Genomic DNA, 55972 nt, shown 5'->3' with positions numbered 1-55972 from the left:
GGGTGAGGCGAACATCGCTCATCGCCGAAATACCAACCTGCGGCAGGTGTGGAACATGACGAACCTGATATCCAAAATCAGAAACCACGCGACGCAAAACGCTCTGCTGATTGCAAAGACCGGCATCGCCAATCGCCACTGGTGCAGATCTCAGATAATCGGCAGCGCTTGCAGGCATAGAAGCGAGCGTCAGAGGAAGAACCGATGCAGCGAGAAGTGCTGCCCGAGAAAACTGTCCGATGCGATCCAACTTGCGTTGCATGTGTTTATCCTGTCTCACAATTCGAGCACGAAGCTCGTTTCATTAAATTTGCTTAGATGCAGTTTCATTCAGCAAGGGGCGACGGTCAAGTGCGATCCGCTTCACCACGTATCCATTGCATGCTGAAATTGCCTCCCTTTTCTTCGCTAAGCAATTTGGTAAGGCAGGGAAGCAGGATTTGCATCTCACTTTCGAGTGTGTAGGGCGGATTGACGACAATCATTCCTGTCCCATCAAGGCGTGGTTCAAGGGAAGGTGCGCGAATCGAAAGTTCAATCCGCATAATCTTCGGAATTTCTGTCTCGCGCAGTTGCCTTGCAAAACGCTCAACCTCCCGCCGATCTTTGATCGGATACCAAAAAGCGTAGGTTCCGCCGGGAAACCGCTTATAGGCTTTCACCAAACCATCGACGAGACGATCAAATTCTCCCGCAATCTCAAATGGTGGATCAACCAGAACAACGCCGCGTTTTTCTTTTGGCGGCATATGCGCACCAAGCGACAGCCAGCCATCAAGCTCAATCACACGCGCCTGGTAGTCACCATCAAACAGCTTGGACAGCTTTTTCGCATCTTGGGGATGCAGTTCGATTGCCGAAAGACGATCCTGCTTGCGCAAAAGATGGCGCGTGAGAAGTGGCGATCCAGGATAATGCCGCAGTCCACCTTTGGGATTAACCGCACGCACAGCTTCAAGATAGGGCTGAAGCAGTTCGATTGCCTGTGGCGGGATTTCACTTTTTTCGACAGCGTCGATCACGCGGCGGATACCACCGCTCCATTCGTCTGTCTTTTCAGCTTCAATACCACGCAGATCATAAAGGCCGATCCCCGCATGGGTATCGACCACGCGAAAAGCTTGGTCCTTGCGCTTTAGATATTCAATAATGCGGGAAAGTATGACGTGCTTGACGACATCGGCAAAGTTTCCGGCGTGATAGGCGTGACGATAATTCATGTCTGCGCTTGTTTCACGCCTCATCGTTTTCGGCAATATCTCTCTTCAATCAAATGTGACATATAACTGTCATCATCTGCTCTTGTCCGAGTCGTGTCTTCTATGTCCGGTACTGTCCTGCTGATTGTCCTTTGTGGCGCATTTTTTCATGCGAGCTGGAACGCTATCGTTAAGGGGGGCAGTGACAAGTTTTTTGCCGCCGCTTGCGTGGTCGGAGCCGCTGGGCTCATAGCGTTGTTTTTCCTGCCGTTTTTACCGCTGCCACATCCATCGAGTTGGAAGTTTATCGGGCTGTCGACAATCACGCAGATATTCTACATGTCGCTGGTCGCAGCTGCTTATAAATCGGGCGACATGAGCGAAGCCTATCCGATCATGCGCGGAACGCCGCCTTTGCTGGTGGCAATTGTCAGCTTTCCGCTCATCGGCGAGGCGATGGGTTGGGGGAGTTGGCTCGGCATCGTTCTGATTTGCGCGGGCGTGCTTGCTATGGCGCTTGAGGCCCGTCGACGCAATGGCGGCACTTCGAGCAAGACGGCGTTGCTGGCGCTCGCCAATGCCGGTTTTATCGCAGCCTACACCATTATCGACGGTGTCGGCGTGCGTGCATCTGGCCACACCTTATCCTATACGCTCTGGCTGTTTTTGATAAATGCCTTTCCGCTTGGATGCTGGGCGCTTTATCGCGAGCCGGATCGCTTTATCCAATATATTCGCAACCATTGGCGACCATCGCTGATCGGCGGTTTAGGCACTTTGCTGTCCTATGGTCTTGCTCTTTGGGCGATGACCATGGCGCCAATTGCGGTTGTCGCGGCGCTCAGAGAGACAGCAATTCTGTTTGGCATTCTGATTTCCGCTTTCATTCTCAAAGAGAAAGTCGGCTTGCCGCGTTTTATGGCTGCGGGGCTCATTGTCTTGGGCGCGATCACTTTGCGACTTTCATAAAAATCTATTTCGTCGCAGGCGGGTCAAATCGTCAGAAATTCGTTTCTGCCGAACTTCGCTTGCGCTAAAAAAACATTATGAGCCAGACGTCCCCCAAAACAAATATCACCATTGGACATTCCGCCTGTCCGCATGATTGCCCATCCACTTGCGCGCTCGATATTGAGCTGCTGGATGAGCGCACCATCGGTCGTGTGCGCGGTGCGAAAGACAACAGCTACACCGCTGGTGTTATCTGCGCCAAGGTCGCGCGCTATGCCGAGCGTGTTCATCATCCCGATCGTTTGAAGCATCCGCTTATTCGAACTGGTCGCAAGGGTGACGGCGAGTGGAAACAGGCATCATGGGAAGCGGCGCTTGACCTCATCGCTGAACGCTTTCTCAGAGCTGAAGAGAAACATGGCAGCGAAAGCGTTTGGCCGTATTATTACGCTGGGACGATGGGGCTCGTGCAGCGCGATTCGATCAACCGTCTGCGTTATGCCAAGCGCTATTCTAATCAATTCGACAGTTTCTGTACCAATATGGCTTGGACCGGCTATTTTGCGGGGACTGGCAGTCTGACCGGCCCGGATCCGCGCGAGATGGCAAAGGCTGACGTCGTTGTCATCTGGGGAACCAATGCCGCCGCGACACAGGTCAATGTGATGACCCATGCCGTGCGGGCGCGCAAAGATCATGGTGCGAAGATCGTCGTTATTGACATATACGCCAATGCGACTGTGCGACAGGCAGATATGGGCATTGTGCTGAAACCCGGCACAGATGGCGCTTTTGCCTGTGCCGTCATGCATGTGCTGTTTCGTGATGGCCTTGCGGATTGGGATTATCTCAACCGCTATACGGACGATCCAAAAGGGCTAGAAGCGCATCTTGCAACCCGCACGCCGGAATGGGCTGCAGAAATTACCGGCTTGAGTGTCGAGGAAATCGAAGCTTTTGCGCATCTGGTTGGCAAGACCAAGCGCACTTATTTCCGCCTCGGCTACGGTTTCACACGCCAGCGTAATGGTGCGGTGAGTATGCATGCCGCAGCGTCTATCGCCTGCGTGACAGGCGCGTTTCTGCATGAAGGCGGCGGAGCGTTTCATTCGAACTCCGGCATCTTCAAGATGGATAAGCGCGAGATCGAAGGAACTGCGATGCAGGATAAGACCCTGCGTTTCCTTGATCAGTCGAAGATTGGGCGCATTCTGACTGGCGACAGCGAAGCACTTTATGGTGGCGCGCCTGTCATGGCGATGCTTATCCAGAACACCAATCCGATGAATGTGACGCCGGAGCAGCGCCTTGTGCGCAAAGGCTTTGCCCGTGAAGACTTGTTTGTCGCCGTGCATGAGCAGTTTATGACTGATACGGCCAAAATGGCTGATGTGGTGCTGCCAGCGACCACGTTTCTCGAACATGATGATATTTATCGCGGCGGCGGACAGCAGCATGTAGTCCTTGGTCCAAAGCTGATTGAACCACTAGCCGAAGCGCGTCCGAACATCTTTGTCATCAACGAACTTGCTGAGCGCTTGGGCGTTGCACATCTGCCTGGCTTTAACGTCGATGAGCGTACGCTGATCGACAATATGAACGCCAATAGCGATCTTCCGCATTTCGATGAACTCAAAGAAAAGCGGTTTGTTGATTTGCAGCCGCCTTTTGAAGAAGCGCATTATATCAATGGTTTCAAATGGCCCGATGGCAAGTTCCGTTTCAAACCGGATTGGACGGGCAGTCCATCACCCAATAAGCCGCCGGAAGTGATGGGCTTGCAAGGTCCACATCACAACATGCCCGAGTTTCCGGACCACTGGAATGTAATCGAGGCAGTGGATGCTGAGCATCCTTTCCGCCTTGCAACGTCACCAGCGCATAATTTCCTGAACTCTACATTTGCCGAAACCGCAACGTCGCTCGCCAAAGAAATTAGGCCAGAGCTTCTCATTCATCCCGATGATGCGGCTCAACTTGATATTACGGATGGTGAGCGGATTGAAATCGGCAACCATCGCGGCGAAGTAGTTCTTCACGCCGTGCTGCGCGCTGGTCAAAAGCGCGGTGTTGTTGTGTCTGAGGGTATTTTCCCAAATTCGACATTTGAGCGCGGTGAGGGGATTAATACTCTGATCGGTGCTGAGCCTGCCGCCCCTTATGGTGGCTTGGCGGTTCACGACACGAAAATCTGGGTGAGAAAAGTCGCTTGAAGCGCATCCTGAAAAGTGAGAATCGGTTTTCAGGAAAGATGCGCGTTAAATATCTAAAACGAAGCCCGCGCCGAATTTACGTTCGGCGCGGGCTTTGAATTTATAGAGCTGAATTAGCCTGCGTAGTTAAGCTTGAGCTTTGAAAGACCAACAGCTGCATTAAGACCTTTCTGGCCCTGCAACGAGATCGGCTGAAGCGAAATTGTCTTCCACGAACCGCCGGTCAGAATGTTGGTGCCAGCACCAATGCCGATAGCAGCATTTGCTGATGCGCCGACATAGCGGCCCTTCAACGCGCCTTCTGGACGAACGGTTGGAGCCCAAACGGCCCATGCAAGCTGTCCACCATTTACAAAGCCGACATCAACGCCGAGCTTGGTGATGTTGCCGGTGTAGCGTTCTACTGGTCCTTGACCGCGAACTGGCTTGAACACGCAATCAACATCTTGCTGACTACCGATGATCACACCGATCGCAGGTGAAAGCTCGCAGGAAAGCGTACCGACTTCGGAGCGCGGCTGTGTGCGCGCCGATGAAGGCGAAGCGACATAATCCGCAGCAATGGCAGGAGCAGTCATCGCGATAGCTGAACCAACAGCCATGACCGACAGGAAGGAAGTCGAAAAACGGAGAGACATGATTTTGTCCTCTAAAAATAAACACATACTGGAAGAAACGCTTATGCGAATCTCAAGGGCTGCCGAAGCAGCTTCCCTTACGAACCTCAATTAGGGCATTTTCGCGAGAATTAAAGTTTTGTTAACAAAAAAATTAGGGTGTGATGAAATTGCCGCTTATGTATCGCGAAAAGCTATGCGCTGATAACCATAGCATCCTGCGACAAGCCAGTTTCTGCGTCGCCACTGGCAAACTTGCTAAGCGCAAGCGCGTAAAGCTTATGCTCTGCCTTCAAGACGCGCGCGGCAAGCGTGCTTTCCGTGTCGCCATCAATAACGGGGACGGCAGCTTGTGCGAGAATGGGGCCTTCATCCATGCCTTCCGTCACCAGGTGCACGGTGCAGCCAGCGAGTTTCATGCCAGCATCAAGCGCACGCTGATGCGTGTGCAGGCCAGCAAAAAGCGGCAGCAGAGAAGGGTGGATATTGAGGATGCGACCCTCGTAAGGTGCAATAAACTTAGCCGACAACAGCCGCATATAACCTGCAAGGCAGATAATATCCGGGTTCAGCAGCGCAAGCGCCTCAAGGATTGCATCTTCATGTGCATCCTTGGAGGCATAATCTTTACGGCTAAACACTTGCGTTGCAATGCCAGCGGCTTGGGCTTTGGACAGTCCGCCCGCATCTAACTTATCAGAGAAAACCGAAACGATCTCAGCTGGAAAATCGGGTGTCTGAGCAGCACGGATCAGCGCCTCCATATTGGAGCCGCCGCCCGAGATGAAAATGACGACCCGCTTGCGGTTCATAGTTTCAGCGTACCCTGATAAACGACGCCTTCGCCTTCGCGCTTAACCATGCGACCGAGCGTGACGACGTTTTCGCCTTCGTTGGCCAGAGCCGCGACCACTTCATCAACCTTGTCTGATGAGACAACGGCAATCATGCCAATCCCGCAATTGAACGTGCGCAGCATTTCGAGCGGTTCGACGCCACCGGTCTTAGCAAGCCATGAGAATACGGCCGGAACATCGATTGCATCGAGATTAACTTCGGCTGCAAGACCTTCCGGCAGAACGCGCGGGATATTGTCCGGGAAACCGCCGCCAGTGATATGTGCAAGCGCCTTGATGCCGTTAGACGCTTTAATCGCGGCAAGCAACGGCTTCACATAAATACGGGTCGGTGTCAGCAGCGCTTCGCCGAGTGTCTTGCCTTCTGCGAAAGGTGCATCGGATTTCCAGCCAAGGCCGGAAATTTCAACAATGCGGCGCACAAGCGAGAAGCCGTTAGAGTGAACGCCCGATGACGAAAGACCAAGAATGACGTCGCCTTCAGCAATATCGCCCTGTGGGAGCAAACGATTGCGCTCAGCTGCACCAACAGCAAAACCTGCAAGGTCATAATCGCCATCGCGATACATGCCCGGCATCTCAGCGGTTTCACCGCCGATCAGCGCGCAACCAGCTTGCAAACAGCCTTCTGCAATACCCGAAACGATAGCCACACCCTGATCAGGTGAGAGCTTGCCGGTTGCGAAATAATCGAGGAAGAACAGTGGTTCTGCACCCTGAACGACAAGATCGTTGACGCACATTGCGACGAGGTCGATACCGACAGTGTCGTGTTTATCTGCATCGATAGCAATTTTGAGCTTGGTGCCGACGCCGTCATTGGCTGCGACGAGTACAGGATCGGTAAAGCCTGCGGCTTTCAAATCAAACAGGCCACCAAAGCCGCCTATTTCGCCATCAGCGCCGGGACGACGTGTTGAGCGAACCAGCGGCTTGATCTTGTCGACCATCAGATTGCCCGCATCAATATCGACACCGGCCTCCGCATAGGTCAGTCCATTTTTTTGGGTGGAGTTATTTTCAACGGTCATGACCTGCTCCTGAAACTGGGAGTGGATGTTTAAGGGCGCAATGACATGAGATTGCTTATGCTGCAAGGCCACAGTGCCGGAAAAGCGCAAAACAGCGCAGGAATCTGCGGAAAATTGCTGCCGTGAGGATTTATAGTCACCACACCCGTTTGCACTGGAACTTGTCTGTCGCATGTGCATTGCATTGTTTGTGCGTTGGCCCGACTATCTTTCTCAGCCATCGTTCAAAAATAGTAATATAGCTATATGATCAAATAGTGCTACCGGCCTGTCTTTGCAGAGAATGGATTATCATGGTCAAGAAACCCGCGGCCCTAAGCGCGATAACGAGCGATACAGCGAGCAAGTCGATACAGCAATCCGAAGCTGTAGCGCGTGATGGTGATATTCACGTCAATGTGGAAGTCGGCGGCTTCACAGGATCGGGCGTGCGTCGTCAGGCTATGTTCTGGACTGGAACACTGATCGTATTCCTGTTGTTTCTGGTCGTTTTTAGCCCGGTATTGCTGCCTTTCGTGGCGGGTATGGCGCTGGCCTATTTCCTTGATCCTGTTGCGGACAGGCTAGAGAAACTGGGGCTTTCGCGGTTAGCTGCAACCATTCTTATTTTGCTACTTTTCTTAATGATACTCGTCGTTGGCTTGATGATCATCATTCCGATCCTTGCGACCCAGCTTGTCGATTTCATTTCTAAGCTGCCGGATTATATCTCCCAGCTCCAAGCGCTTATGGCGAATGAAAACTCGCAATGGCTCAAGCGCTACATCGGCATTGATAGCTCTGTCATTCAGGAAAACCTCAGCGCGCTGCTTCAGCAAGGGGCTGGTTTTCTATCCACATTGCTTCAGTCCCTGTGGAATTCGGGGAAATCTCTGATTGATATTGCGGGTCTTTTCATCGTTACGCCGGTGGTTGCGTTCTACATGCTTCTCGACTGGGATCGCATGGTTGACCGTATCGATTCATGGGTTCCACGCAAGCAGCTTTACACCGTTCGCGGTATTGCGCGTGACATGGATGCAGCAGTTGCCGGCTTCGTTCGAGGGCAAGGTACTTTGTGCCTCATTCTTGGCACTTATTATGCCATTGGCCTGACCTTAACGGGACTTAATTTCGGCCTGCTGATAGGCTTTTTTGCCGGTCTTATCAGCTTTATTCCCTATATTGGTTCCTTCGTCGGACTGGCACTCGCAATCGGTGTTGCACTGGTGCAGTTCTGGCCGGATTGGATCATGATTGTCGCTGTCGCAGGCGTGTTTTTCCTGGGTCAATTTGTGGAAGGAAATATCCTGCAGCCGAAGCTCGTTGGCTCGTCCGTAGGGCTGCATCCGGTATGGCTTATGTTTGCTCTGTTCGCCTTCGGTTCCCTGTTTGGCTTCACCGGAATGCTGGTTGCGGTGCCTGCCGCGGCAGCAGTAGGGGTGCTTGTGCGTTTTGCGCTTAATCGCTATCTCCATTCTCCGATGTACGATCCGGTTTATAAGCGCTCTGAACCCGATGAGGGGCTGCTGATCGAAGCTGGCGATAATGCAGGCAAAGAGAAATGAAATTAAAACGTAACCGGGTGAGATTTTCAGGAGCAAGCGATGAGTGACGCACCGCGTCAGATTCCGCTCGCTCTTGAGCATCAGCCCGGTTATCACCGTGAGGACATTATGGTCACGGGGTCAAATCGCGCGGCGGTAGACCTTATTGATCGCTGGCCTCACTGGGTTGCGCCGGTTGTTATTTTGGCTGGTCCGACAGGTGCGGGCAAAACACATCTGGCGGAAGTCTGGCGTGACGCTACAGGCGCGCTATTGGCTGATCCAAAATCAATCAGCGAGAGTGTGATCCATGGTGCTGCGGAATATCCTGTACTGATTGATAATATCGGTGGTGCGCGTTTTGATGAAACGGGCCTGTTTCACCTCATCAATAGTGTTCGTCAGAATGCAGCGCTTGGTCCGGGACCATCGCTGTTAATGACATCGCGTCTTTTGCCAGCCAATTGGAAAGTCAAACTTCCCGATCTTGCATCGCGGCTTAAGGCAGCAACGGTTGTAGAAATTGCAGAGCCGGACGATATGTTGCTTGGCGGCGTCATTCACAAGCTTTTTGCGGATCGTCAGATCAGTGTCGAGCCGCATGTTGTGAGCTATCTGGTCAGCCGTATTGAGCGTTCGCTTTTGTCTGCGATCCAAATTGTTGATCGCCTTGATAGCGTGGCGATGGAGCAAAAGACCCGTATCACCCGCACGCTCGCTGCACAGGTTTTATCAGAAACTGGTCATGATAAGGCATGAAGGTAGCTGTCACCGGAGCCAGTGGATTTATCGGTGGCGCTGTTGTTCAGCAGTTGATGGGCGAGGGACATGAGGTCGTCGCGCTTTCGCGGCATGATCTGGCTGATCCGGATTTTTCTGACATTGATGTTGTTATTCATTGCGCTGCTCTGGCGCATCGAACTGGCGCCGAACGCCCGCAGGCGGATGAATTTGATGCGGTTAACCACCGTCTGACCATTGCGCTTGCAGAGAGAGCGAAGCAATCCGGTGTTCGTCGTTTCATCTTCGTGTCGACAATTTACACAGTTGCAGGCAATCCATCGCCGCTGACACCGGATATGCCTTTATCACCGCGCGATAATTATGGTCGTGCCAAAGCAAGAGCAGAATCTGCGCTGCTAATCATGACGGGCATAGAAGTGGTGATTGCGCGGCCAGTGCTCGTGTACGGACCAGATGCGCGTGCCAATCTACGTGCTTTGATGAAACTCTGTGACACAGCTTTGCCGCTGCCGTTTGGTTTGGCCAATAATCGGCGCAGCTTTGTCTCGCTTGAGAATGTTGCGCGCGCGCTCGTATTTCTCACCACAGCGCAATCGGATCATGTGTCGGGTAAAATCTTTCATCTTGCCGAGCCGGAACCACGTTCAACCCGCGAACTGGTTTCAAAAGTCCGCGAAGCGCTGGGCCGTCCTCAAAGGCTGCTTCCTGTCCCAGCTTTTATAATGAAGGCATTGCTGACGCTGGTCGGCAGAAAAACGCTCTATGAGCAATTGTTCGGCGACATGGTCGCCGACACGTCGTCATTGACTGCGATTGGATTCAAATATCTGCGGGGTGATACGCAAATCGCTGCTATGGCAAAGGCCGCTCGAGAGAATTAGTTTTTCTGCCCCACGGCCATTGGTGGCTGAATGCGAGCCTTCTGTGTCAGAACCTGTGCAGGTGTTGCTGGTTCTGACTTCTTTGCAATTGAGCCCGTTGTCATCACTTGTGCAGTATCTGGCTTATTACGGCCACCGCGCAACTCGTCTTCATGCACCCAGCCAATCATATTGGTTGATGGAACGACGACACGATGCCACTTGCCAGTCTTACCATAGGAGCGCATTTCGCGTCCGCTTTCGACCGTACCGATAGCGGGTGATTTATCCCACGCATTCTTATGAATGGTGAGTTTCGTCCGGGCATAAATCACAGACGGCGAATGCGCTGCTGTATTTGTGCCGCGCGGTGGCATCGGCAGTGCGCGTGCAGACGCCGGAGGTGGCGGCGGAGGCGCTATTTTTTGCGTTGGCATCGGTGGCTTTGGAGCTTGAATAGCGGCTTGCTGAACAGGCTTAGATTGCGTGGGCGCAACAGCAACTGCGGGGCGCGGGACAGGTCCAATGGCGCCAGCATAATCCTTAGCGGGAGACTTTCTCTCGACAGATTGTCTGGCTTCGGTTCTGTCAGGAGCAGATGGAGTGGCTTTCGCCGCAGGTCGCTGAAAGAGCGCAGTGAATGCAGCTTGTGGGCTTTTATGCTGTGCCGTGGCCCACAGGCTGAACGCACCCAGCGCAAGAATGGCGCCAAGTGCCAGAATTGGCGCGGATGAACCTGAATTACCCTTGCCTCTGGTCGAACGCCCGGTAGAGCGTTTTGCAGGGCGGGAACTCCGTTTCCGTGTTGCCATATGTCTTGTCCCCTGTCCGAATCGCTACAGGAAGACACTAATATGTCTTCCTTGGCATTTGGTTACCGGGGCTTAATATCAGACGGAACGCGTGAGGCCGCCATCCACGCGCAGGTTCTGGCCCGTAATGTAGGCAGCGCCTTCTGACGCAAGAAAAGCGACAGTAGCAGCGATTTCCTCGCTTTTGCCATAGCGCTGCAACGGCACGCTGTCACGGCGCTCTTCGGTTGCGGGGAGGCTGTCGATCCAGCCTGGAAGCACGTTGTTCATGCGGATGTTGTCCGCGGCATAGGTATCTGCAAATACCTTGGTGAACGAAGCAAGGCCAGCACGGAATACAGCTGATGTTGGGAACATCGAGCTCGGCTCAAATGCCCATGCGGACGAGATGTTGATGATCGTACCGGATTTCTGCTTTTGCATATAAGGCACCACGAGGCGGCTAGGGCGCACGACATTCAGGAAATAGGTGTCCAGACCTTTGTGCCAGTCTTCATCAGTAATATCGAGAATCGGTGCGCGGGGTCCGTGGCCTGCACTGTTAACAAGCGTATCAATACGGCCCCATTTTTCGACTGTCAGATCGACAAGCTTTTTGAGATCATCAACTGATTGATTAGAGCCGGTAACGCCGATGCCACCCAGCTCTTTGGCCAAGGCTTCACCTTTACCCGACGATGAAAGGATGGCGACAGCAAAGCCGTCTGCGGCCAGACGCCGGGCAGAGGCTGCACCCATACCACTGCCGCCTGCTGTGATGATTGCTACTTTTTTCTCTGACATTTCCTGATCCTAAGGTGATGAAATTGTTTCAATATGGAGAAAGTAGCGGACAGTAACAAAATCCCAAATGAATTTTCTTGAATTTAAGATTTCATGGCGTTGTTAGGCCAATAAAAAACGCCGCTAATGCGGCGTTTTTGAATGAAAGTGTTAAATTAATCTATTCCTGTACGGATGGCTTTTCCGTCGAAAAACTTACGCTCGAAGCAGAAGTGACGCGTTTCTCACTGGCTTCTTTTTGCTGCAACGCATTTCGAATTGCGGCCCACTCATTTTCGTGGCGGCGATAAAGTGCATCTGAAGTCTGGATGTCCATGCAATCCTCCATTGGCTTGGCAGGCAAATAACATGGAGTGCAAAGAATCGTTGCATCACAAACCGTAAGCATTTGAAATCTTAATCGGTTTATATGTTTACAACCGATTTAGACTCACAACTTTTCGCCACGTTGACGCATATTTCTCATGCTAAAGGATTAGTTCTCCTCAATGGAAACGCCGCCTTCACCAATTTTCATTTCGATACCGGAAGGCTTGGTTTCTTCCTGATAGGTGTAAATTGCAAAACCCGCCACGACGACAATAAGAGCACCAATAATAAGATAAAGACCGTTGCGATTCACTCTGGAACTCCTGAAATTCTAACGATGCAGTTAAAACGCTTAAGCGGATTGTTGGTTCCTGACGCATGTTGAAATGTTAGCAAAGGCCCGTAACAAGCTGTGTGTGAATAAAGATTCGAGATTTTCCTTTTAGCACTTGCTTTATGTTCGCTGATTATCTAGGGAAGAGCCGCTTACAAAGCATCGGAGTGTAGCGCAGCCTGGTAGCGCATCTGGTTTGGGACCAGAGGGTCGGGAGTTCGAATCTCTCCACTCCGACCATTTTTCAAGACAATTTGTGAAGTAACAATGTCGCATCTCTATGCTGTGACGTGCGCCTTTATCGCGTTGACATGGTATGGCGCGTGAACTATTCCCTTGTTGAAATTACTGCCCGTCACTGGGCTTAAGAATATAGATCAAGGTTCTTCAAATGGTTGCACGTATTTACCGTCCAGCTAAGACAGCGATGCAGTCTGGTAAAGCCAAAACGGATAACTGGCTTCTGGAATATGAACCAGAAAGCGCTCGCAAGGTCGAGCCGCTCATGGGCTACACCTCTTCCGGTGATATGAAGAGCCAGATTCGCCTGTCTTTTGACAGTCGCGAAGATGCGATTGAATATGCTACCCGCAATGGCATCGCTTATCGCGTGATTGAGCCGCATGAAGTGGCGCGTCGTAAAGTGTCCTATTCGGATAATTTTAGCTTCTATCGTCCACAGCCTTGGACGCATTAACAGCTTTTCCCGGCCTTATGCTTTGTGCTATGGCCGGTTTCTGATGGTGAGGTCCCGTAGCTCAGCTGGATAGAGCACCGGCCTTCTAAGCCGTAGGTCACTGGTTCGAATCCAGTCGGGATCGCCATCAAAACAATGACTTAGCGTCATTAAAGTTCAAAAGTTCAAACTCGTAATTTTTAGAGTTCAAAAAGCTATTGCGCGTTCGCGAATGGCTCTTATCGAAACTACATCATTCAGAATTGAAAAAACGCCGCGGATTACGCGGCGTTTTGTTTTAGCGTGTGTTTAATGTCCTCGTGGGCCATTCCCACGATCGCTGGAATTTGATCTCCACCTTTGACCACGGTCACGGTGAGGGCGATCCCAGTTTCCGCGTGGGCGGTCCCAATGACGACCACGGTCCCAGTTTCTGTTGCGATCCCAGCGGCCACGATCCCCACGATTCCAATGTCGACGGTTGTAGTCACGACGGTCCCAACGGTCGTTTCGATCGTTGACCGCAGCGCCAATAGCTAGGCCAGCAATAAGCGGAATACCGATAAGCGCTGCGTTGCGGCTAAAATCATCGGACGATGCATTGCTGCCACCCTCACGCATTGCGAGGTAGCGCGAGGACGCCCAACCATTAAGGCCGCCATAGCTGACTTGGCACCATCCATAGCCCGATGTGCAGCCTTGCACATTCACAGGGGCTCTGCTTGGAATGCTTCCCAGAGAGGCATAGCCCGTTCCGGGGCCAGTTCGCACATTAAGACTTGTTGTGACGATTGCGTTTGCTGCTTGAGCGGCGCCTGCGGAGAATACACCCAAGGCTATGAGTGCCGCTTTGAACGTAAGTTTCATCCGGGTTCTCCTGAACAACTTCATTGGTTAATAAACGATGAACAGGGGAAGTAAGTTCCGTTGTGTATGAAATCTATTTGGATTTGCGATGACGCACAATAACAGCAATGGCGAGCCCAGCGAGGCCGATAGCAATAACGCCTTGCAATACAAAAACCCAGTTCATCATGGCAGTATCCTTTGGTGTAAAACACACCTGAAGTCAGAATGTAATTAGCTGGCTGGTTCTTTATCGTATTTTACGCACAAGCGAAATGGACAAGTGAAGGCGCTCACAAAAGCGCTAGACTTCATTTCTAGCTCATTCTTCCGGCCCGAAATACTTCACTTTCAAGGCATGCAAGGTCTCATTCTCCTGAAGGCTGATGATCGCCACTGAAGCTGGTTTTACGAGATCGCTGTGTCTTGGAAAAGCAAAGCCATATTTGTCGGGGCTGAACGTGTTACCAACCATTTCGACGGGTTCATCCGGATTTTTATGAGCGTAATATTCCAGGACCGGACTGTCGCCAACTATCGCTGAAATCTCATCATTTGTGAGCGCAGAAACGGCCTCTGGCAGGTGGTCAAAGGTGACGGTGGAAATGGATCGGGATGTAAGCAGCTGTTGCGCAATGCTACCGGTACGCACACCAACAGTTTTGTTTTGCAGATCTGCCAAATTATTGATTTTGTTGTTGATATGCGTAACTGTCATGACGCTTGTGACCGATGACGTGACATAGGCTACCACGGCAATACCGAAAACCAGCCAGAACGCCTGCCATATTCGACCCGCCCAACCGAACAGGTTTTTGCGCGAACTTTTCCCCGACGTTGCAAGTGAAACGACATGATAAAAGCTCTCGGAGAGTCCCTCTACCCAACGGCGTGGGAAGTGCTCGTCGAACCGTCTATCAAAAAGAGTGAGAGCGATCGTGGCGATCAAAATAACAATGCCAATCCATGCATATGTTGCAAGGTGTCCGGCATTCTCAAGCCCACCGATGAGGTCATCCCATCCATTTCCGGCCTCGGTATGAATCAAGATACGTAACCCGGCATCGAACCAGGGATGCGTAAAATCCACGACTTCTGCACGGCTTTCCGTGATCGTGAGATTGGTTACTGCCGCATCAACCTGATTTTCAGAAACGGCTTTCACAAGTTCATTGTAATTTGGATATTCGACAAATTGCGAAACCAATCCAAGGCGCGTGCCGATGTCGCGCCAGAGATCGACAGCCATGCCGTTATAGGTGTCACCCTCTTTGATGACGAAAGGTTCGCTGACATAGACGCCAACTTTGACCTGTCGCAGTGGTGCATCCTGTGCATTCGCTGGGATCAGTGACAAAGTCAGGACAAAAAGCGCAATGAGAGCTTTCAGAAAAAAGCTGAATTGATTTCTGATAAAGTTACAAAATTGCACTGACCTAAGCCATTTTCCATTGCCGATGGCCGCAAGTATAAATGTTTCGTGCGGTGAGGGAAGCCGATAATCCGCTAAGATTGCCCGCAAATTATAGATTAATATCCAGTAATATCTAATAAAAACCCATCGCAGCCAATGTGGACTGCGATGGGTTTCAGTTTCACTGAGTTCAGAGCGAAATCAGATCGCTGCAAAGCCTTTTTCCAGATCCGCAATCAGGTCTGGCACATCTTCAAGGCCAATCTGCAAGCGAATAACAGGACCCGGATAATCGCCCTTAGCGACGGTGCGGTCTTTCAGCCCAACTTCATTTGCGAGGCTCTCATATCCGCCCCATGAATAGCCAAGGCCGAAAATTTCAAGCGAATTCAAAAAAGCATGTGCTTGGCTTCGCGAACCAGTCTTCAAAACAAAAGCGAAGACACCTGATGAGCCTTTGAAATCACGTTTCCAGAGCTCATGACCGGGATGGCTTTCGAGGGCAGGGTGCAAAACGCGGTCAACTGCTGGATGGCTTTCGAGCCAATGGGCAACTTCGAGCGCACTTTTGCGATGATGTTCGAGACGAACGCCCATCGTGCGCAGACCGCGCAAGATTTGATAGGCATCGTCAGGGGCCGCACAAAGACCGAGCGTGCCGTGGGTCTCAAGCAGCTGTGGCCAGCATTTTTCATTGGCGGAAATCGTCCCGAACAGAATGTCTGCATGACCGGAAGGGTATTTTGTGGAAGCATGAATGCTGATGTCGACGCCAAAATCCAACGGCTTAAAGTAAAGCGGCGTCGCCCATGTGTTGTCCAGCATGACAATAGCGCCAGCCTGATGTGCGGCTGCGACAATGGCTGGAATATCCTGAATTTCGAACGTGTTGGAGGCAGGCGATTCGGTGAACACCACTTTGGTGTTGGGGCGCATGAGTGCTTCTATACCCGCACCGATTTCGGGATCGTAATATTCGACTTCAATCCCCATGCGCTTGAGGATGGTATCGGCAAAATGACGGGTCGGATTGTAGATCGAATCGACAAACAGCGCGTGATCGCCAGGCGATAAAAAGCCGAGCAGCGGAACTGTGACAGCTGCAAGACCGGATGGTACACAAACAGTTCCTGCTGAGCCTTCCAGTGCATCGATAGCTTTGCACAATGCTTCGCTGGTCGGCGTTCCACGCGTACCATAGGTATATTTTTGATTGCCAGTTGCCATCGTCTGGGCATCCGGGAAAAGCACTGTGGAAGCGCGCACAACGGGTGGATTGATAAAGCCGTGATAATCGCGTGGATTATAGCCATCGCGTGTCAAACGCGTGTTTATGCCCAGCTTTTCTGTCTTGTCCTGTTTGTTAGTCACGAAATTGCCTCCAGGCCATGTTGCATGCTGATCCATCAAATCTCTTTCGGAGATTTCTGCAAGTTTGCTGATCAAATTTGCAAAAACAGGTTTCGTGTCCGCTTTGATGGATGATCCTATTTAGTTGGATAAGGCCCGCATGTTGCGGATGCAATATGCAGCTTTGTAACAGTGATAATGTAAACCAGAGGAAGTGTAATCCCGGTATGCCCGATTTGAATGAGCGTAAGGCCGTAAACACGATTTTCTATCCGGCCCGCGCGGCATTAGAACTGATAAAGGCGCTCGTAAAACCTGCCTATCCCGGAGCGCCATCGAGCTGGACAATGGAAATGACAGCGATTGTCGTTTTGATGCCTTTTGTACTTCTGGTGCTTCATATTTGGGATGCACAGATCATTCGGTCGGCAATGAACAGCGATTTCTTTCTTATGGAGATTCTTCGAACCATTACCGATTTGATTCGCACACTCGTATGGCTCGGTGTGGCGATTATCGTCTGGTTAGGGACTGTTTTTCTGCTTTCCCCATCCATGCGTCTTGTCGCACATGAGACGCTCGTTCGTTTTCATAGCTGGGCAACGCTGGTTCTGGCCTCAATCGTTGTTGGAAGCTTTCCAACAGAAATCGGCAAACTGGTCATTGGGCGTGCACGTCCGTTGCTGCTGAATGACTTAGGTTCTGCGTATTTCGCGCCTTTTCGCGGTGAACATTCCTATGAAAGCTTCCCTTCGGGGCACTCAATGATGGCGGGTATCATGCTCGTATCGCTATGGATTTTCTTGCCAAGATGGCGATTTCTAACGGTTCCCGTTTGCCTGCTTTTTGTTATCAGCAGGCTCGCAGCAGGCGCACATTATCCGACCGATGTCGTTGCCGGACTGGCAATTGGCTTCATCGCGACATGGTGGGTTGCTCGCTTTATGGCGACGCGAAATATTATTTTTTCGCTAGAAGATGATAAGTTGATGCCGCGCATCTGAAATAGCTAAAATTATGATTCCTGACCTAAATGATATAGAGTCATTATATCGATAATGCATTGATATATATGTATATTTTACAGAAGATAATTTTATGGATAATGCTGTTCATCTCATTGAATAGCATTACCCGAAAATTGGGAAATCATGTAAAAACGCGCGTGTTAGAACTGGTTATTTTTGTCGTTCAGACTTTTTCCTCAACGTTAATCGCTTGACCAAAGCCAAAATTTCGCCTTCGATAGGGCTGTGAAGGCGACAGGCATCGCTGACCTATAAAATATAGAAAGCCGATAACGGCTTCGGGTGAGCGGCAGTCTGCGTAATGCATAGGTTGGGGGAGGAGCTAAGCTCTTATTTTTTCAACTTATTGCTAAAAATAAAGCAACAGAGGCGCTCGGAATATTTTCTGGCGATCTCAGGGAACATAAAAAAGGTTGCAGGCCAGATGAAAAATACAGTTTTGACAGGGGTATTGGGTGTGGCGGCGTTGCTCGGCGCAGCTTCAGGGGCATCTGCTGATAAGCTGAGCGATATTAAGGGCAAGGGCTTCCTGCAGTGCGGTGTTAATACCGGCTTGCTCGGATTTGCTGCCCCAAACGACAAAGGTGATTGGTCGGGTTTCGATGTCGACTATTGCCGTGCAATTGCTTCTGCGATTTTTGGTGATCCCACCAAGGTAAAGTTTACGCCGTTAAATGCGAAGGAACGTTTCACAGCGCTGCAATCAGGCGAAGTGGATGTCCTGGTTCGTAATACAACGGCAACGATCAGTCGCGATACATCGCTGGGCCTCGATTTCCCCGGCATCAATTATTACGACGGCCAAGGCTTCATGATTAATTCAAAGAAGCTTTCTGGCATCAATTCAGCGCTTCAGCTATCCGGCGCGTCGATCTGCGTTCAGGCAGGCACAACAACTGAATTGAATATGGCCGATTATTTCCGCGCCAATAAGATGGAATATAATCCGGTCGTTTTCGAAAAGGTTGAAGAAGCAAACTCTGCCTATGACTCTGGCCGTTGCGATGCTTACACGACTGATCAGTCGGGCCTTTATTCAATTCGTTTGACACTGGCAAATCCTGACGATCATGTCGTTCTACCAGAAATCATTTCAAAAGAGCCACTCGGACCAGCTGTTCTTCAGGGCGATTCGAAGTGGGCTGATGTCGTCCGCTGGACCCATTATGCGCTGTTGAATGCCGAAGAATTTGGCATCACGCAAGCGAACGTCGAAGAGATGAAGAATTCCGATAATCCGGAAATCAAGCGTCTGCTCGGATCAGAAGCTGATACCAAGATCGGCACCGACCTTGGCCTCAACAATGATTGGGTTGTCAATATCGTTAAGGGCGTGGGCAACTACGGCGAAATGTTCGAGCGTAACCTTGGTGCCGGTAGCCCGCTTAAGATCGCGCGTGGCTTGAATGCTGAGTGGAACAAGGGCGGCCTACAATACGGTATGCCGATCCGTTAAAACAGCGCTTAGTCGCACGACATTTGGCGGGGGCAGAAATGCACCCGCCGGATTTGTCGGCTCTGGGATTGGTCACTGATCTTTTGCATTATCGGAAACGACTAGGTGCTCAAGTCATGCCAATAGCTTTTATCGGATAATTTAATAAGCGCTCTGTATCGGACGGTCAGAGCCGCAATCTTCGGCAATCTCTGCGACGGCTCTGAAATGGTCTTCCGATTGGGGCGGGATCGTTAGCTATTTTCAAAGCGAATACAGTGGCCGAGAGAAAACAGGGAACATATGGCTTCCTATTCTGCAACTGACAAACGCCGAAGCGACAGGGGCACATCACTCCTTTATGACCCGCGGGTACGCGGCATTTTTTATCAGGTCGTGGTGTTCGTAGTCGTTATCGGTTCTATTTATTGGATCGTTGGAAACACGATCACTAATCTTCAACGTGCCAATATTGCTTCCGGTTTTGGCTTTCTAACCGGACGGGCAGGCTTTGATATTAGCCAGACGCTCATTCCTTACAACAGCGATTCGACCTATGGCCGTGCTATTCTCGTTGGCCTTCTCAACACGCTTTATGTGGCGGGTTTGGGTGTAATTCTGGCGTCAGTTATTGGTTTTCTGGTTGGCATTGGAAGACTGTCTCGTAATTGGCTGATCCGCAAAATTTGCACCGTCTATGTCGAAGTTTTCCGTAATATTCCGCCGCTGCTTGTTATCTTTTTTTGGTATTTCGGCGTTCTTTCGGTCTTGCCGCAGGCGCGTGAAAGCCTTTCTTTGCCGCTTGGGACCTATCTCAACAATCGCGGTTTTTTCATGCCGGCACCTATTTGGGGTGAGGGGGCTTGGTTGCTGCCTGTCGCTTTGCTTCTCGGTATCATCGCATCATTTTTCGTGGCGCGCTGGGCTAAGCGTAGGCAAATGGCGACAGGCCAGCCGTTCCATACGGTGCGCGTTTCTGCTGCCTTGATCATTGGTTTGCCGATCCTGGCACTGATCGTGACAGGATTTCCTATCTCGTTTGATCTGCCAAAGCTCGGAACGTTCAATCTGACGGGCGGTGCGCAGGTGAAGCCAGAATTTCTGGCGCTCTTGCTGGCTTTGTCTTTCTATACCGCATCATTCATTGCGGAAACCGTTCGTGCAGGCGTTTTGGGCGTAAACAAAGGCCAGACCGAAGCGGCTTATGCTGTTGGTTTACGACCCGGCCAGACGATGCGCCTGATTGTCGTGCCACAGGCTTTGCGCATCATTATTCCACCGCTTTCGAGCCAGTATCTCAATCTGATCAAAAACTCATCGCTCGCAATTGCAATCGGGTATCCTGATCTTGTTGCTGTTGGTGGCACAATCCTCAACCAGACAGGCCAAGCTGTTGAAGTCGTTGCTATCTGGATGGTGATCTATCTCAGCATCAGCTTGATCGTTTCCGGTCTGATGAACTGGTTTAATGCGAAAATGGCATTGGTGGAGAGATGAGCATGGAAAATACAAATCTCCAATATGTCCGAACGCAAATGGTCGAGGGGGAAACCCCACCTCGTTCAGTGCAGGGCTTTTCGCATTGGCTGCGTGTTAATCTTTTTGCCACGCCTACAGATGCGGCACTGACGATTTTTGGTCTGGCGATTGTTGCGTGGTTTTTGCCGCCGATGGTCCAGTGGCTGTTTATTAATGCTGCGTGGACAGGAACAGACCGCACGGCATGTCTGACGGTCATTCAGGGTGGTGTTCAACCTGAAGGCTGGTCAGGTGCTTGCTGGGCATTTGTGAATGCGAAATATCAGCAGTTTATTTATGGACGTTATCCGTTTGAAGAGCGCTGGCGCGTTGATTTGACAGCGGCATTGTTCGTAATTTTGCTCGTTCCGTTGCTGATCCCGAAAATCCCGCACAAGGTCATCAACGCCATTCTGTTCTTCTTCGCGTTTCCGATTATCGCCTATTTCTTGTTGGTCGGCGGTTCTTTTGGTCTGCGTTATGTTGAAACATCGCTTTGGGGCGGCCTTCTTGTAACATTGGTTTTGTCGTTCGTCGGCATCGCAGTGTCGTTGCCTTTGGGTATTGTACTTGCCTTGGGACGGCGTTCAAAGCTGCCTGTGATCAAGACGATGTCGATCATCTTCATCGAAACGGTGCGTGGCGTTCCATTGGTCACGGTCTTGTTCATGGCAAGTGTTATGCTGCCGCTCTTCCTTCCGCCGGGCGTCACTTTCGACAAATTGATGCGCGCACTGATTGGTGTGGCATTGTTCGCCTCCGCCTATATGGCAGAAGTTGTTCGTGGTGGCTTGCAAGCTATTCCACGTGGTCAATATGAGGGGGCGGACGCACTCGGGCTGGGCTATTGGCAGAAGACAAACCTCATCATCTTGCCACAAGCATTGAAGCTGGTGATACCCGGCATCGTGAACACATTTATTGGTCTGTTTAAAGACACCAGCCTTGTTTACATCATCGGCATGTTTGACCTGCTCGGTATTGTCCGACAGAACTTTTCCGATGCAAACTGGGCTTCTCCACAGACACCTGCAACTGGATTGGTCTTTGCGGGCTTCGTTTTCTGGATTTTCTGTTTCGCCATGTCGCGATACTCTATATTCATGGAACGACGGCTCGACACGGGTCATAAACGATAAGAATAAAGGGAATAATCCAAATGAGTGCACAAAGCGCCCTCCCGCAATCTGAGCTTGGTGTCGAAATCGACCGTACAAAACTGGAAGTCTCGAAGACCGAAGTGGCGATTGAGATCAAGAATATGCATAAGTGGTATGGTGAGTTCCACGTGCTGCGTGACATCAACCTTAAGGTCATGCGCGGCGAACGCATCGTTGTTGCCGGGCCATCTGGTTCAGGCAAATCAACCATGATCCGTTGCGTCAACCGTCTGGAAGAGCACCAGAAGGGCCAGATTATCGTAGATGGCATCGAACTGACAAATGATCTCAAAAAGATCGACGAAGTTCGCCGTGAAGTCGGCATGGTGTTCCAGCACTTCAACCTGTTCCCGCATCTGACCATTCTGGAAAACTGCACGCTAGCCCCGATCTGGGTGCGCAAGATGCCAAAGAAGCAGGCTGAAGAAGTGGCGATGCACTATCTGAAGCGCGTGAAAATTCCAGAACAGGCCAATAAATATCCGGGCCAGCTGTCAGGTGGCCAGCAGCAGCGTGTGGCAATTGCGCGTGCGCTTTGCATGAGCCCGAAAGTCATGCTGTTTGATGAGCCGACATCGGCGCTTGATCCGGAAATGGTCAAGGAAGTGCTGGATACTATGGTGAGCCTTGCTGATGAAGGCATGACCATGATCTGCGTGACGCACGAGATGGGCTTTGCGCGTCAGGTCGCGAACCGCGTGATCTTCATGGATCAGGGCCAGATCGTTGAGCAGAACTCACCAGCTGAATTCTTCGACAATCCGCAGCACGAGCGCACGAAGCTCTTCTTGAGCCAAATTCTGCACTAATTAATCTGATCGTTTCATAAAAATACCCGCCGCGAATAACGGCGGGTATTTTTTTCATTCGTCGTGCGGACCTTCGCAAAACTGAATGCGGTTTCCGAATGGATCAATAACCGCCATCACGCGTCCCCAAGGCTGATCTTCAATACCAGGCCGCATGTATGGATAGCCACGTGAATTGACTTCTTTCTGAAACGCATCCACGCCCTGCATGCGCACGAAAATATTGGCACCGGGGCTACCGTCTCCGTGATGCTCGCTCAAATGCAAGGTAAGACCAGCGCGTGAGACCTGCATGTAGAGCGGCATTCCTGCTGCAAAGCGATGTTCCCAGTCGAGCGTAAAGCCAAGAAACCCAACATAGAAATCCTTGGCCTTTTCAATATCGAAAATCCTGAAGATTGGGCAGGTTTGTTCAAACTGGATTGTCATTCGGGATCGCCTTCTTGATATTTTAAGCGTTATGCATCCTTTGGGAAGCATCTCAGTTATATATTATGTCATTCAATACAGTAGGGAGGAACTGTTATGGCCAAAATGATTTTTGTGAACTTGCCCGTCAAAGATGTCGCTCGTTCGACAGGCTTTTACGAGTCGATTGGAGCAACAAAAAATCCAATGTTTTCGGATGAAACCGCATCCTGCATGGTGTTTTCCGATACGATTCACGTCATGGTTTTAAGCCATGAGAAGTTCAGTCAATTTACACCTAAGAAAATTGCAGATGCCCATACTTCAAGTGAGGTATTGATTTGCCTTTCGGCAGACAGCAAGGCGGAAGTGGACGATACGGTTGATAAAGCTGCCAAGGCAGGCGGGCGCGCAGATCCAGCTCAAAAGCAAGATTATGGTTTTATGTATGGTCGCAGCTTCGAGGATATAGACGGCCATATTTGGGAAATAATGTGGATGGATATGGAAGCAGCTTCCAAAGCTATGGGCTGAACAAATGGGGGCAGGACATAAGGGAGGAGAAAACCATGTCTGGTCTAACTGTTTGCCTCTGGTTCGATAAGCAGGCTGAAGAAGCCGCCAACTATTATGTGTCGATATTCCGTGATCTGGGAAGACCTGCGTCGCTTGACGGTTTGATCCGCTTTAAACATAGCCATCAGCCGGACGGTACGGATGTTGTGGCAGCAAACTTCACGCTCGATGGACAAGCTATGTGCGCGCTGAATGGCGGGCCGGACTTTAAGTTCAATCCCGCAACATCTCTTGTACTCAAATGCAAGGATCAGGCTGAGCTAGATGCATTCTGGGAACGGCTACTAGAAGGCGGTGCGCCTATGGAATGTAGCTGGTTGACCGATAAATATGGCTTCGCATGGCAGATTGTGCCTGAATTCATGCTTGATATTCTGCAAAATGGCTCGCCGGAAGTGAGGCAGCGTGTAGCAAATGCGATGATGACGATGGTCAAGCTCGACATAGCAACGCTTGAAGCAGCCCGTGATGCTGATGAGTGACGTTAGTGAGAGTTAACCGCTGAGACGGCATCATAGCTATAAAGCCAGTCCAGATCTTTTAGGAAACTATCTGGGCTGCGCATGGCGAAAAGCATATTGCGACCAAGCGCGAAAACACCCGTTGCATTATAGGCAAAGCGGTTCATCTGACCGCGTTTGGCGACTGCTGCAATCCGCTCTTTCCGAACAGAATCAAACCGCTTCAACGCTGATTTTTGATCCTCGCTATCCAATGCTTCTGCGAGAGCAGCCGCATCTTCAATTGCCATAGCACCACCTTGGGCTGCAAAAGGCGTGACAGCATGAGAGGCGTCGCCAAGAAAAATCGTTCTGTCTGGGCCAACAAATAGTGCGTCGCTCATTTCAAAGAGTGGCCAATAGGTCCATTCACCTGCAACGTTCAGAACATCGCGAACGGGCTTGCCCCAGTCTTTATAGATGGATTGTAATCGTGAACTGTCACCAGTTTTCGACCAGACTTCACCCGGGTTTTCACCCGTTGTAATGGCAACAAAGTTGAAGAACTTGCCGCCTTTGACTGGATAGGCAATGAAGTGCGCTTTCTTACCCAGCCACGCAGAAACTGATTTTTGCTCCGGAATGGCTGACTTGAAGCTCGCAGGCAGGTCATCGACTGCAACTGTTGTGCGCCATGCGATATGCCCGCTGAAACGCGCTTTGTCATAGCCAGCTTTGGCGCGCTGCATGGACCAGACACCATCGCATGCAATCAGATATTCTGCCTGAATTGTTTCTTCACTGGTACCACGTCTGACAATCGCTGCGATTCCGCTGCTGTCAGTCGTGTGGCTCAGAATTTCTGCACCAAGATTGATCTCGATGTTTGGATTATCATTGCAGGCATCAAGCAGTGCTGATTGCAAATCGGCGCGATGACACACGACATAAGGATAGTGCCAACGCTTTAATGCCTTGTCGCCGAGTTGCATCGCGAGCAAAGGACGAGCTTTGCGCCCATCCATGAGATAGAGCGCCTCTGGTACAACGGCTTGCGAGGATAATCGATCTGCAACGCCGAGACGTTCAAGATGGCGCATTGCATTGGGCGCAAGCTGCAAGCCTGCACCGACTTCCGACAAGGCTTGCGCTTTTTCAAAAAGCTGGACAGACCATCCGCGTGCTGCACACTCAAGTGCAGCACTTAAACCGGCAACACCGGCCCCTGCAATTACTATGCGTCTTGTATCAAGTCTGCTCATATTATCAGCGGCAGGATTGCCGCTCGTTATATTCAGGCAGCTTTATCGGCAGGCGCATCATAGACGCAGCCAGCAGGCAAGGTCTCGTCAGCATGAAGCTGCGGATTGTAGCGATAGAGCGTCGAGCAATAAGGGCATACAACTTCGCTTTCGTGTCCCATGTCGAGAAAGACATGCGGATGATCGAAAGGCGGATTCGCGCCGACGCACATGAATTCCTTTACGCCGATTTCGATGGAGTTGTGTCCAGCGTCGTTCTGGAAGTGCGGGATGATGTGATCGGACATGATATGCTCCGGAGCTTGTGGATCGCGGTACCCAATTCAGGATAGCTATTTTTCAAGCATTTACCGCGTACGGCTTGTTTCTGGAAGCGTTTTCATCAATTCTGGAGACAATTTAAGCAGTTTGCTATCAAACTGTCATATGACAGCCATAGGCTTATGGTCGCGCCGGGATTTTCCGGTAAAAGCCGGGACAGGAAAAATGAACGAAAACAGCATTATGGCACCACATACGACTGATCTGACCATTCAGCCAGCCAATGATCTTTCCGCAGACAAGAATCTCGGAAAAGATCAGAATGCTCACGAAGCTTTGATTGATGATCGAATTTCTGAGCTGATGAAAAGCCCGGAACGTTTTGTTAATCGAGAGTTTTCGTGGTTGCAGTTCAACCGTCGCGTTCTGGAAGAAGCAGGCAATACGCGTCAGCCATTGCTTGAGCGTCTGCGCTTTTTGTCTATCTCCGCAGGCAACCTTGATGAATTTTTCATGGTGCGTATTGCGGGTCTCGCTGCACAGGTTCGCGCAGGCGTTGCCATGCGCAGTGCGGACGGTCGCACGCCGCAGGAACAGCTCGATTTCGTTCTCGAGGAAGTCAGCCGTCTTCAGGAAGGCCAGCAGGAACGCCTCCGTACGCTGCGCGAGGAGCTTGAAAAAGAAAATATCGAGATTGTTCGTCCTGCGGCTTTGTCTAAGGCCGAAAAAGATTGGCTGGAAAACCATTTCCTCGAAACCATTTTCCCGGTTCTGACACCACTTTCCATCGATCCAGCCCATCCGTTCCCGTTCATTCCCAATCTTGGGTTCTCGATGGCGCTGCAATTGGCACGTCGTCTTGATGGCCATCCAATGACGGCGCTGTTGCGCATTCCGGTTGCCTTGAAGCGATTCATTCAGCTTCCAACCGAACAGCAAAATTCGTTCCGCTTCATTACCATTGAAGATGCCGTGAGCCTGTTTATTGGTCGTCTGTTTCCCGGCTACGAAGTGCGCGGTGCGGGCACATTCCGCATCATTCGCGACAGCGATATTGAAGTGGAAGAAGAAGCCGAAGATCTGGTTCGTCTTTTCGAGACAGCTTTGAAGCGCCGCCGTCGCGGTCAGGTGATCCGCATTGAGTTTGATGCCGAAATCCCGGAAGCTTTGCGCGTGTTCGTAGCAACGGAACTCGGTGTTTCGGAAAACCGTATCAGTGTTCTGGAAGGCCTTCTGGCGCTGAACATGATTTCGGAAGTGGTTTCGATTCCACGCGATGATCTGAAGTTCGTGTCTTACAATCCGCGTTTCCCGGAGCGTATCCGCGAGCATGGTGGCGATTGCTTTGCAGCGATTCGCGAAAAAGACATCGTTGTTCACCATCCTTATGAATCATTTGACGTTGTGGTGCAGTTCTTGCGTCAGGCTGCGGCTGATCCTGATGTGCTGGCGATCAAGCAGACGCTTTATCGTACCTCCAACGACAGTCCAATCGTTCGTGCGCTGGTCGATGCGGCAGAAGCTGGCAAGTCAGTAACCGCGTTGGTCGAGCTGAAGGCGCGTTTTGATGAAGAGGCCAATATTCGCTGGGCGCGCGATCTTGAACGCGCAGGCGTTCAGGTTGTGTTTGGTTTTCTTGAACTGAAAACCCATGCAAAAATGTCGCTGGTTGTGCGTCGCGAAGACCAGAAGCTGCGTACATATGTCCATTTGGGTACAGGCAATTACCACCCGATCACAGCGCGTATTTATACCGACCTCTCGTTCTTCACGTCAGATGCGGATATTGCGCGCGATGTGGCACATATCTTCAATTTCATCACCGGCTATGCTCAACCAGCAGAGGAAATGAAGATCGCTATTTCTCCGCTGACGCTGCGCACGCGAATCCTAAAACACATTGAGGATGAGATTAGCAATGCGAAGGCTGGTAAGCCTGCTGCCATCTGGATGAAGATGAATTCGCTGGTTGATCCACAGATTATTGATGCGCTTTATAAAGCCAGTCAGGCAGGCGTTGATGTGGAACTGATTGTGCGCGGTATTTGCTGTCTGCGCCCGGGTGTTCCTGGTCTTTCAGATAATATTCGCGCCAAGTCGATTGTGGGGCGTTTTCTCGAGCATAGCCGCGTTTTCTGCTTCGGAAACGGCTACGATCTGCCGTCTGACAAGGCAATTGTCTATATCGGTTCAGCTGACATGATGCCACGCAATCTTGATCGCCGTGTCGAGACTTTGGTGCCGGTGACCAATGCCACTGTGCATCAGCAAATTCTGTCGCAAATTATGTTTGCCAACATAATTGATAACCAACAGAGCTATCAGCTACTTGCGGATGGCACCTCTCGCCGGATAGAAAAAGCGGATGGAGAAGAAGCCTTCAACGCGCAGGAATATTTCATGACAAATCCAAGCTTGTCTGGTCGCGGAAAGTCACCGAAGTCATCTGCCCCACGCCTGACTGCACATCGCAGACGTGCACAGGCGGAAAGAAAAACGACTTCATGAGTCCAGCAATAGCACAAGGCCGATTGAAGGGCCTCAAGCCCGTCGCGGTTATCGATATTGGATCAAACTCGATCCGTGTCGTTGTTTATGAGGGCATTGTCCGGTCGCCGACAGTGCTCTTCAATGAAAAGCTTCTCTGCGGTCTTGGCAAAGGATTGGCCAAGACCGGAAAGCTCAATGAGAAATCCGTTGATATTGCTCTTCGCGCATTGAAGCGTTTTCGCGTTCTGGCTGAACAGGCGGGCGCGATTTCCATTCATGCGCTGGCAACAGCTGCTGCACGCGAAGCCAAGAATGGTCCTGATTTCATTTCTCAGGCTGAAGCCATTCTCGGAAGACATATTGAAGTTCTGTCCGGCAAAGAAGAAGCCTATTATTCGGCACTTGGAATCATTTCGGGCTTCTATAAGCCACAAGGCATCGCGGGTGATCTTGGCGGCGGTAGCCTTGAACTGGTCGATGTAAATGACCACGATGTCGGTGAGGGAATCACATTGCCTCTGGGTGGTCTGCGCTTGCAGGACATGTCCAACGAGCAATTGCCGGAAGCGGCCAGAATTACCCGTACCGAACTCCAGCGTGCGACGCTTCTTGAAGCGCATCAGGGACAGGTTTTCTACGCTGTCGGCGGTACATGGCGAAATCTCGCCAAGCTGCATATGACGGTGAAGCATTATCCGCTTCATGTCATGCATGGTTATGAGATGGACCCGGTGGAAGCAAAGAGCTTCCTCACGCGTGTTGCCAAAGGCAATATTGATACAATGCGTGGCATCGAGTCGGTCTCGAAGAACCGCCGTCAACTCCTCGCATATGGCGCAACGGTTCTGCTCGAAACCATCCGCCGTATGAAGCCTTCCAAGATCGTGTTTTCTGCACTTGGTGTGCGTGAAGGTTATCTTTATTCACTGCTGCCCAAGAATGAACAGCGGCTTGACCCGCTTTTGGCTTCGGCAGAAGAACTGGCAATCCTGCGTTCGCGTTCTCCGCGTCATGCGCGAGAACTGGCGACATGGACGACGCTTTCGCTGCCGGTGCTAGGGTTCGATGAAACCGAAGACGAGGGGCGTTATCGTCAGGCTGCGTGTCTGGTGGCTGACATTAGCTGGCGCGCACACCCTGATTATCGCGGATCGCAAGCACTCAATATTATCGCGCATGGATCTTTCGGTGGCATTGATCATCCGGGCCGTTCCTTCATGGCCTTGGCGAATTATTATCGCCATGAAGGGCTGGTTGAAGACGAGATTGCCCCGGAAATTCTGAAGCTGGCTACGCCGCGTTTGCGCGAACGTGCAAGGCTATTGGGCGCGTTGCTGCGGGTGGTGTATCTGCTTTCCGCTTCCATGCCGGGAGTTATTCCACGCCTTTATTGGCGCGAGGATGAGAATGGAATCGCGCTGGTTGTGCCGGGAGATATCGCAGATTTGATTTCGGATCGGCCGGAAGGCCGTTTGCAGCAGCTTTCAAAGCTTACAGGCAAGAACCTTTTCTTTGCCGTTGGTGACAGTGCGATTGAAGCAAACGACCATCATTAAAATTGAGTGGTCGACAAACCAAAAGGCCGGCGGAATGTTCTCCGCCGGCCTTTTGTTTAGTTTAATTCAACTGCACGAATGCGTCGGTTTTCAAACTTGATACCGATTTTACCTTCAATGAGATCAAGCGCTTTCTGGCCAAAGACTTCACGACGCCAGCCTTGCAGTGCAGGCACATTGGCCTTCTCGCCTTCGGCGGCAATCTTGTCGATATCATCAGAGCTTGCAACGATCTTGGCTGCAACACCGTGCTCTTCGGTAACAAGCTTCAGCAAGACTTTCAGAATGTCTCCAGCAGCGGCACTCCCTTCAGGAGAATGCGATTGCTTCGGCAATTTTGGCAGGTCCTCTTTCGGAATAGCCAGTGCAGCCTGAACGGCAGTCACAAGGCCGCCAGCCTGTGCCGAACGCTCCCAGCCTTTTGGGATCGAACGCAAACGACCGAGCGCTTCCGCATCTTTCGGCTGCTGCTGCGCGATTTCTGCGATCGTGTCATCCTTGATGACACGTCCACGCGGCACATTACGCTCGCGGGCTTCACGTTCGCGCCATGCTGCAACCGACTGCACAATTGCAAGTTCAATCGGCTTGCGCATACGCGTCTTCACGCGCTTCCATGCATCATCTGGATGCAGGTCATAAGTTTCGCGTGCACTCAGCACGGCCATTTCCTCATTGACCCACTCGCTGCGACCTTCTTTCTCAAGCTCATCTTTCAGATAAAGATAAATGTCGCGCAGATAGGTAACATCAGCCAGCGCGTAATCGAGCTGCTTGTCTGACAGTGGACGGCGGCGCCAGTCGGTAAAGCGTGAAGACTTGTCGAGATGCTTGCCGGTGACTTTTTGAACCAGCGCATCATAGGAAATGGCATCGCCAAAGCCGCAAACCATCGCGGCAACCTGACTGTCAAAAATCGGGGTAGGGATGAGATCGCCCAGATGGAAGACGATTTCGATGTCCTGCCGTGCCGCATGGAAAACCTTAAGTACTTTTTCGTCTGCCATCAGGCGGAAGAAAGGTGCAAGATCAAGGCCCGGAGCGAGCGCATCGACCAAAGCGGTATGGTCAGGCGAGGCCATCTGAATGAGGCAAAGCTCCGGCCAGAACGTCGTTTCCCGAATGAATTCGGTATCGACTGTCACAAAGTCGGATTTGGCTAAGGCGGATACGGCCTCTTCAAGGGCCTCTGTGGTCGTGATGAGCTGCATGTTTTTCTTTTTAGAGCGCATCCTGAAAAGTGTGAAGCGGTTTTCGGTTAAGATGCGTGTTTAAACAAAATATTCAGAGACGGCCCGCTTGTCGTGCCGCAAGAGTGATATTGCGATGAGATAACACGTAAATAGTGATTTTTGTCGACATATTCTGTCAAGCTGGTTTAACACAGGTAGTGTCGGCTTGACAAAGCGTGATCAAAATGCGCTTTTCCGCCCGAATTGCAGCGCTTTGCTTGCACAAGATTTATAAAGTTCCAAAAGGCAGAAATCATGCACCGTTATCGCAGCCATACCTGCGCAGCCCTTCGCAAATCGGATGTTGGTTCAAAAGTCCGTCTGTCTGGCTGGGTTCATCGCGTCCGTGACCATGGTGGCATCCTCTTCATCGACATTCGCGATCATTACGGTCTGACCCAGATCGTCGCTGATCCTGATTCGCCAGCGTTCAAAATTGCTGAAACCGTTCGCGGTGAATGGGTTATCCGCGTCGATGGTGAAGTCAAGGCGCGTACCGGCGAAGCCGTAAACGCAAACCTGCCGACCGGCGATATCGAAATTTTCGCAACCGAGATCGAAGTTCTGGCCGCAGCCAAGGAATTGCCGCTGCCCGTGTTCGGCGAACCGGATTACCCGGAAGACATTCGCCTCAAGTACCGTTTCCTCGACCTGCGTCGTGAAACGCTGCATAAGAACATCATGAGCCGCACAAAGATCATTGCAGCGATGCGTCGCCGCATGACCGAAATTGGCTTTAATGAATTTTCGACGCCAATTCTGACGGCCTCGTCGCCAGAAGGCGCGCGCGACTTCCTCGTGCCGAGCCGTATTCACGAAGGCAAGTTCTACGCGCTGCCGCAGGCTCCGCAGCAGTATAAGCAGCTTCTGATGGTTGCCGGTTTCGACCGCTATTTCCAGATCGCGCCTTGCTTCCGTGATGAAGATCCGCGTGCAGACCGTCTGCCGGGCGAATTCTACCAGCTCGATCTTGAAATGAGCTTCGTTACTCAGGAAGAAATCTGGGAAACGATGGAACCTGTCATGCGCGGCATCTTTGAAGAGTTTGCCGAAGGCAAGCCTGTCACGCAGCAGTTCCGCCGCATCGCTTATGATGATGCAATCCGCACCTATGGTTCAGACAAGCCAGACCTGCGTAACCCGATTGAAATGCAGGCAGTGACCGAGCATTTTGCTGGTTCCGGCTTCAAGGTCTTTGCGAACATGATCGCAAACGATCCCAAGGTCGAAGTCTGGGCAATTCCGGCAAAGACCGGTGGCAGCCGCGCATTCTGTGACCGCATGAATTCATGGGCACAGGGCGAAGGTCAGCCGGGTCTCGGCTACATCTTCTGGCGCAAAGAAGGCGATAAGCTCGAAGGCGCAGGACCGATTGCCAAGAACATTGGTGAAGAACGCACAGAAGCGCTTCGCGAGCAGCTTGGTCTCGGCGATGGCGATGCTTGTTTCTTCGTGGCTGGTCAGCCATCGAAGTTCTACAAATTCGCAGGCGACGCCCGCACGCGCGCTGGTGAAGAATTGAACCTCGTTGATCGTGAGCGCTTTGAACTTGCTTGGATTATCGACTTCCCGTTCTACGAATGGGACGAAGACAACAAGAAGCTCGACTTCGCACACAACCCGTTCTCAATGCCGCAGGGTGGGATGGAAGCACTGCAAACGCAGGATCCGTTGTCGCTCAAGGCTTACCAGTACGATCTGGTCTGTAACGGCTTTGAAATCGCTTCCGGTTCGATCCGTAACCAGCTGCCGGACGTCATGGTTAAGGCGTTCGAACTGGTTGGCCTCAGCCAACAGGACGTGGAAGAGCGCTTTGGCGGTCTCTATCGTGCATTCCAGTACGGCGCGCCTCCACATGGCGGCATGGCTGCCGGTGTTGATCGTGTGATCATGTTGCTCGTTGGCGCAAAGAACCTGCGCGAAATCTCGCTGTTCCCGATGAACCAGCAGGCGCTCGATCTTCTGATGAACGCACCTTCGGATGTTTCGACCGCGCAGCTGCGCGATCTGCATATTCGTCTGGCGCCGACGCAGAAAAGCTGATCGGTTCAGATATGAAATCAAAAAGCCCGGTCGCGAGATCGGGCTTTTTCTTTGGCCTTATAAACAAGCAAAAGAAAACCCGGTGAGCAGAGCGCACCGGGTTCGTTGAATTAGTATCAGATCAATCAGTTGTTGGCTTCAACTGCGACCTTCAGAAGTGGAATGATCTTCGTTGGATCGAGTGATGCTGTCGCAACGATTGATGCAAAGCTAACCGACTGGTCAGGCGTAGCCGAAATCGTCAGCGACTTTGGATCGTCGAAATACTTTTCAGCCGCGGTCTTCAACTGCTGAGCAAATTCCGGGTTCTTGAGCTGTGTAGCCATAAGCGGAACCATCATTTTCAGCTGTTCGCCAAGCGTTTTGCCGTCAGAACCCTGCTGCTTGCCGTAATAATCTAGCAGCTTCTGCGTGAGGGTTTCATTGTCAAAGCGGATTGTCAGGTTCTTAAGGCTCAGCTGTTCAGCAAGACCGAGAATAGCCAGACCAGCAGCGTCCTTGTCGGCATCTGCCTTTGTCATGTTCTGCTGGGTTTTCTGAACGGCTTCAAGGAATGCAACATCATAGCCGGCAAGCGCACCGGTGATGTCGATTTTGCCGAGTTCCTTTGCACTGATCTCGAACTGGTCGAGGGATGCGTCGCCAGACTTCGGCAACCACGTGCCTTTAGATGTAACTGAACCGTTGAAGGTATTCATGTCGAGCGGCGCAAGTGGGTTCTTGCCATCCTTCTCGAAGGTAGCGTCAATATCTGCAATGGTCAGCGCGTAGTCGATTTTCTCAGAGCGATTGGCGGCCCCCAGCGTTGCTTCGAAACCTTTGACCGTTGCACCATCCGTGCCCGGTGTTCCAAACGCCATTTCATCTATCTTCATCTTTTCGTAGAGAACCATCTGGTTGAGCGCGCCTTCAGCCTTTTCAGATGGAATCGAGATGTTTTCCATCGAGATACCCTTGATGGAAACTTTGTCGTTCTTGTTTGCTTCGCCCGCAGGGATATCAATGTCAGCAACAACTGCTTTTTCAATGCTGTAGCCGCCGTCTGATGTATCCTCAACGTTTTCGAGGGTAATGTCGCCGAGAGCTATTGCCTTGTCGGAAACAGTTGCAAGCTTGATCTTCGTGCCTTCAAGCACAATGTCGGAGCCATCAGCTTTGACATTGGCAAAGCTCAGTTCTCCGCCCTGCTTGGCATACATTGCCTTGAGGCGTTCAGCGACGGCATTGGCATCGGCGGCCATAGCTACGCTGCCAAATACCAACGAAAGTGCCGTGCTTGCTGCAAATACGCGCGCGGCCTGCTTACTAAGAACGAAAACCTGCATTTATTGGCTCCTGATCATTCGGTAAAAAATTCAAATGTCTACATAAGCTTTTACGAAAGGAAAAACAGCCCGTTTCGCTTTTCCTGTGTTCCTTGTGGCAAAAACCACGATAATTTCTCTATACAGGAGCAATGACGGCATATTTGCGACGAATGTACTGGATTGGTTCTCATCACTACTTGCTGACGAATCGCGCAATTGGTACTGAGAATTATGGGTAAAAGTCTGATTCCGCCGGGCGACGGCGAAGAACACATCGAACGGGTCGATCTCAAGTCTGCGCTTGAAGAACGCTACCTCGCTTATGCGCTGTCCACGATCATGCATCGTGCGCTGCCGGATGTGCGCGATGGTTTGAAGCCGGTTCACCGCCGTATTGTGCACGCGATGCGTCTGCTGCGTCTTAATCCTGATCAGGCCTATGCAAAATGCGCGCGTATCGTTGGTGATGTGATGGGTAAATTCCATCCGCACGGCGACGCCTCGATTTACGATGCACTGGTGCGTCTCGCGCAGGATTTTGCCGTTCGTTATCCGCTCGTGGACGGGCAGGGTAATTTCGGCAATATCGACGGCGATAATGCAGCTGCAATGCGTTACACCGAAGCGCGAATGACAGAAGTGTCAACGCTGCTGCTCGAAGGCATCACCGAAAACGCCATCGACTTCCGCCCGACTTATAATGAGGAAGACGAAGAACCCATCGTCCTTCCGGGTGCATTCCCGAACCTGCTCGCCAATGGCTCGGCCGGTATTGCGGTCGGCATGGCGACCAATATTCCGCCGCATAATGTGGCGGAGCTTTGCTCATCCGCGCTGTATCTCATCAATCATCCCGATGCGAGCGTCGAAGAACTGATCACTTCGCCTGCGCAGTGGGAAGAGTTGAAAAAGGAAGCGGAGAGTGATCCCACAGCGCTTTTGAAATGTAAGGTGCGCGGTCCTGATTTCCCGACTGGCGGTATTCTGGTCGAGGATCATGCCAATATCGTTGAAGCCTATCGCACCGGTCGCGGCTCGTTTCGTGCGCGCGCACGCTGGGAAAAGGAAGAGGGCAATCGCGGAACTTGGGTGATCGTTGTCACTGAAATTCCGTATCAGGTTCAGAAGTCGCGCCTGATTGAAAAAATTGCTGAGCTTCTTCTGGCGAAGAAGCTGCCGCTGCTTGATGATATTCGCGATGAGTCTGCGGAAGACATTCGCATCGTTCTGGAACCGAAGAACCGCACGGTCGATCCAGAATTGTTGATGGAATCGCTGTTTAAGCTGACTGAGCTTGAGAACCGCGTTTCGCTCAACATGAACGTGCTTTCGCATGGCAAAGTGCCCAATGTTCTTTCGCTTGGCGGCGTGCTCAAAGAATGGCTCGAACATCGCAAGGAAGTGCTGGTTCGCCGTTCCGAATATCGCCTGGCGGAAATTGAGAAGCGACTGGAAATCCTCGGCGGTTTCCTGAAAGCCTATCTCAATCTTGATGAAGTCATCCGTATCATTCGTGAAGAGGATGAGCCGAAGCAGGAGCTGATGCGGTTTTTCGATCTGACGGATAATCAGGCCGAAGCCATTCTCAACATGCGCTTGCGTTCGTTGCGCAAGCTTGAAGAGTTCGAAATCCGTAAAGAATTTGATGGCCTAACAGCCGAGAAATCTGATCTGGAAGGCTTGCTCGCTTCTGGCACGCGCCAATGGAAGAAGATCAGCACTGAAATCAAAGCTGTCCGCGAAAAGTTTGGGCCAGCGACCAAGCTTGGCAAGCGTCGAAGCACCTTTGCTGAAGCGCCAACCCACGATCTTGAAGATATTCATCAGGCGATGATCGAGCGTGAGCCGGTCACAATCGTTGTGTCTGAAAAGGGCTGGTTGCGCGCGATGAAGGGCCATATGGCTGACTTCTCGACACTAGCTTTCAAGGAAGGCGATAAGCTCAAGCTCGCTTTCCACGCTGAGACTACGGATAAGATTCTGTTCTTCACGACGGGCGGCAAGTTCTTCACCATTGGCGCGAATACGCTTCCGGGCGGTCGCGGTCATGGTGAACCGATCCGCATTCTGGTCGATATGGAAAACGATCAGGATATTCTCACCGCTTTTGTCCATGATCCGCAGGCGAAGCTTCTGCTTGTGTCCCATGAAGGCAATGGCTTCATCGTGTCTGAGAATGAAGCCGTCGCCAATACCCGCAAGGGTAAGCAGGTGATGAATGTGAAGGCGCCGGACGAAGCCAAGCTTTGTCAACGTATTTCAGGTGATCACATCGCGGTGGTCGGCGAAAATCGTAAGATGGTCGTCTTCCCGCTTGCTGAAATTCCGGAAATGACCCGCGGCAAGGGTGTGCGTTTGCAGAAATACAAGGATGGCGGCATTTCCGACATTCGTACTTTTGCAATTGCTGACGGTTTGTCGTGGCAGGATTCAGCTGACCGCACATTCAATCGCAACAAGGAAGAGCTTGTTGAGTGGATTGCGGCTCGTGCCTCAGCCGGTCGTACGGTGCCAAAGGGTTTCCCACGTTCGGGAAAATTCTAAAACAAAGGCGGCTTTGATGCCGCCTTTTTATTATCCTTCAAATTTCTGCCATCCACGTGGCCCGAGATGCTCCTGCGGTCTGAACCGCGTCTTATATTGCATCTTCCGTGAGCCTTCGACCCAATAGCCGAGATAGACATGGGGCAAGCCAGCCGCACGTGCACGCTGGATATGGTCGAGGATCATGTAGGTTCCAATGGACCGCTCATGCATATGCGGTGAGAAGAACGAATAGACCATCGACAGACCGTCAGCCATCACGTCGGTAAGAGCGACCGCGATCAGCTCTCCGTCACCCTTGGCGCTGATGAAACTATCCGGCCCGCGTCGGCGATATTCGATAATCTGCGTATTAACGTGGGTGTCTTCGACCATCATCGCATAATCGAGCACTGTCATATCGGACATACCGCCCGAATGGTGCCGTGCATCCAGATAATCGCGGAACAATGCGTATTGTTCGGTGCTTGGTTGCGCCTTGTGCGGACGACCAATCAGATCGCGATTGCGATCCCACACCCGGCGCATGCTTTTGTTCATCTCGAACTCACCCGTCAGGATTCGTACCGAAACGCAAGCGCGGCACATCTCACATGCAGGTCTGTAGGCAATGTTTTGAGAGCGACGAAAACCACCTTGCGTCAGCAGATCATTGATCTCGCTGGCTTTGTCTCCAACGAGATGCGTAAAAACCTTACGTTCCATTTGCCCGTCGAGATACGGGCAGGGCGATGGAGCCGTTAGGAAAAACTGCGGAGACTGTTGCGGTTGATGGGTCATTCAATATCCACGAAACGGCAATACCGAACCATCTCTTTGTGATTTTTATAGGCATGTCTTGATCCCAAAACCGGTTTCCACTTTTGGGAGACATGCTCTAAAGATTGAGCCGGCTGCACAAAACGTCAATAGACATTTTGTGCAGCCGGCCCTGAATTTTTTTGATGCTTGATTATCGATCCGAACGGATGACGGCAGTTCCAAGCAAGAGGTCATGCACGGCACGCTTACGGTCAATGACCAGCGTGGCAAGCAAGATTAGTGGGGTCAGCACTACATTAAGGCCCCAGAATAGAACTGTGTGAACCACAGCCAGCATCGGGTCGACAGTTCCGCCTTCAAGACGAACGATTTTGATGTTCATCATCTGCATGCCTTTGGTGGCCTGCTGTGGTCCGCCCAGCGTGCGCGAAACGTAGAACAGAGCGACGACCGGAAACATGATCGCATAAAGCGCCCAGCCAAGCGACAGTGTGATGATGCCAAGGATGAAAATTACTATGGCAGCCGGAATGCACAATAGAAACACGATGAGATAGTCGATGAGGAACGCCATGATACGACGCGTGCGCACGCCTTCAAAAAATGCGCGGCTTTCGTAACGCGGCCCTATAACTTCGCCGTGTAGAATATGATCGGACATTGTCCCTTCCAGTCGTTAATACGAAAAGCGTTCGGGAAATAAACCGTCCGCTGCTCCGCACGTCGCGGAACAGTCTCAAGGTGGTGCATGAAACAGGCTATTTCAAGGAAATAGCGTTTTGGAAATTAGCTTTGGCTTTTCAGCTTTTCCGCCACATCCAGCGCGAAGTAAGTGAGAATACCGTCGCAGCCCGCACGTTTGAAGGCGAGAAGACTCTCCATCATGACTTTTTCTTCGTCGATCCAGCCATTCATGCCGGCAGCTTTGATCATCGAATATTCGCCTGATACCTGATAGGCATAAGTCGGCAGGCGGAACGTGTTCTTCAGACGATGGATGATGTCGAGATAAGGCATGCCGGGCTTCACCATCAGCATATCAGCGCCTTCCGCCACGTCCTGTTCGGCTTCCCGCACAGCTTCTTCCGGGTTCGCCGGATCGATATAGTATGTCTTCTTGTCGCCCTTCAACAGACCAGCTGTACCGATTGCATCGCGATATGGGCCATAGAAGGCTGATGCGAATTTGGTTGCGTAGGACATGATCGGCACATGGTTGAAGCCATGCGCATCCAGTGCCTGACGAATAGCGCCGATACGACCATCCATCATATCGGAAGGTGCAATCACATCTGCACCCGCCTCTGCTTGAGACAGTGCGCCACGAACAACCATGGCAACCGATTCATCATTGATGATTTCGCCATTACGCAAAATGCCGTCATGACCATGCGTCGTGAATGGGTCGAGCGCTGCGTCCGTGATGATGCCGATTTCAGGCACTTCTTTTTTGATCGCACGCACGGCGCGATTGATCAGATTGTCGGGGCTTGCAACATAAGCACCGTCCTCGGTCTTTACTTCTGCTTTTTCACGCGGGAAGGGCGCAATCGCAGGGATACCAAGCTTCGCGGCTTTCTCTGCCATACGCACAGCCATGTCGACCGAATAGCGTTCTACGCCGGGCATGGCATCGACTGCTTCGGTGACGCCGGTTCCGTAGGTCAAAAAGAATGGCAGGATCAGATCGTCTACCGTCAGATGTGTTTCCTGAACCAGTCTGCGTGACCAGTCGGCCTTGCGCATGCGCCGCAGACGACGGCCTCCGGTCACATCATCGACGTGGCCCGAAATGTTGGCAGGAGAAATGTTGTTCAGACGATCAGTCATATAAATGTTCCCGAGAGAAGAAAGCTTGGGAATCTACCGGTTCGGAAGCTTAGTGTGTGTTGCAGACGGTTTATCACGGGAAAAGTGGCTAAACCAAGCACAATAGCCTGTGCAGGATTGACGCGGGGCTTTTCAGTTTCTACCCATTGAAAGCATTTCCAGCAAAAGTGCGGAGCGGTTTTGCGTAAGATAATGCGCAAGATAGAATGATTAACGTGTTTCGAACCTTCGGTCTTATCTGAAACACTTTGATCATACGGGAGAAAGCGACATGCAGATTGACTTCGGTGGCGGCAGCGAAATCAGCTTTGAACGTAAGGGTAAGGCTGGCCTTGTCAGGCTTACACGCACATCTGCGCTCAATGCTCTTACCCATAAAATGATTCTTGCGCTCGACCGTGCTTTGCAAGCATGGGAATCGGATGATGATGTCGTTGTCGTTATTGTCGAAGGTGAAGGTCGTGCCTTCTGCGCGGGTGGTGATGTTGTGGCCGCTTATAAGGCTGGCCAGGAAGGAACGCCTGCATTTGATTTCTTCCGTGACGAATATCGTCTCAATGCGCGCATTGGACGGTTCCCAAAGCCATATGTCTCTTTGTTGAACGGCATTGTTATGGGCGGTGGCGCAGGTATCTCCATTCATGGCTCGCACCGGATCGTCACTGAAAATACGCTTTTTGCCATGCCAGAAACAGGTATTGGCTTTTTCCCCGATGTGGGTGGAAGCGCGTTCCTGCCGCATCTGCATGATAATTTCGGCTATTATCTCGCTCTAACGGGTAATCGGATTCGCTGGGGCGATTGCCTGCAAAGCGGTATTGCTACTCATGCTATATCAAGCAGCGATCTGGATGATCTGCGCGATGATTTGATTGCAAAAGCCGATATTGATGCGGCTCTGGCGCGTGCTCAATATCCTGATTTCGAAACATCTCCCGAAGCCCGCAACGTGATTGCCGAAAGTTTTGAGCATGCAACGCTTGCTGAATGTATCGAAGCGCTGCAAAAGGCTGCAGCAAATGGCAGCAAGCCTGCAACGGATATTTTGACAGTTCTTGCTACGCGGTCGCCAACCAGTTTAGCGGTGACATTCCGTCAGATAGCTGATGGCCGTGCGCTTGATCTCGATGATTGTATGCGCATGGAATATCGCATTGCATCACGCATGTTGGCAGGGCACGATTTTTATGAAGGCGTTCGGGCAGTTTTGATCGATAAGGACGGGGCGCCAGTCTGGCAGCCTGCGTCGATTGATGAAGTGAAGCCGGAAACGGTCAACGCGTATTTTGCCAATCTTGGCGAGAGGGAACTGAGCTTTTGATGCGTCAGGATGAGTTGCACCAGCATATCCAGCCCAGTGGCACGGAATGGTCTTTCGTATGGTTTATGCGTTTGATCTCTTTGGCTGCGCTTGCGAGCGGCGTTTATTACTGGATTAAGCTGATTGGGGTGCAACCCGGCTTGTTGTGGCGCTTTGATCTGATGCCGTGGCAGTGGCAAACGGCCTGCGTTGCTTTGGCACTCTTGATGCCCGTAGCGGCAACTGGCCTTTGGATGCGTGCGCCGTGGGGGCCGGTTTTATGGGTCGTGGCAGCGCTTGGTGAGATAGCGATCTATTCCGTCTTTGCCCGACACTTCGAATATCGGCCATTGATTGTTGGTTTTAATGCGATCTGCATCCTCATTTATGTTGTCTTCCGCATCATGCTCTTTCTAGAAAAGCGCCGGCTGTCACGCGTCGGTCTTGCCGTCTGAATTGATGTGCTGGTAACAAAACATTAAGCCTGAAATTGCATTTCGCTTGGTAAGCTACTGTTAAGGCTGACTTTTAATTCGAATTTTATGCATCTCGTCTAAATTCCTATCCAGACACGGTGAAAACACCGGCTGAACAGGAAAGAGAGTGACCTCACGTAAGGTTGCTCCGACAGAGAGGCAAAAGACATGATCAATGCACAGCACAGAATGGATGCATCTGCTCCGCTTTTGAATCCCGAAGCAGCGCTCCGCACACTTTATCTTGAAGCATTACAGCTCGTTGAGCGTCTGCATCGTCGTCTGCTCGACGTCATCAAGGATGAGTTTGATCGCGCTGGTCGAAGCGACATCAATGCGACACAGGCGTTGCTTTTGTTCAACATCGGTAATTCCGAACTGACCGCAGGCGAGTTGCGTTCGCGAGGCTACTATCTTGGTTCTAACGTCTCTTACAATCTGAAAAAGCTCGTTGATATGGGCTTTATCAATCATGAGCGTTCAAGCACAGATCGTCGTTCGGTGCGTGTCAGCTTGAGCGATAAAGGCAATGAAATCGCCGATCAGGTGCAGTCTCTTTATCAGCGTCATATTGCTTCTATTGAGCAGGTCGGTGGCATTCAGGTGGAAGAGTTTACAGCCATGAACCGTTCGTTGCAGCGTCTCGATCGTTTCTGGAATGACAGCATAGCGTACCGACTGTAGTATTTTGTTGCAGAACGGTCACAATTGCGCCGGTTAATACGACGAACTGCATGATTGCTAGCTATTTAAGCAGTTGCTGCCTTGAATTCTTGGCGGCGCGACATGAATAAGCCATAAAAACCGACTTATCGGGTTTAATACAGTGCATAATCATGAGCTATTTCTGAGTGCCTTGCATTCGGACGCAACAGGTTAGCCTTTGGGACCAAAACAATGACCAAAACCGACAAGAATATGCTGGCTATGAATGTGGGCCGTCGCAGCTTTCTGCGCGGTGCTGCAACCGCTGGTTTGGCCGCTGCCGCATCTGCAATCGCTCCTGCAGCATTTGCCCAGCAGCAGGCTTTGAATGATATTCTTTCAGCACCGCGTCGCGGTAACTGGGATGACCAGTTTGATGCGCGTGCAACGGGTGGCCAGAAGGTTGCAACCAATCAGCCGGTTATCAGTCAGCAGACGGTTGGCAATCTTCAGTCGGCAATTGCCCAATATGGTGATCTTGCCGCTCGTGGTGGTTGGCCGCAGGTTCCCGGCAGCGCAAAGTTACAGCTTGGCGTCAATGATCCTTCGGTTCAGGCTCTGCGCCAGCGTTTGATCGTTTCTGGCGATCTGCCACGTGAAGCTGGTGTTTCGAGCGCGTATGACACTTATGTCGATGCAGCCGTTAAGCGCTTTCAGTCGCGTCATGGCCTGCCTGCCGATGGCGTTATGGGCCAGTTCACCTACGCTGCAATGAATGTTGATGCGAATACCCGTCTTGGCCAGTTGCAGACCAATCTTCAGCGTCTTTCCGGCATGACACCTGCAAGCCAGACAGAGCAGCGCTTTGTTATGGTCAATATTCCTGCGGCACGTATTGAGGCTGTTGAAAACGGCAGCGTTTCACAGCGCCATACAGCGGTCGTTGGCAAGATTGATCGTCAGACGCCAATTCTTGATTCCAAGATTCACGAAGTGATTCTCAATCCGTACTGGACGGCTCCAAAGTCGATCATCCAGAAGGATATTATTCCGCTGATGCGGAAAAACCCGCAATATCTGGCAAACAACAAGATCCGCCTCTACAATGCGCAGGGTCAGGAGGTTCCGCCGGAAAGCGTTGACTGGAACACCGACGATGCGGTGAAGCTGATGTTCCGTCAGGACCCGGGCAAGATCAACGCCATGTCCTCCACGAAGATCAACTTCCACAACACGCATGCCGTTTACATGCATGACACACCACAGAAGAGCTATTTCAACAAGTTGATGCGCTTTGATTCGTCCGGCTGCGTCCGCGTGCAGAACGTTCGCGATCTGGATGTCTGGCTGTTGAAGAACACAGCTGGCTGGGATCGTCAGAATATTGAAGGCACGATTGCTTCCGGCGTGAATACGCCTATTCAGGTGGTTGATCCTGTGCCGCTGCACTTCGTTTATATCACCGCATGGTCGACTGGTGATGGTGTAGTGCAGTTCCGCGACGACATCTACAAGATGGATGGTTCGAGCGCGCTGGCGCTTGGCACTGATACCTGATCTGAAACTATCTGCAAAAAAGCCGCCCCAATCTATTTCGGGCGGCTTTTTTGTTTCCGGCAGTGCCTTTGGCACCATCATGCCGCATTTTGGAACATGCTTTTCGCTTTGCGGCCATTGGCCTTGCCATTCGAAGTGTGATACTGCGCCTCATCTCTTAGTGCTACGGCCGGCTAACCCGGAGGGTGTGAAACATGACACAAGCCAATACCGCTTTTTTCAACGCAACTCTTGAAGAGATTGATGCCGATATTTTCGGTGCGATCCGCAACGAACTCGGTCGTCAGCGTCATGAAATTGAGCTGATCGCCTCGGAAAATATTGTTTCGCGTGCGGTGCTTGAAGCACAGGGTTCGATCCTCACCAACAAATATGCCGAAGGTTATCCGGGCAAGCGCTATTATGGCGGCTGCCAGTATGTTGACGTTGTTGAAGAACTGGCGATTGAGCGCGCCAAGAAGCTGTTCGGTGCAGAATTTGCAAACGTCCAGCCAAACTCCGGCAGCCAGATGAATCAGGCTGTGTTCCTGGCGCTTTTGCAGCCGGGCGACACTTTCATGGGCCTCGACCTCAATTCCGGTGGTCACCTGACGCACGGTTCGCCTGTTAACATGTCGGGCAAGTGGTTCAACGTTGTTTCCTATGGCGTTCGTGAAGACGATCACCTTCTGGATATGGAAGAAATCGCCCGTCTTGCACGTGAAAACAAGCCGAAGCTTATTCTTGCTGGTGGTACTGCCTATTCCCGTATCTGGGACTGGAAGCGTTTCCGTGAAATCGCTGATGAAGTTGGCGCATATCTGATGGTCGATATGGCTCACATCGCTGGTCTGGTTGCCGGTGGAGTACACCCATCGCCGGTTCCACATGCGCATGTTTGCACCACGACGACTCACAAGTCGCTTCGCGGTCCACGCGGCGGTATGATCCTCACCAACGATCCAGATCTGGCGAAGAAGTTCAATTCTGCTGTCTTCCCGGGCTTGCAGGGCGGACCGCTGATGCACGTGATTGCTGGTAAGGCCGTTGCTTTTGCAGAAGCTCTGAAGCCGGAATTCAAGATCTACGCTCAGAACGTTGTCGATAATGCGCGTGCGCTTTCGGACGAACTGAAGTCGCAGGGCTTGGACATTGTTTCAGGCGGCACCGACAACCACCTGATGCTGGTCGATCTGCGTCCGAAGAATGCAACTGGTAAGCGCGCTGAAGCAGCACTTGGCCGTGCAAATGTCACTTGTAACAAGAACGGCATTCCATTCGATCCAGAAAAGCCATTCGTAACCTCCGGTGTTCGTCTTGGTACACCTGCTGGCACGACCCGCGGTTTCGGCAAGGCTGAGTTCAAGGAAATTGGCTCGCTGATCGCAGAAGTGCTCGATGGTCTGAAAGTTGCCAACTCCGACGAAGGCAATGCATCCGTTGAAGCAGCGGTTAAGGCCAAGGTCATTGCACTGACTGATCGCTTCCCGATGTACGGCTATCAGGGCTAAAACCCTTCAAATTTTGATGAAGCCCCGTTCAACCTTGTTGAGCGGGCTTTTTCATATCTGTCTCAATTAGGCAGCATTCGCCTGATGGGGTATCATTCAATGGAATCATCTATTCAATTGAAAGAGTGCCATGCGTTGTCCCTATTGCCAGTCTGAAGATACGCAGGTGAAGGATTCCCGCCCGGCGGAAGACGGTGCGGTTATTCGCCGACGTCGTGTCTGTTCGGTATGTGGCGGACGCTTCACAACTTTTGAGCGCGTGCAATTGCGTGATCTTATGGTCGTGAAGAAGAGCGGTCGTCGGGTGCCTTTCGATCGTGAAAAGCTATCTCGTTCCATTGATGTGGCTCTGCGCAAGCGTGAGATTGATGAAGAGCGTATCGAACGCGCGATTTCTGGTATCGTGCGCCAACTCGAAAGCTCAGGCGAAGCCGAAGTAACGTCCGACGAAATTGGCCGTCTAGCGATGGATGCGCTCAAGGGCGTCGATGACATCGCCTATATCCGCTTTGCTTCCGTCTATCGCAATTTCAGCAAGGCCGTCGATTTCCACAACGTCATTGATGAATTGACTGTCACTGAACCCGCCTCCGACCCGGACGCATAAAATGAGCCAAGTGGAATTCTCGCATGCAAAAGCGACGGCCGATGATCTGCGCTTCATGGAAGCAGCCATTCGTCTTGCACGGCGCAACAAGGGCTTAACGGGAACAAACCCGTCAGTTGGCACGATCATCGTCAAAGATGGTGTTATCGTTGGACGTGGCGTGACGGCAATCGGTGGGCGTCCTCATGCAGAGCCGCAGGCACTGGCCGATGCGGGTGAGGCGGCGCGGGGCGCCACGGCTTATGTCAGTCTCGAACCTTGCGCACATCATGGTCGTACACCGCCATGTGCGGAAGCTCTGGTGCATGCAGGTATTGTGCGGGTGTTTGTTGCCGCGACTGATCCCGACGAAAGAGTAAGCGGCAAAGGCTTCGCAATCCTGCGTGACGCGGGCATTGAAGTGGTGCCGGGCATTCTGTCAGATAAGGCTGCCGATGACCTCGCGGGCTATCTGAATCGATCTTCTAAAAAACGCCCGGAAGTGATTCTGAAACTTGCACTTTCTGCCGATGGCTTCATCGGTAAAAAGGGTGAGGGACAGGTAACAATCACGGGTCCGATTGCGCGCGCGCAGTCGCATATTCTGCGTGCGCAGACCGATGTAATTCTGGTCGGTGTCGAAACAGCAATTGCTGATGACCCAATTCTGAATTGTCGTCTGCCGGGGCTGGAACAACGCTCGCCCGTTCGCCTTGTGTTGGATAGCGGATTAAAACTGCCGCTCGATTCAAAGCTTATTCGCAGTTCAGACGCTATTCCTTTGTGGCTTGCTTGTTGTGAACATGTGGCGCCTGAGCGACGTTATGAGATGCAGGCGGCGGGATGCCGCATCATCGCGGCGGAAAGTGATGAAGGCCGCATCGCTTTACCAGAATTGATGGATGACCTTGCTGCACAGGGTATTTCCTCTGTTCTGGTCGAGGGTGGAGCAAGCGTTGCCAGCAGCTTTTTAAAAGAAAATCTGGTTGATCGCGTCGTGCTTTTCCGCTCACCTGTTGAAATCGGTTCTGCCGCCGGGGTTGCCGTCACGGATCTGCAATCCCATATCGCTAATGAATTCGCAATTGTGCGCGAGGCGCGATATGGCGACGATGCTTATGCGGAATATGTAAGGAAGACTTGATGTTTACAGGTATTGTCACCGACATTGGCAAGGTTGATCGTATTAAGCCGCTTAATGAAGGTGTGCTGCTGCGGATCGAAACAGCTTACGATCCTGAAACCATCGAGCTTGGCGCTTCGATTGCCTGTTCTGGAGTTTGCCTGACCGTTGTGGCACTACCGGAAAAAGGCACCAATGCCCGCTGGTTTGAAGTGGAAGCCTGGGAAGAGGCATTGCGTCTCACGACCATTTCAAAATGGGAAAATGGCACCCGCATTAATCTTGAGCGTTCGCTCAAGCTTGGTGACGAAATGGGTGGCCATCTTGTGTCCGGTCACATCGATGGACAGGCGGAAATTGTTGAGCGCAAGGAAGAGGGCGATGCTGTCCGCTTCACTCTGCGTGCGCCGGAAGAACTGGCACCTTTTATCGCCCAGAAAGGCTCTGTCGCACTGGATGGTACATCGCTGACGGTCAATGGCGTCAATGGCAATGAATTTGACGTTCTGCTTATTCGCCATTCGCTTGAAGTGACCACGTGGGGCGACCGTAAAGCAGGCGACAAGATCAATATTGAGATCGATCAGCTGGCCCGTTACGCAGCAAGGCTTGCGCAATATAAGAAATAAGCTTAGAGCCTAAGAACCCTAAGCTGTTTTTTTGAATTTAGCGTTGACCGCAGGATTTGCGGTCCGCGATTTCTGTCATGGAGTCTCTCATGTCGAAGCACGAGGCGCACGCGCCGCATTTGCTCATTGTTGAAGCGCGTTTCTACGAAGAACTGTCGGATGCGCTTCTTGACGGCGCAAAGGCTGCTCTGGATGCTGCTGGCGCGACTTATGATGTTGTGACGGTTCCCGGTGCACTGGAAGTGCCAGCGACGATTTCTTTCGCGCTTGATGGCGCTGAAAATGGCGGCACGAATTATGATGGCTTTGTCGCTCTCGGCACAGTCATTCGTGGTGAAACCTATCATTTTGATATTGTTGCCAATGAATCCTGCCGCGCATTGACCGATCTTGCAGTTGAAGAAGGTCTTGCTATTGGCAATGGCATTCTGACTGTAGAGAATGATGAGCAGGCTTGGGTGCGTGCGCGTCGCGAAGATAAGGACAAGGGTGGCTTTGCAGCCCGTGCAGCCCTAACTATGATTGATCTACGTAAGAAATTCGGAGCCTGATACGATGACTGCTTCTTCTGAAGGCCGCACCAGCCCGAATGCACCAAGAGCCGCAAACAAGCGTGGCGTTGCGCGTCTCGCAGCCGTTCAGGCGCTTTATCAGATGGATGTTGCCGGAACAGGCGTCATCGAAGTCGTTGCTGAATATGAAGCCCATCGCCTTGGCAAGGAAGTGGATGGCATGCAGTATCTCGATGCAGATCCGCAATGGTTCCGTGGCATTGTGGCAGGTGTTGTGGAAACGCAGCTTGCACTGGATCCGATGATCCATCAGGCATTGACTGAAGATTGGCCGCTTTCCCGTCTTGATTCAACACTGCGTGCGATTTTGCGCGCCGGTGCGTGGGAATTGAAAACCCGCAAAGATGTACCAACTGCGGTTATCGTCTCGGAATATGTCGATATCGCCAAGGCTTTCTACACCGAAGAAGAGCCGAAGCTCGTCAACGCGGTGCTCGACCGTATTGCTTTCGAACTTCGTGGCGAAAGCCGTGGAACAAAGCCGCGCGGCAAGTAACAGACATTCCTATTTAGACCAAAAAGGCTGCGAGAAATCGCAGCCTTTTTGCTTTGGTAATTCAACAAACTACGACTTGACGTTTCAATACGTCTTCCGCATGTTGAGCCTGCGGCATTGAGAATGCGCGAATGCAGAAACATCTGCAAACTCTTCGATTGTAAGCAGATGCTTCAAACGTAAAATCAAGCCGATGAAACCCGGTGACTTGACGGTTTCAGGCACTTCCATGCCGCTATCTCTGGCCCGGGGAGGGGTTTTCGGGCCTTTCATGCGCCGATGTGTGCAGATAATCGCTCCGTGATTGCGAGCGATTTATCGCAAGCTGGTGCGCGCTCAATGGGAGTTGGCCTAAATGGGAATCGGAGTTCTTCTTCTCGTCATAGCCTGCGGTGTATTTTCCGTTCTGTTTGCCATATGGGCAACGCGTTCGGTTCTTGCCGCAGATCAGGGCACAGCGCGTATGCAGGAAATTGCTGCTGCAATTCGTGAAGGTGCCGCAGCCTATCTCGCGCGACAATATACAACCATTGCGCTGGTTGGCGTGGTTGTCTTTCTTGCGGTCTGGTATCTGCTCTCAATTTCGGCCGCTGTAGGCTTTCTCATCGGTGCGATCCTGTCCGGTTTGACAGGCTTTATCGGGATGCATGTTTCCGTTCGTGCGAATGTGCGCACAGCGCAAGCCGCATCCCTCAGCCTCGCTGGAGGCTTGGAAATAGCTTTTAAGTCTGGCGCTATTACTGGTATGCTCGTAGCTGGTTTGGCACTGTTGGGTGTGTCAGTTTATTATTTAATTCTGACGGTTTGGCTGGGTTATGCACCCTCTGATCGCACAGTCATCGATGCGCTTGTGGCGCTCGGTTTTGGTGCTTCGCTGATTTCGATCTTCGCACGCTTGGGCGGCGGTATCTTTACAAAGGGTGCCGATGTCGGCGGCGATCTTGTTGGCAAGGTCGAAGCAGGCATTCCGGAAGATGATCCACGCAATCCAGCAACCATTGCTGATAATGTCGGCGATAATGTCGGTGACTGCGCAGGTATGGCAGCGGATTTGTTTGAAACCTATGCGGTGACGGTTGTTGCAACCATGGTTCTGGCTGCGATCTTCTTTGCCGGTTCCGATGTGCTTTCAAGTGTGATGCTTTATCCGCTGGCGATCTGTGGCGTTTCCATCCTCACATCAATTGCGGGAACGTTTTTCGTCAAACTTGGTGTTAATGGCTCCATCATGGGCGCGCTTTATAAAGGCCTGATCGCAACCGGACTTCTGTCTATCGTGGGTCTTGCCGTTGCCAATACGCTGACGGTCGGCTGGGGAGAGGTGGGCGTCGTTGCAGGAATGACAATCACCGGCACCAACCTGTTTATCTGCGGCATCATCGGCTTGATCGTGACTGGCCTGATCGTCGTGATTACTGAATATTACACCGGCACCAACAAACGCCCGGTCAATTCGATTGCGCAGGCTTCTGTGACGGGTCATGGCACCAATGTCATTCAGGGACTGGCGGTATCGCTGGAATCAACCGCTTTGCCTGCGATTGTTATTATTGGTGGTATTATCAGTACGTATCAGCTTGCAGGACTCTTCGGCACCGCCATTGCGGTTACAGCCATGCTTGGCATTGCTGGTATGATTGTGGCGCTCGATGCCTTTGGTCCGGTCACGGATAATGCGGGTGGTATTGCGGAAATGGCCGGTCTTGATCCGGAAGTGCGCAAATCCACCGATGCGTTGGATGCAGTGGGCAACACGACTAAGGCCGTCACCAAGGGCTATGCGATTGGTTCTGCGGGTCTCGGTGCACTTGTACTGTTCGCTGCCTATTCAAACGATCTCGCCTATTTCGCAGCCAACGGACAAACCTATCCCTATTTTGCGGATATGGGACCGGTATCGTTTGAGCTCTCTAACCCTTACGTGGTGGCTGGTCTGATCTTCGGCGGCCTCATTCCATATCTCTTTGGCGGTATGGCAATGACGGCTGTTGGTCGTGCAGGCAGTGCCGTGGTGCAGGAAGTGCGGCGTCAGTTCCGTGAAAAGCCGGGCATTATGACTGGGCAGGATCGCCCGGACTATGCGCGTGCAGTTGACCTGCTGACCAAAGCGGCTATCCGGGAAATGATTATTCCATCACTTCTGCCGGTTCTGGCTCCAATTGTCGTATATTTTGGCGTTCTGCTTATCTCAGGCTCCAAAGCGGCGGCTTTTGCGGCTCTTGGCGCGTCGCTTCTGGGCGTTATCATTAACGGATTGTTTGTGGCCATATCCATGACATCGGGTGGTGGCGCATGGGATAATGCCAAGAAAAGCTTTGAAGATGGCTTCACAGACGCCGATGGCGTGAAGCATCTCAAAGGCTCGGAAGCACATAAGGCTTCTGTAACGGGTGATACTGTGGGTGATCCTTACAAGGATACCGCTGGTCCTGCCGTTAATCCGGCAATCAAGATCACCAACATCGTGGCACTTTTGTTGCTTGCAGTGCTTGCACATTCCGCGTGATGCGAAACAATAAAAAACCCGCCGTAAGGCGGGTTTTTTGCAATCCACTTTGCAGAATTAGTTGTTTCCGCCAGCTGTCATGCCGCCTGGAAGCGACGTTGGAGCTTTGGCAACACCCTGAATGATCTGGCCAATGAAGGTCTGATCCTTGCCGCCGGTCGGCGTCGTACGGGATACAAAATCAAAGACCTTGCCATCCTGAAGACCATAATTGGCGATATGGTGAACCTTACCATCCTTATCGAAGTAAACCGCAAGGATGTTGCGATCGACGATTTTCGGCTTCATGAACTGTGCCGCACGGTAGCGCTTCTGCGAAATGTAATAGAACACTTCATTATCGAAGGTCGCCGTTGTTGATGGCGTTCCTAGAGCCAGAAGCACTTGCTCACGGCTGGAACCAACCGGAACCGAATCGAGCGCATCCTGATCAAGCACGTAACCCTCTGTGATCGTTTCCGACGGGTTTAGCGTGGATGCAGTGTTGCATCCGGCAAGAGCCGCCGAAAAGAGAATTGCTGTGCCTGCGAGAAGGGCACGCTGTTTGCGTGCGCTTGGGAAAATTCGCTGCAACAAAGACCTCTCCATACATTCTATATCAGCGCGGCACTTTCGCCGTCAGGAGAACTTCGGTAAACCACCTTGCAACTGGATGCAACAAGTACGGTCGTATACGAATGATTCTTCGACTTTTTCGCCGCAAAAACAAAGCAAATGAGACAGTTGTGCTTCGCGTTTACGAGACGATCGTGGCGGCGGCGCGGCAAAAGCGATTTTATTCGCAATTTCAGGTGCCTGATACACCATTGGGGCGCTATGAAATGCTTTCGGTTCATATTTTCCTCACTCTTCATCGTATGAAGGGCGAAAATTCGGCGCTGATGCCCCTTGCACAGGACATTGCAGATGAATTTTTCAAGGATGTTGACCATTCCTTGCGAGAATTGGGAATCGGTGATCAGGGCGTTCCGAAGCGGATGAAGAAGCTCGCACGGATGTTCTACGGTCGTGTCAGTTCTTATGGCTCGGCACTGGATAATAATGACCAAGAGGCATTGGCAGCAGCTCTAACAAGAAATATTCAGCCTGATCTCGAATTATGGCCGCATTCTCACCATTTGAGTGCGTATGTGTTCGCGTGTCGGGATTTGCTTGCAAAAACCGATGACGGCGTTTTGGCGGCAGGCGATATTTCCTTTATAAATGTCGAAGACATGGCGCTATCGCCAACTGATACGAAGAAAAAGGCTGAGAATAATGACTGATAAACCGGCACTGACTTATCCCGTTCCGGTTCTGCATCTCCCCCACAAGGGTCTGACGGTGAAGATTGGGACGAATGAAAAGGAAAGAGCGGCGTTGGCTGATGAGCACGGCCTTCGGTCGGTGAAATCCTTTGATGCCGAATTTTTGCTCACACCTTGGAAAAAGCGCGGCATTCGCATTCGCGGAACGATCAAGGCAGACGTTGTGCAGTCATGCGTAGCCACGCTTGAGCCGCTGGATGCAACGATTGACGAGCAGGTCGATACAATTTTTGTGCCGGAGGATTCTCGTCTCGCTAAAGTTCAGCTGGATGAGAGCGGTGAAATGCTGCTTGATGCTGAAGGCGCAGACATACCAGAGACATTTGTTGGCGATAAAATTGATTTGGGCGCTGTCGCGGAAGAGTTTTTTGAACTGGCACTTGATCCTTATCCACGCAAACCGGGTCTGCCAGAAGAGGCAGAGCCAGTAATTTTTGGCGATGTGGATGAGGAAGATAAGCCTGATTCGCCTTTCGCAAAGCTATCAGACTGGTCTAAGAAGCCGTGATTTAACGGATGCTTGATAGAATCTGGTTGTGCATGACCGGAAAAACACTATTTTCGCGGAAAAGCTCTCTGTTTTTAAAAATGCAGATTTGGGGCAAGGGATCGCACAGGATTAATCAAGAGTGATAAAAGTTTCGATTGACGCCATGGGCGGTGATTTTGGCCCTGAAGTGGTCATCCCAGGTGCGGCGAAGGCGCTTGAGCGTCATCCTGATATCCGGTTTATATTCTTTGGTTTGGCCGGACAGGTCGAGCCTGTATTGGCACGTTACCCGAAGCTACAGGCTGCATCCGAGTTTCGCGCCAGTGAAGTAGCAATTAAAATGGATGATAAACCGAGCCAGGCGCTTCGCTCTGGTCGCGGCAAGTCTTCTATGTGGCAGGCAATTGAAGCCGTAAAAACCGGCGATGCAGATGTTTGCGTGTCTGCGGGCAACACCGGCGCGCTGATGGCGATGTCCAAATTCTGCTTGCGTATGCTGTCCGATGTTGAGCGTCCTGCCATTGCAGCGATCTGGCCGACCTTGAAGGGCGAATGCATCGTGCTGGACGTCGGCGCGACCATTGGTGCAGATGCACGCCAGCTTGTCGATTATGCAGTGATGGGCGCTGGCATGGCGCGGGCTCTTTTTGAAATTCGCAAGCCGACAGTTGGCCTTCTCAATGTCGGCACTGAAGAAGTCAAAGGTCTCGACGAAGTAAAACAAGCAGCGCAGATTTTGCGCGATATGCCGCTTGAAGGCCTTCAATATAAGGGTTTCGTCGAAGGAAACGACATTGGAAATGGCGCCGTTGATGTGGTGGTGACGGAAGGTTTTACGGGCAATATCGCGCTCAAAACCGCAGAAGGCACGTCACGTCAGATGGCCACACTCTTGCGTCAGGCCATGAGCCGTACTTGGCTCGCAAAAATTGGCTATATTTTTGCTAAGGGCGCATTTGATCGTATTCGCGAAAAAATGGACCCGAACAAGGTCAATGGCGGTGTATTGCTCGGCATGAGTGGCGTTGTTATCAAAAGCCACGGAAGTGCGACCGCTGAGGGTTTCTGTTCAGCGATTGAAGTTGGCTATGACATGGTCCGCAATAAGCTGCTCGAAAAAATCGAAGTCGATCTGGCGCATTTCCACCACAGTCATCCGCAAACTGCGTCGAATGATGGTAGCGAAAGCACAAAATAATAATTGTCTCGCTAAGGGACAAGAATTCTGACCGGCAGAAAATCCTGCTACGGTCACGCAGGACAGGAAAAATAACGATGATAAGATCTGTCGTAAGAGGTATTGGTTCGGCATTGCCTGAGCGGATCATGAAGAACTCCGACTTCGCGGGCGTGATTGAAACCTCCGACGAATGGATTGTTCAGCGCACGGGTATCCGTCAGCGTCACATTGCAGGCGAGGGCGAAACCACCGTGTCGCTCGGTGCGGCTGCAGCGCGCGCGGCGCTTGAAAATGCAGGTATCGATGCGTCGGATATCGATCTTGTTCTGGTTGCAACATCGACGCCGAATCATACGTTTCCTGCGAGCGCAGTCGAAATTCAGCGTGAGCTTGGCATTACGACGGGCTTCGCCTTTGATTTGCAGGCAGTTTGCAGTGGCTTCATTTACGCCATAACAACAGCGGATCTTTATATCCGCGGTGGCTTGGCCAAGCGTGTTCTGGTCATCGGCGCCGAAACATTCTCGCGTATTCTCGATTGGAATGATCGCACAACCTGCGTGCTGTTTGGTGATGGTGCAGGCGCAATCGTGCTTGAGTCGGCAGAAGGCAAAGGCCTGACGTCTGATCGCGGCATTCTGACAGCGAATCTTCGCTCGGATGGCAACCATAAAGAAAAGCTTTTTGTTGATGGTGGACCATCCACCACGCAAACAGTCGGCCATCTTCGTATGGAAGGCCGTGAAGTTTTCAAACATGCTGTGGGCATGATCACGGATGTGATCGAGGCCTCTTTTGCAGAAACCGGGCTGACAGCTGAGGATATTGATTGGTTTGTGCCACATCAGGCCAACAAGCGCATCATCGACGCTTCCGCTAAAAAACTGAATATCGCCGAGGAAAAGGTGGTTATCACCGTGGATCGCCACGGAAATACCTCCGCAGCTTCTGTTCCGCTGGCACTCGCAACAGCAGTTGCAGACGGGCGCATTAAGAAGGGAGACCTCGTTCTTCTTGAGGCTATGGGCGGTGGATTTACATGGGGCGCAGTTCTATTGCGCTGGTAATTAGAAAATTGATAGGCCGCGAGGAAACTCGCGGCTTGACCGAACCACTTTTATTTGTGTAACCTCCTGTCACTTAAGGATATTATCTGTTCACACGCTAACCAGGTAGGTTCTGTTATGGGAGGTAAGACGGTCACACGTGCTGATTTGGCAGAGGCTGTTTATCGTAAGGTAGGCCTGTCCAGAACAGAATCGGCGGCTCTGGTCGAGATGATCCTCGATGAGGTCTGTGACGCTATCGTAAACGGGGAAACCGTGAAACTGTCGTCCTTTGCGACATTTCAGGTCCGTGATAAGAATGAACGTATCGGCCGTAATCCGAAGACGGGTGAAGAAGTTCCAATTCTTCCGCGCCGCGTGATGACATTCAAGGCTTCCAACGTTCTGAAGCAACGCATTTTGCAAGAACATCAGAAGCGCAGCGCAAAAAGCGCTAAGTAAAAATTCAGATCAGTTTGCACTAGAGCAGTTTCGTGAGCTCAGCCGCCCGTTTCGATGGGCGGCTTTTTTGTTTCACCATTGAAGCGAGGTGAGACTTTCTACTATCAACAATCTAATTGCGTATTTCCTGTTATTCTGAAGAGGTGCTTATCAGTTCCTGATATTATATATTCCTTATTAAGGCTGAGTCGGGCCGCTAATATGAGACGCCGAGAAATTGGGGCTTTTCGTCGGTTTTTTTTATGATAAACGCCGTTGGATTATTGTGATATTATGGCACGTACTGATTGAAGTACTGATTGCCATTTGAACTATCTGGACTGGCAGGGGACGCCTTGAGGCTAACCAAACCACTGGAAAGGCAAGCAGATGGATAAAAGCCCTGACGCATTCAGGACGATTAGCGAAGTTGCAGAGGATCTTGATCTTCCGCAGCATGTTCTGCGTTTTTGGGAAACGCGTTTTACCCAAATTAAGCCTATGAAGCGTGGCGGCGGACGTCGTTATTATCGTCCGCTGGATGTTGAGCTGCTTAAGGGTATTCGGCATCTGCTTTATGATCAGGGTTATACGATCAAAGGCGTGCAGCGCCTTCTTCGCGAGAATAATGCGCAATTCATCATTGCTCTGGGCAATGGCGATGTGCAGGCAATTGATGCGATTACGCGCCAGAAGCAGGCAGCCGCTGAAAAGCAGGCGATGGAAAACGCCGCTGACAACGAAATGGCCTTGCCGAATGGCATTAAGGCACCGCAACCAGCACGCAAGCTGTTTGGCCTGTTAAAAGGCGAAGAAGACGGCCCGATTGGTGCTGATGGCAAACGAGCATCCAAAGACAATAGAAGTCTTTTGCAGGAAGCGTTATTTGACCTTCTTGAATGCAAGCGACTTCTGGATCAGGTTCGCTGATATCGAATAAAAAAG

At 51.5% G+C, this 55972-nt stretch carries 55 protein-coding genes and 2 tRNA genes (1 of these 57 running past the window's edge); 36 read left to right on the top strand and 21 right to left on the bottom strand.

From position 1 onward, the window contains the following. Positions 1-262, bottom strand: partial view of a phage portal protein gene (locus ACOZHT_RS01455; RefSeq protein WP_339508278.1) — the 5' portion only. The gene continues 206 nt to the left of window position 1, outside the view; the window shows 262 of its 468 coding nt (coding positions 1-262); it begins with the start codon at positions 260-262; its stop codon lies beyond the left edge, outside the window. Between the two features lie 85 nt (positions 263-347). Then, complete coding sequence (locus ACOZHT_RS01450; protein ID WP_339508911.1) at positions 348-1220, bottom strand: 23S rRNA (adenine(2030)-N(6))-methyltransferase RlmJ; 873 nt, start codon at positions 1218-1220, stop codon at positions 348-350. Positions 1221-1322: 102 nt separating this feature from the next. Between ACOZHT_RS01450 and ACOZHT_RS01445 the strand changes: the two genes are divergently transcribed. Both ACOZHT_RS01445 and ACOZHT_RS01440 read left to right on the top strand, forming a co-directional pair. Beyond that, positions 1323-2168 carry a DMT family transporter gene (locus tag ACOZHT_RS01445; RefSeq protein WP_339508279.1) on the top strand — a complete coding sequence of 282 codons (846 nt, stop codon included), beginning with the start codon at positions 1323-1325 and terminating at the stop codon, positions 2166-2168. 77 nt (positions 2169-2245) lie between these two features. Continuing rightward, complete coding sequence (locus ACOZHT_RS01440) at positions 2246-4363, top strand: molybdopterin oxidoreductase family protein (protein WP_339508280.1); 2118 nt, start codon at positions 2246-2248, stop codon at positions 4361-4363. A gap of 113 nt (positions 4364-4476) precedes the next feature. Here the strand turns inward: ACOZHT_RS01440 and ACOZHT_RS01435 are convergent, their stop codons facing one another. The 3 genes from ACOZHT_RS01435 to purM form a co-directional block, all read right to left on the bottom strand. After that, the gene (locus ACOZHT_RS01435; RefSeq protein WP_339508281.1) at positions 4477-5001 is read right to left on the bottom strand and encodes a DUF992 domain-containing protein; all 525 of its coding nucleotides are present in this window, start codon (positions 4999-5001) and stop codon (positions 4477-4479) included. A 173-nt stretch (positions 5002-5174) separates the two neighbouring features. Beyond that, positions 5175-5792 carry a phosphoribosylglycinamide formyltransferase gene (gene purN / locus ACOZHT_RS01430; protein WP_421565274.1) on the bottom strand — a complete coding sequence of 206 codons (618 nt, stop codon included), beginning with the start codon at positions 5790-5792 and terminating at the stop codon, positions 5175-5177. Further along, positions 5789-6868 (bottom strand): phosphoribosylformylglycinamidine cyclo-ligase, encoded by a 1080-nt coding sequence (gene purM, locus ACOZHT_RS01425; protein WP_421565273.1) that lies wholly within the window; start codon positions 6866-6868, stop codon positions 5789-5791. Before purM ends, purN begins: the two co-directional genes overlap by 4 nt. A 293-nt stretch (positions 6869-7161) precedes the next feature. Between purM and ACOZHT_RS01420 the strand changes: the two genes are divergently transcribed. The 3 genes from ACOZHT_RS01420 to ACOZHT_RS01410 are packed head-to-tail and all read left to right on the top strand — an operon-like array spanning position 7162 to position 10019. Beyond that, entirely contained in the window at positions 7162-8415 is a 1254-nt protein-coding gene (locus tag ACOZHT_RS01420) for an AI-2E family transporter (protein WP_421565272.1), read from the top strand. 39 nt (positions 8416-8454) lie between these two features. Next, on the top strand, positions 8455-9153 hold the full coding sequence (gene hdaA, locus ACOZHT_RS01415; protein WP_339508285.1) for a DnaA regulatory inactivator HdaA: 699 nt from the start codon (positions 8455-8457) through the stop codon (positions 9151-9153). Beyond that, positions 9150-10019: an NAD-dependent epimerase/dehydratase family protein gene (locus ACOZHT_RS01410; RefSeq protein ID WP_339508287.1), complete on the top strand. Its 870-nt coding sequence runs from the start codon at positions 9150-9152 to the stop codon at positions 10017-10019. The genes hdaA and ACOZHT_RS01410 overlap by 4 nt, the downstream gene beginning before the upstream one ends. Here the strand turns inward: ACOZHT_RS01410 and ACOZHT_RS01405 are convergent. The 4 genes from ACOZHT_RS01405 to ACOZHT_RS01390 form a co-directional block, all read right to left on the bottom strand. Continuing rightward, on the bottom strand, positions 10016-10810 hold the full coding sequence (locus ACOZHT_RS01405; protein WP_339508289.1) for a hypothetical protein: 795 nt from the start codon (positions 10808-10810) through the stop codon (positions 10016-10018). The two genes, ACOZHT_RS01410 and ACOZHT_RS01405, sit on opposite strands and share 4 nt — an antisense overlap. A 78-nt stretch (positions 10811-10888) precedes the next feature. Further along, complete coding sequence (locus ACOZHT_RS01400; protein ID WP_339508290.1) at positions 10889-11593, bottom strand: SDR family oxidoreductase; 705 nt, start codon at positions 11591-11593, stop codon at positions 10889-10891. A gap of 160 nt (positions 11594-11753) precedes the next feature. Beyond that, positions 11754-11909 (bottom strand): hypothetical protein, encoded by a 156-nt coding sequence (locus tag ACOZHT_RS01395; RefSeq protein WP_339508291.1) that lies wholly within the window; start codon positions 11907-11909, stop codon positions 11754-11756. Positions 11910-12068: 159 nt separating this feature from the next. Then, entirely contained in the window at positions 12069-12215 is a 147-nt protein-coding gene (locus ACOZHT_RS01390) for a hypothetical protein (RefSeq protein WP_094507300.1), read from the bottom strand. Positions 12216-12399: 184 nt separating this feature from the next. Between ACOZHT_RS01390 and ACOZHT_RS01385 the strand changes: the two genes are divergently transcribed. The 3 genes from ACOZHT_RS01385 (at position 12400) to ACOZHT_RS01375 (ending at position 13060) form a co-directional block, all read left to right on the top strand. Further along, a tRNA-Pro gene (locus tag ACOZHT_RS01385) sits at positions 12400-12476 on the top strand. Between the two features lie 151 nt (positions 12477-12627). After that, positions 12628-12933, top strand: a complete 306-nt coding sequence (locus tag ACOZHT_RS01380; RefSeq protein ID WP_421565271.1) for an ETC complex I subunit — start codon at positions 12628-12630, stop codon at positions 12931-12933. Between the two features lie 50 nt (positions 12934-12983). After that, positions 12984-13060: transfer RNA gene (locus ACOZHT_RS01375), tRNA-Arg, on the top strand. A 161-nt stretch (positions 13061-13221) separates the two neighbouring features. On the opposite strand, the gene ACOZHT_RS01370 is transcribed toward ACOZHT_RS01375, so the two are convergent. From ACOZHT_RS01370 to ACOZHT_RS01360, 3 genes are all read right to left on the bottom strand, one after another. Continuing rightward, complete coding sequence (locus tag ACOZHT_RS01370; RefSeq protein WP_339508297.1) at positions 13222-13779, bottom strand: SH3 domain-containing protein; 558 nt, start codon at positions 13777-13779, stop codon at positions 13222-13224. Positions 13780-14080: 301 nt separating this feature from the next. After that, positions 14081-15115 carry a transporter substrate-binding domain-containing protein gene (locus tag ACOZHT_RS01365; protein WP_339508299.1) on the bottom strand — a complete coding sequence of 345 codons (1035 nt, stop codon included), beginning with the start codon at positions 15113-15115 and terminating at the stop codon, positions 14081-14083. A 258-nt stretch (positions 15116-15373) separates the two neighbouring features. Next, entirely contained in the window at positions 15374-16579 is a 1206-nt protein-coding gene (locus ACOZHT_RS01360) for a cystathionine beta-lyase (RefSeq protein WP_421565270.1), read from the bottom strand. Positions 16580-16749: 170 nt separating this feature from the next. On the opposite strand from ACOZHT_RS01360, the gene lpxE reads away from it, so the two are divergent. From lpxE to ACOZHT_RS01335, 5 genes are all read left to right on the top strand, one after another. Then, positions 16750-17526 carry a lipid A 1-phosphatase LpxE gene (gene lpxE / locus ACOZHT_RS01355; RefSeq protein WP_421565269.1) on the top strand — a complete coding sequence of 259 codons (777 nt, stop codon included), beginning with the start codon at positions 16750-16752 and terminating at the stop codon, positions 17524-17526. Positions 17527-17974: 448 nt separating this feature from the next. Beyond that, positions 17975-19006: an amino acid ABC transporter substrate-binding protein gene (locus tag ACOZHT_RS01350; RefSeq protein ID WP_339508305.1), complete on the top strand. Its 1032-nt coding sequence runs from the start codon at positions 17975-17977 to the stop codon at positions 19004-19006. 282 nt (positions 19007-19288) lie between these two features. Beyond that, positions 19289-20482 (top strand): amino acid ABC transporter permease, encoded by a 1194-nt coding sequence (locus ACOZHT_RS01345; protein ID WP_339508307.1) that lies wholly within the window; start codon positions 19289-19291, stop codon positions 20480-20482. Positions 20483-20484: 2 nt separating this feature from the next. Then, positions 20485-21642 (top strand): amino acid ABC transporter permease, encoded by a 1158-nt coding sequence (locus ACOZHT_RS01340; protein ID WP_339508309.1) that lies wholly within the window; start codon positions 20485-20487, stop codon positions 21640-21642. A 20-nt stretch (positions 21643-21662) separates the two neighbouring features. Continuing rightward, positions 21663-22472, top strand: a complete 810-nt coding sequence (locus ACOZHT_RS01335; protein ID WP_421565268.1) for an amino acid ABC transporter ATP-binding protein — start codon at positions 21663-21665, stop codon at positions 22470-22472. Between the two features lie 54 nt (positions 22473-22526). Here ACOZHT_RS01335 and ACOZHT_RS01330 read toward each other — a convergent pair whose 3' ends face one another. Beyond that, a complete protein-coding gene (locus tag ACOZHT_RS01330; protein ID WP_421565267.1) occupies positions 22527-22901 on the bottom strand; it encodes a glyoxalase superfamily protein in 375 nt (124 codons plus the stop codon). Between the two features lie 96 nt (positions 22902-22997). On the opposite strand from ACOZHT_RS01330, the gene ACOZHT_RS01325 reads away from it, so the two are divergent. Together ACOZHT_RS01325 and ACOZHT_RS01320 are read left to right on the top strand one after the other, a co-directional pair. Beyond that, entirely contained in the window at positions 22998-23414 is a 417-nt protein-coding gene (locus tag ACOZHT_RS01325) for a VOC family protein (RefSeq protein ID WP_421565266.1), read from the top strand. Between the two features lie 35 nt (positions 23415-23449). Beyond that, entirely contained in the window at positions 23450-23938 is a 489-nt protein-coding gene (locus ACOZHT_RS01320) for a VOC family protein (protein ID WP_339508316.1), read from the top strand. A 2-nt stretch (positions 23939-23940) separates the two neighbouring features. Here the strand turns inward: ACOZHT_RS01320 and ACOZHT_RS01315 are convergent, their stop codons facing one another. Further along, the gene (locus ACOZHT_RS01315; protein WP_421565265.1) at positions 23941-25158 is read right to left on the bottom strand and encodes an FAD-binding protein; all 1218 of its coding nucleotides are present in this window, start codon (positions 25156-25158) and stop codon (positions 23941-23943) included. 32 nt (positions 25159-25190) lie between these two features. After that, a complete protein-coding gene (locus tag ACOZHT_RS01310) occupies positions 25191-25445 on the bottom strand; it encodes a zinc-finger domain-containing protein (protein WP_187545513.1) in 255 nt (84 codons plus the stop codon). Between the two features lie 199 nt (positions 25446-25644). On the opposite strand from ACOZHT_RS01310, the gene ACOZHT_RS01305 reads away from it, so the two are divergent. Next, positions 25645-27927, top strand: a complete 2283-nt coding sequence (locus ACOZHT_RS01305) for an RNA degradosome polyphosphate kinase (protein ID WP_421565264.1) — start codon at positions 25645-25647, stop codon at positions 27925-27927. Further along, complete coding sequence (ppx, locus tag ACOZHT_RS01300) at positions 27924-29465, top strand: exopolyphosphatase (protein WP_339508325.1); 1542 nt, start codon at positions 27924-27926, stop codon at positions 29463-29465. The genes ACOZHT_RS01305 and ppx overlap by 4 nt, the downstream gene beginning before the upstream one ends. 56 nt (positions 29466-29521) lie before the next feature. On the opposite strand, the gene rnd is transcribed toward ppx, so the two are convergent. Then, the gene (rnd, locus tag ACOZHT_RS01295; RefSeq protein WP_339508327.1) at positions 29522-30676 is read right to left on the bottom strand and encodes a ribonuclease D; all 1155 of its coding nucleotides are present in this window, start codon (positions 30674-30676) and stop codon (positions 29522-29524) included. Positions 30677-30952: 276 nt separating this feature from the next. Between rnd and aspS the strand changes: the two genes are divergently transcribed. Then, positions 30953-32740: an aspartate--tRNA ligase gene (gene aspS / locus ACOZHT_RS01290; RefSeq protein ID WP_339508329.1), complete on the top strand. Its 1788-nt coding sequence runs from the start codon at positions 30953-30955 to the stop codon at positions 32738-32740. Positions 32741-32865: 125 nt separating this feature from the next. Here aspS and ACOZHT_RS01285 read toward each other — a convergent pair whose 3' ends face one another. Continuing rightward, a complete protein-coding gene (locus ACOZHT_RS01285; RefSeq protein ID WP_339508331.1) occupies positions 32866-34065 on the bottom strand; it encodes a hypothetical protein in 1200 nt (399 codons plus the stop codon). Between the two features lie 213 nt (positions 34066-34278). Between ACOZHT_RS01285 and ACOZHT_RS01280 the strand changes: the two genes are divergently transcribed. Then, positions 34279-36591 (top strand): DNA topoisomerase IV subunit A, encoded by a 2313-nt coding sequence (locus ACOZHT_RS01280; protein ID WP_339508333.1) that lies wholly within the window; start codon positions 34279-34281, stop codon positions 36589-36591. A 30-nt stretch (positions 36592-36621) separates the two neighbouring features. On the opposite strand, the gene ACOZHT_RS01275 is transcribed toward ACOZHT_RS01280, so the two are convergent. The 3 genes from ACOZHT_RS01275 to hemB form a co-directional block, all read right to left on the bottom strand. After that, positions 36622-37371: an arginyltransferase gene (locus tag ACOZHT_RS01275; protein ID WP_339508335.1), complete on the bottom strand. Its 750-nt coding sequence runs from the start codon at positions 37369-37371 to the stop codon at positions 36622-36624. Between the two features lie 172 nt (positions 37372-37543). After that, positions 37544-38014, bottom strand: coding sequence for an RDD family protein (locus tag ACOZHT_RS01270; RefSeq protein WP_339508336.1), 471 nt, complete (start codon positions 38012-38014; stop codon positions 37544-37546). Positions 38015-38139: 125 nt separating this feature from the next. Beyond that, a complete protein-coding gene (gene hemB, locus ACOZHT_RS01265; protein ID WP_339508337.1) occupies positions 38140-39183 on the bottom strand; it encodes a porphobilinogen synthase in 1044 nt (347 codons plus the stop codon). Between the two features lie 271 nt (positions 39184-39454). Here hemB and ACOZHT_RS01260 point away from each other — a divergent pair, with 271 nt between their 5' ends. The 11 genes from ACOZHT_RS01260 to ACOZHT_RS01210 all read left to right on the top strand — a co-directional run bounded on the left by ACOZHT_RS01260 (position 39455) and on the right by ACOZHT_RS01210 (position 50563). Next, positions 39455-40504, top strand: a complete 1050-nt coding sequence (locus ACOZHT_RS01260) for an enoyl-CoA hydratase/isomerase family protein (protein ID WP_339508338.1) — start codon at positions 39455-39457, stop codon at positions 40502-40504. Beyond that, the gene (locus tag ACOZHT_RS01255) at positions 40504-40938 is read left to right on the top strand and encodes a DUF6163 family protein (RefSeq protein WP_339508339.1); all 435 of its coding nucleotides are present in this window, start codon (positions 40504-40506) and stop codon (positions 40936-40938) included. Before ACOZHT_RS01260 ends, ACOZHT_RS01255 begins: the two co-directional genes overlap by 1 nt. Before the next feature lie 189 nt (positions 40939-41127). After that, the gene (gene ldtR, locus ACOZHT_RS01250) at positions 41128-41643 is read left to right on the top strand and encodes a transcriptional regulator LdtR (RefSeq protein ID WP_250039598.1); all 516 of its coding nucleotides are present in this window, start codon (positions 41128-41130) and stop codon (positions 41641-41643) included. 213 nt (positions 41644-41856) lie between these two features. After that, positions 41857-43161, top strand: a complete 1305-nt coding sequence (locus tag ACOZHT_RS01245; RefSeq protein WP_339508341.1) for a L,D-transpeptidase family protein — start codon at positions 41857-41859, stop codon at positions 43159-43161. 194 nt (positions 43162-43355) lie between these two features. Then, complete coding sequence (gene glyA / locus ACOZHT_RS01240) at positions 43356-44651, top strand: serine hydroxymethyltransferase (RefSeq protein ID WP_339508342.1); 1296 nt, start codon at positions 43356-43358, stop codon at positions 44649-44651. Positions 44652-44781: 130 nt separating this feature from the next. Beyond that, positions 44782-45258 (top strand): transcriptional regulator NrdR, encoded by a 477-nt coding sequence (gene nrdR / locus ACOZHT_RS01235; RefSeq protein WP_339508344.1) that lies wholly within the window; start codon positions 44782-44784, stop codon positions 45256-45258. A 1-nt stretch (position 45259) separates the two neighbouring features. Next, positions 45260-46381, top strand: coding sequence for a bifunctional diaminohydroxyphosphoribosylaminopyrimidine deaminase/5-amino-6-(5-phosphoribosylamino)uracil reductase RibD (gene ribD, locus ACOZHT_RS01230; RefSeq protein WP_339508346.1), 1122 nt, complete (start codon positions 45260-45262; stop codon positions 46379-46381). Continuing rightward, positions 46381-46989 (top strand): riboflavin synthase, encoded by a 609-nt coding sequence (locus ACOZHT_RS01225; protein ID WP_313828317.1) that lies wholly within the window; start codon positions 46381-46383, stop codon positions 46987-46989. Before ribD ends, ACOZHT_RS01225 begins: the two co-directional genes overlap by 1 nt. An 89-nt stretch (positions 46990-47078) precedes the next feature. After that, on the top strand, positions 47079-47540 hold the full coding sequence (locus tag ACOZHT_RS01220) for a 6,7-dimethyl-8-ribityllumazine synthase (RefSeq protein WP_339508350.1): 462 nt from the start codon (positions 47079-47081) through the stop codon (positions 47538-47540). 4 nt (positions 47541-47544) lie between these two features. Continuing rightward, the gene (nusB, locus tag ACOZHT_RS01215; RefSeq protein WP_339508351.1) at positions 47545-48057 is read left to right on the top strand and encodes a transcription antitermination factor NusB; all 513 of its coding nucleotides are present in this window, start codon (positions 47545-47547) and stop codon (positions 48055-48057) included. Between the two features lie 355 nt (positions 48058-48412). Further along, positions 48413-50563 carry a sodium-translocating pyrophosphatase gene (locus tag ACOZHT_RS01210; RefSeq protein ID WP_339508353.1) on the top strand — a complete coding sequence of 717 codons (2151 nt, stop codon included), beginning with the start codon at positions 48413-48415 and terminating at the stop codon, positions 50561-50563. A gap of 57 nt (positions 50564-50620) precedes the next feature. On the opposite strand, the gene ACOZHT_RS01205 is transcribed toward ACOZHT_RS01210, so the two are convergent. After that, positions 50621-51139: an outer membrane protein assembly factor BamE gene (locus tag ACOZHT_RS01205; RefSeq protein WP_250039610.1), complete on the bottom strand. Its 519-nt coding sequence runs from the start codon at positions 51137-51139 to the stop codon at positions 50621-50623. A 101-nt stretch (positions 51140-51240) separates the two neighbouring features. Here ACOZHT_RS01205 and ACOZHT_RS01200 point away from each other — a divergent pair, with 101 nt between their 5' ends. The 6 genes from ACOZHT_RS01200 to ACOZHT_RS01175 all read left to right on the top strand — a co-directional run bounded on the left by ACOZHT_RS01200 (position 51241) and on the right by ACOZHT_RS01175 (position 55957). Next, positions 51241-51828: a ubiquinol-cytochrome C chaperone family protein gene (locus ACOZHT_RS01200; RefSeq protein ID WP_339508354.1), complete on the top strand. Its 588-nt coding sequence runs from the start codon at positions 51241-51243 to the stop codon at positions 51826-51828. Then, positions 51821-52378: a YceD family protein gene (locus tag ACOZHT_RS01195; RefSeq protein WP_421565263.1), complete on the top strand. Its 558-nt coding sequence runs from the start codon at positions 51821-51823 to the stop codon at positions 52376-52378. Before ACOZHT_RS01200 ends, ACOZHT_RS01195 begins: the two co-directional genes overlap by 8 nt. A gap of 121 nt (positions 52379-52499) precedes the next feature. Next, on the top strand, positions 52500-53558 hold the full coding sequence (plsX, locus tag ACOZHT_RS01190) for a phosphate acyltransferase PlsX (RefSeq protein ID WP_339508358.1): 1059 nt from the start codon (positions 52500-52502) through the stop codon (positions 53556-53558). A 77-nt stretch (positions 53559-53635) separates the two neighbouring features. Continuing rightward, complete coding sequence (locus ACOZHT_RS01185; protein WP_421565262.1) at positions 53636-54607, top strand: beta-ketoacyl-ACP synthase III; 972 nt, start codon at positions 53636-53638, stop codon at positions 54605-54607. 117 nt (positions 54608-54724) lie between these two features. Further along, a complete protein-coding gene (locus tag ACOZHT_RS01180; RefSeq protein ID WP_187545449.1) occupies positions 54725-55048 on the top strand; it encodes an integration host factor subunit alpha in 324 nt (107 codons plus the stop codon). Positions 55049-55417: 369 nt separating this feature from the next. Beyond that, entirely contained in the window at positions 55418-55957 is a 540-nt protein-coding gene (locus ACOZHT_RS01175) for a MerR family transcriptional regulator (protein ID WP_250039617.1), read from the top strand. Positions 55958-55972: the final 15 nt, after the last annotated feature.

It is taken from the genome of Ochrobactrum sp. EDr1-4, from assembly GCF_049199085.1.
Classification (GTDB): domain Bacteria; phylum Pseudomonadota; class Alphaproteobacteria; order Rhizobiales; family Rhizobiaceae; genus Brucella.
The sequence above is the reverse complement of the archived record's forward strand: the minus strand, read 5'-3'. Positions and strand labels throughout refer to the sequence as shown.

What these genes read in the sequence shown, in the direction of transcription:
- ACOZHT_RS01450 (WP_339508911.1), bottom strand. Translation starts at nt 1,220, where the DNA reads ATGAATTATCGTCACGCCTATCACGCCGGAAACTTTGCCGATGTCGTC.
- ACOZHT_RS01445 (WP_339508279.1), top strand. Translation starts at nt 1,323, where the DNA reads ATGTCCGGTACTGTCCTGCTGATTGTCCTTTGTGGCGCATTTTTTCAT.
- ACOZHT_RS01440 (WP_339508280.1), top strand. Translation starts at nt 2,246, where the DNA reads ATGAGCCAGACGTCCCCCAAAACAAATATCACCATTGGACATTCCGCC.
- ACOZHT_RS01435 (WP_339508281.1), bottom strand. Translation starts at nt 5,001, where the DNA reads ATGTCTCTCCGTTTTTCGACTTCCTTCCTGTCGGTCATGGCTGTTGGT.
- purN (WP_421565274.1), bottom strand. Translation starts at nt 5,792, where the DNA reads ATGAACCGCAAGCGGGTCGTCATTTTCATCTCGGGCGGCGGCTCCAAT.
- purM (WP_421565273.1), bottom strand. Translation starts at nt 6,868, where the DNA reads ATGACCGTTGAAAATAACTCCACCCAAAAAAATGGACTGACCTATGCG.
- ACOZHT_RS01420 (WP_421565272.1), top strand. Translation starts at nt 7,162, where the DNA reads ATGGTCAAGAAACCCGCGGCCCTAAGCGCGATAACGAGCGATACAGCG.
- hdaA (WP_339508285.1), top strand. Translation starts at nt 8,455, where the DNA reads ATGAGTGACGCACCGCGTCAGATTCCGCTCGCTCTTGAGCATCAGCCC.
- ACOZHT_RS01410 (WP_339508287.1), top strand. Translation starts at nt 9,150, where the DNA reads ATGAAGGTAGCTGTCACCGGAGCCAGTGGATTTATCGGTGGCGCTGTT.
- ACOZHT_RS01405 (WP_339508289.1), bottom strand. Translation starts at nt 10,810, where the DNA reads ATGGCAACACGGAAACGGAGTTCCCGCCCTGCAAAACGCTCTACCGGG.
- ACOZHT_RS01400 (WP_339508290.1), bottom strand. Translation starts at nt 11,593, where the DNA reads ATGTCAGAGAAAAAAGTAGCAATCATCACAGCAGGCGGCAGTGGTATG.
- ACOZHT_RS01395 (WP_339508291.1), bottom strand. Translation starts at nt 11,909, where the DNA reads ATGGACATCCAGACTTCAGATGCACTTTATCGCCGCCACGAAAATGAG.
- ACOZHT_RS01380 (WP_421565271.1), top strand. Translation starts at nt 12,628, where the DNA reads ATGGTTGCACGTATTTACCGTCCAGCTAAGACAGCGATGCAGTCTGGT.
- ACOZHT_RS01370 (WP_339508297.1), bottom strand. Translation starts at nt 13,779, where the DNA reads ATGAAACTTACGTTCAAAGCGGCACTCATAGCCTTGGGTGTATTCTCC.
- ACOZHT_RS01360 (WP_421565270.1), bottom strand. Translation starts at nt 16,579, where the DNA reads ATGGATCAGCATGCAACATGGCCTGGAGGCAATTTCGTGACTAACAAA.
- lpxE (WP_421565269.1), top strand. Translation starts at nt 16,750, where the DNA reads ATGCCCGATTTGAATGAGCGTAAGGCCGTAAACACGATTTTCTATCCG.
- ACOZHT_RS01350 (WP_339508305.1), top strand. Translation starts at nt 17,975, where the DNA reads ATGAAAAATACAGTTTTGACAGGGGTATTGGGTGTGGCGGCGTTGCTC.
- ACOZHT_RS01345 (WP_339508307.1), top strand. Translation starts at nt 19,289, where the DNA reads ATGGCTTCCTATTCTGCAACTGACAAACGCCGAAGCGACAGGGGCACA.
- ACOZHT_RS01340 (WP_339508309.1), top strand. Translation starts at nt 20,485, where the DNA reads ATGGAAAATACAAATCTCCAATATGTCCGAACGCAAATGGTCGAGGGG.
- ACOZHT_RS01335 (WP_421565268.1), top strand. Translation starts at nt 21,663, where the DNA reads ATGAGTGCACAAAGCGCCCTCCCGCAATCTGAGCTTGGTGTCGAAATC.
- ACOZHT_RS01330 (WP_421565267.1), bottom strand. Translation starts at nt 22,901, where the DNA reads ATGACAATCCAGTTTGAACAAACCTGCCCAATCTTCAGGATTTTCGAT.
- ACOZHT_RS01325 (WP_421565266.1), top strand. Translation starts at nt 22,998, where the DNA reads ATGGCCAAAATGATTTTTGTGAACTTGCCCGTCAAAGATGTCGCTCGT.
- ACOZHT_RS01320 (WP_339508316.1), top strand. Translation starts at nt 23,450, where the DNA reads ATGTCTGGTCTAACTGTTTGCCTCTGGTTCGATAAGCAGGCTGAAGAA.
- ACOZHT_RS01315 (WP_421565265.1), bottom strand. Translation starts at nt 25,158, where the DNA reads ATGAGCAGACTTGATACAAGACGCATAGTAATTGCAGGGGCCGGTGTT.
- ACOZHT_RS01310 (WP_187545513.1), bottom strand. Translation starts at nt 25,445, where the DNA reads ATGTCCGATCACATCATCCCGCACTTCCAGAACGACGCTGGACACAAC.
- ACOZHT_RS01305 (WP_421565264.1), top strand. Translation starts at nt 25,645, where the DNA reads ATGAACGAAAACAGCATTATGGCACCACATACGACTGATCTGACCATT.
- ppx (WP_339508325.1), top strand. Translation starts at nt 27,924, where the DNA reads ATGAGTCCAGCAATAGCACAAGGCCGATTGAAGGGCCTCAAGCCCGTC.
- rnd (WP_339508327.1), bottom strand. Translation starts at nt 30,676, where the DNA reads ATGCAGCTCATCACGACCACAGAGGCCCTTGAAGAGGCCGTATCCGCC.
- aspS (WP_339508329.1), top strand. Translation starts at nt 30,953, where the DNA reads ATGCACCGTTATCGCAGCCATACCTGCGCAGCCCTTCGCAAATCGGAT.
- ACOZHT_RS01285 (WP_339508331.1), bottom strand. Translation starts at nt 34,065, where the DNA reads ATGCAGGTTTTCGTTCTTAGTAAGCAGGCCGCGCGCGTATTTGCAGCA.
- ACOZHT_RS01280 (WP_339508333.1), top strand. Translation starts at nt 34,279, where the DNA reads ATGGGTAAAAGTCTGATTCCGCCGGGCGACGGCGAAGAACACATCGAA.
- ACOZHT_RS01275 (WP_339508335.1), bottom strand. Translation starts at nt 37,371, where the DNA reads ATGACCCATCAACCGCAACAGTCTCCGCAGTTTTTCCTAACGGCTCCA.
- ACOZHT_RS01270 (WP_339508336.1), bottom strand. Translation starts at nt 38,014, where the DNA reads ATGTCCGATCATATTCTACACGGCGAAGTTATAGGGCCGCGTTACGAA.
- hemB (WP_339508337.1), bottom strand. Translation starts at nt 39,183, where the DNA reads ATGACTGATCGTCTGAACAACATTTCTCCTGCCAACATTTCGGGCCAC.
- ACOZHT_RS01260 (WP_339508338.1), top strand. Translation starts at nt 39,455, where the DNA reads ATGCAGATTGACTTCGGTGGCGGCAGCGAAATCAGCTTTGAACGTAAG.
- ACOZHT_RS01255 (WP_339508339.1), top strand. Translation starts at nt 40,504, where the DNA reads ATGCGTCAGGATGAGTTGCACCAGCATATCCAGCCCAGTGGCACGGAA.
- ldtR (WP_250039598.1), top strand. Translation starts at nt 41,128, where the DNA reads ATGATCAATGCACAGCACAGAATGGATGCATCTGCTCCGCTTTTGAAT.
- ACOZHT_RS01245 (WP_339508341.1), top strand. Translation starts at nt 41,857, where the DNA reads ATGACCAAAACCGACAAGAATATGCTGGCTATGAATGTGGGCCGTCGC.
- glyA (WP_339508342.1), top strand. Translation starts at nt 43,356, where the DNA reads ATGACACAAGCCAATACCGCTTTTTTCAACGCAACTCTTGAAGAGATT.
- nrdR (WP_339508344.1), top strand. Translation starts at nt 44,782, where the DNA reads ATGCGTTGTCCCTATTGCCAGTCTGAAGATACGCAGGTGAAGGATTCC.
- ribD (WP_339508346.1), top strand. Translation starts at nt 45,260, where the DNA reads ATGAGCCAAGTGGAATTCTCGCATGCAAAAGCGACGGCCGATGATCTG.
- ACOZHT_RS01225 (WP_313828317.1), top strand. Translation starts at nt 46,381, where the DNA reads ATGTTTACAGGTATTGTCACCGACATTGGCAAGGTTGATCGTATTAAG.
- ACOZHT_RS01220 (WP_339508350.1), top strand. Translation starts at nt 47,079, where the DNA reads ATGTCGAAGCACGAGGCGCACGCGCCGCATTTGCTCATTGTTGAAGCG.
- nusB (WP_339508351.1), top strand. Translation starts at nt 47,545, where the DNA reads ATGACTGCTTCTTCTGAAGGCCGCACCAGCCCGAATGCACCAAGAGCC.
- ACOZHT_RS01210 (WP_339508353.1), top strand. Translation starts at nt 48,413, where the DNA reads ATGGGAATCGGAGTTCTTCTTCTCGTCATAGCCTGCGGTGTATTTTCC.
- ACOZHT_RS01200 (WP_339508354.1), top strand. Translation starts at nt 51,241, where the DNA reads ATGATTCTTCGACTTTTTCGCCGCAAAAACAAAGCAAATGAGACAGTT.
- ACOZHT_RS01195 (WP_421565263.1), top strand. Translation starts at nt 51,821, where the DNA reads ATGACTGATAAACCGGCACTGACTTATCCCGTTCCGGTTCTGCATCTC.
- ACOZHT_RS01185 (WP_421565262.1), top strand. Translation starts at nt 53,636, where the DNA reads ATGATAAGATCTGTCGTAAGAGGTATTGGTTCGGCATTGCCTGAGCGG.
- ACOZHT_RS01180 (WP_187545449.1), top strand. Translation starts at nt 54,725, where the DNA reads ATGGGAGGTAAGACGGTCACACGTGCTGATTTGGCAGAGGCTGTTTAT.
- ACOZHT_RS01175 (WP_250039617.1), top strand. Translation starts at nt 55,418, where the DNA reads ATGGATAAAAGCCCTGACGCATTCAGGACGATTAGCGAAGTTGCAGAG.